Genomic DNA, 57,431 nt, shown 5'->3' with positions numbered 1-57,431 from the left:
TTGCCGTGCGCGTGCGGGCGCAGGGCTTCGAGCACTTTCTCCAGGGCGTCCGGGGTGTGTGCGTAGTCGACCACCACCAGCGGCTTGTCGCCCCCGCCCAGGCGCTGCATGCGGCCGATCGGCCCCTGCAGCTGTGGGGTGACCTCGAGGATTTCGTCCAGCGCATAGTCCAGCGCCAACAGGGTCGCCACGGCGGCTAGCATGTTGCTCAGGTTGAAGCGGCCCAGCAACTGGCTGCGCAGGGTACGTTCGCCCTGGGCGGTGACCAGGGTGGCGCGCACGCCATCGTCATTGAACACGGCTTCGCGGCAGAACAGCGAGGCCTCCGGCTTCTCCAGGCTGTAGCTGAGCAACCGGGTCTCGATATGGTCGACACTCGGGCGGCGCGCAAAATCGGCGGCCAGGCGACGGCCGAAATCGTCATCCAGGTTGACCACCTGGCAGCGCAAGCTCGGCCAGGCGAACAGCTTGGCCTTGGCGGCCTCGTAGGCCTCCATGCTGCCGTGGTAGTCCAGGTGGTCGCGGGACAGGTTGGTCATGACCGCGATGTCGAATTCCAGCGCGGCGACCCGGCCCTGCTCCAGGGCGTGGGAGGAAACCTCCATGGCCACGGCCTTGGCGCCACCTTTCTTGAGATCGTTGAGGGTCGACTGCACGGCGATCGGGTCGGGCGTGGTCAGGCGGCCACTCTGCAGCTCACCATAGAAGCCGGTACCCAGGGTGCCGATCAGGCCGCAACGCTGGCCAAGCAAGTCCAGCGCCTGGGCCACCAGCTGGGTGACGCTGGTCTTGCCGTTGGTACCGGTCACACCCACCAGGTTCAGCTGGCGGCTCGGTTCGCCATAGAAGCGCCCTGCGATATCCGAAAGCTGGGCGATCAGGCCCTTGACCGGGATGAGCGGCGCGTCGGTGATTGGCAGGACGTTCGCGCCCTGCTCTTCATAGGCCACGGCGGCAGCGCCACGCGCCAGGGCATCGGCGATATGCTCGCGGCCATCGACCTTGGCGCCCGGCACGGCCAGGAACAGATCGCCCGGGCGCACATTGCGGCTGTCCAGGGTCAGTTCACGGATCAGCGGGTCACGGCTGGCGTGAGCGAAAAGCTTGCTCAATGGCATTGTCATCATCCACGCCCTCCCTTGGCGGTTGCTGCTGCATTGACTTGCGATTGTTCGACGGGTGCTGGCGGCGGCAGGTTGTCTGGCGGCACGTTCATCAGGCGCAGGGTGCCGGACATGACCTTGCTGAACACCGGCGCCGAAACCAGGCCGCCGAAGTAGCCGCCCTTGCCTGGTTCGTCGATGACCACGACGATGGCGTAGCGCGGGTCGCTCATCGGACCGAAGCCGGCGAACAGCGAGCGGTAGGCGTTTTCGGTGTAGCCCTTGGAGCCCACGGTGGCTTTACGCGCGGTACCGGACTTGCCGGCCACGTGGTAGAACGGCACCTGGGCGCGGAACACGCCGCGCGGTGCTTCAATCACCTGCTGCAGCATGCCCTGGACGGTTTCGGCGGTTTCCTTCGGAATGGCCTGCACGGCTTCCGGGGCCTTGTCGACCTTGAGGATCGACAGCGGCACCATCTTGCCGTCGTTGGCCAGCGCCGCGTAGGCATGCACCAGTTGCAGGGCGGTGACCGACACGCCATAGCCATAGGACAGGGTCGCGGTCTCTGCCTTGCGCCACTCGCGGTGGTTGGGCAGGTTGCCGACGCGCTCGCCGGGGAAGCCAAGGCCGGTGTACTGGCCCAGGCCGACCTGGGACATGACCCGGTAGATGGCCTCGCCGCCGATGTCGAAGGCGATCTTGCTCATGCCGACGTTACTGGAGTTGATCAGGATGCCGGTCAGGTCGAGGATCGGGCCCTCGCTCCTGGACACGTCCTTGATGGTGTAGCGGCCGATCTGCAGGCTGCCCGGGTACACCTCGACCTTGTCGGTCGGCTTCCAGCGGCCACTTTCCAGTGCCGCGCTCATGGAGATCGGCTTGACCGTGGAGCCCGGCTCGAACACGTCGATGATCGCGCGGTTACGCATGGCGGCCGGGAACATGCTGCGACGGTTGTTGGGGTTGTAGGTCGGCTGGTTGACCATCGCCAGGACCTCACCGGTCTTGACGTCCATGATCACCAGGCTGCCGGCCTTGGCGTCCTGTTCGGCAATGGCGTTGCGCAGCTCGCGGGTGGCCAGGTACTGCAGGCGCAGGTCTATCGACAACGCCAAGGTCTTCCCGGCCTTGGCGTTCTTGGTTACCTGGATGTCCTTGATCAGCCGGCCGCGCCGGTCCTTGATCACCTGCCGCTTGCCGGGTACGCCGGCCAGCCACTCGTCATAGGCCAGTTCCACCCCTTCGCGACCGTGGTCGTCGAGGTCGGTGAAGCCGACCATGTGCGCGGTGACATCACCGGCCGGGTAGAAGCGGCGGAATTCTTCCAGGCCGTACACACCCGGCACTTTCAGGTCGAGTACATGCTGGCCCTGCTCCGGGGTAAGGCCGCGGACCAGATAGATGAACTCTTTGCTGGCCTGCTGGGTCAGGCGCTCGGTCAGCTGCTGCGGGTTCTGCCCCAGCGCTGCCGCCAGCTGTGGCCAGCGGTCCTTGGAGGCCTGCATTTCCTTGGGGTTGGCCCACAGGGTGGTGACCGGGGTACTGACCGCCAGCGGTTCACCGTTGCGGTCGGTGATCAGGCCGCGGTGAGCCGGGATAGGGATGTGACGCAGGCTGCGCGCATCGCCCTGGCCCTTGAGGAAGTCACGGTCGACCACCTGCAGGTCGATGATGCGCCAGCAGATGGCACCGACCATCAGCGCCAGCAAGCCGATCACCACGCGGAAGCGCCATGGGTAGAGTGCGCCTTCGAGCTTCATCATGGCGCCACCATCCGCACTTCGTCAGCCGAAGGTACGCGCATCTTCAGTTGCTCGGAAGCCAGGTTTTCGATGCGGCTGGCGGCGGTCCAGGTGCTTTGCTCGAGGATCAGCCGGCCCCACTCGGCCTGGGCCTTGTCGCGTTCGTTCAACTCGCCGTACAGGGTGTTGAGCAACTGGCGGTTCCAGTGCGCGCTATAGGACACGGCGATGGCCGAAATCAGCACGGCAACGAACAGCAGAAGCATCAGGAAGCTTCCGCCTGGCAAGGGTTTGGCAAACAGCCTGCTCACCGCAGCTTCTCCGCCACCCGCATCACGGCGCTGCGCGCCCGCGGGTTGGCCTTGAGCTCGGCTTCGGAGGCGAACTGGGCCTTGCCGATGAGCTTGATTTTCGGCTCGAAGGCCTTGTGCTGAACCGGCAGGTTGCGTGGCAGGTTGTCGGCCTCGCCCTTGACCAGCTTGCGCATGAACAGCTTGACGATGCGGTCTTCCAGCGAGTGGAAACTGATGACTGCCAGGCGCCCGCCAACTTCCAGCGCTTCGAGCGCTGCCTCAAGACCGGTCTCTAGGTCGCCCAGCTCGTTGTTGACGTGAATGCGCAGGCCCTGGAAGGCACGGGTAGCCGGGTTCTTGCCCTTTTCCCAAGCCGGGTTGGCCACCTTGAGCACTTCCGCCAGGTCGGCGGTACGGGTGAACGGCTGCTTTTCGCGGCGCTCCACCACAGCACGCGCCATGCGCCCGGCAAAGCGCTCCTCGCCGTATTCCTTGAATACGCGGGCGATCTCTTCCACCGGCGCAGTGGCGATGAACTCGGCGGCGCTGATGCCCTGGTCCGGGTTCATGCGCATGTCCAGCGGGCCATCATTGAGGAAGCTGAAGCCACGCTCGGGGTCATCCAGCTGCGGCGAGGAAACGCCCAGGTCCAGCAATACGCCGCTGACCTTGCCATCCAGGCCGCGCTCGGCCACTTCCGCGCCCAGCTCGGCAAAGCTGCGCTGCACAATGACAAAGCGGCCGTCTTCGGCCGCCAGCGCTTGCCCCGTGGCAATCGCCTGTGGATCTTTGTCGAAACCCAGCAGCCGCCCTTGCGGCCCGAGCTTGCTGAGAATCAGCCGGCTGTGCCCGCCACGGCCGAAAGTGCCGTCCAGATAGCAACCGTCGGCGCGCAGGGCCAATGCCTCGACAGCTTCGTCGAGCAGGACGGTAATGTGGTTAAAGCCGCTATCTATGGTCACAGGATCAGGTCACGCAATTCGTCGGGCATGGCGCCCGGTTGTTGAATAGCTGCAAGGTCGGCTGCCGAAACCGCGTTCCAGGCATCTTCATCCCACAGCTGGAATTTGTTCAGTTGCCCCACCAGCATCGCCTTCTTGTCGAGCTTGGCGTACTCACGCAGACGGGGCGGTACCAGGAAACGCCCGCTGCCATCGAGCTCCAGGTCAACCGCATTACCGATCAGCAAACGCTGCAGGCGGCGGTTTTCCTCACGCAACGATGGCAAGGCACGCAACTTGGCTTCTATCTGTTCCCACTCATCGAGGGGATAAACACACAAGCAGGGGTCAACGGCGTCGATGGTCACGATCAGTTGACCATTGCAACGCGAATCGAGCTCGTCACGGTACCGGCTCGGCATGGCGAGACGGCCCTTGGCATCGAGGCTGACGGCGTTGGCTCCGCGGAACACGGCTGCGATTCCCCACAATGTTAGCTTTTTTGTGCCAGAAAACCCACTTCATCCCACTTTCTGCCACTTGCGCACACTATAGGAATCCGCCCGCAGCACCGTCAAGGCACGTTCGGAAGGAAAAGCCTTACAGGACCGAGATTTAGCGCAATAAAGGAATGCGGAAGGACTACCGAGGAGAAAAAAACACGAGAAAAATCAAACCCACGCAGGCGAATGGAGTTCGAAGTTAAAGTGATTTATTAAGAGTAAGATTTTTTCGGTATTACCAGAGGGCATCTGCTATCGAATAAAGCAGGGAGGGAAAGGTGGAGAGTCGATCTGTAAGCCGGGTTTTGTCGAGGACAGTCATTCCTCTACGACGGCCATCGCTGGACGCCTCTAGCAACCTACCCGGTTCCGACGCGGGCCACGCCTGATGGAACCCTATTTGGTCTTGCTCCGAGTGGGGTTTACCTAGCCACGAACTGTTGCCAGCCGTGCGGTGCGCTCTTACCGCACCTTTTCACCCTTACCGGCACCGAAGTGCTTAGGCGGTTATTTTCTGTGGCACTTTCCGTAGGCTCGCGCCTCCCAGGCGTTACCTGGCACTCTGCCCTATGGAGCCCGGACTTTCCTCCCCCTGCTGTTGCGGAACAAAAGCAGGCAGCGACTGTCCGATCGACTCTCCGCCGCCAAGATTAACGGCACGCGCGCCCGAGAACAAGCAATACCGACATCCATATCAATTTGCCACTACTCGGCTTTCTGCTTTTCCAGGGCCAGTTGATACAGCAGGTTCTTGCGCACCCCGGTAATTTCCGCGGCCAGCGCCGCCGCCCGCTTGAGTGGCAACTCGGCCAGCAGCAGGTCGAGCACCCGCTGCGCCTCGGCACTGATCGCCTGCTCGCCCTCCGGCGCACTCCAGCCACCGACCAGCACCACGCACTCACCGCGCTGCTGGTTGCTGTCGCCGGCAACGAACGCGCGCAGCTCGGCCAGGGGCAGGCCCTTGAGGGTCTCGAAGGTCTTGGTCAGCTCGCGCGCCAAAAGCGCCGGGCGCTCGCCACCGAACACCGCCTCCATGTCCTCGAGGCATTCCAGGATACGGTGCGGGGCCTCATAGAAGATCAGCGTGCGCGGCTCTTCCTTTACCTGCTCCAGGCGCGCCCGGCGCCCCGCTGCCTTGGCCGGCAGGAAGCCTTCGAAGATGAAGCGGTCCGAAGGCAGGCCGGCCGCCGACAGCGCGGCGATCAGAGCGCAGGCGCCCGGCACCGGCACCACGTTCACACCCGCAGCCCGCGCCTGGCGCACCAGGTGGTACCCCGGATCGGAAATCAGCGGCGTGCCGGCATCGGAGACCAACGCCACATTCTCACCCGCCAGCAGCTTGGTGAGAAAACGCCCGCCCTCGTCACGCTCGTTGTGCTCATGGCAGGCCGCCAGCGGCGTGTCGATGCCGAAGTGCTGCAGCAGGCGGATCGAATGACGGGTATCTTCCGCCGCGATCAGAGCCACGTCCGCCAGCACCTTCAGCGCCCGGGCGCTCATGTCGTCGAGGTTGCCGATGGGGGTTGCGACCACATACAGCGTCCCCACGGTGGATTTCGAAGCCCCTGCCACATCAGTCACTGCGCACACCTGTCGTTCGGATCAAAGGCGCCATTGTAGCCCGAGCGCCTGCAACAGGGCGCAAAGAACTTCGCCGACGACCGATGGCAGGCCTCCTATAGTGAAGGATCGACACGGCAACATCGCGCCCCGGCCAGCGCTTGGGTACAATTGCCGGCCAACTTGATCGAGTAACAGGACCTTTACATGATCGCTTGCCTGCGGCTGTTCACAGCCCTCTGCCTTGCTGCCTTGCTGGCAGCCTGCGCCAGCTCGCCCTCATCCAGCCTGGGCGAACTGCCACGCACCCCGGACGCCAGCATCGAGCAACTGCTCGAAAAGGCTGCTTCCAGCAAGTCCGCGGAAGACGCCGCCCTGCTGCGCCTGAGCGCAGCCGACCTGGCCTACAAGCAGAAGGATTTCCCACGCGCCGCACGCATCCTCGAGCAGGTGCCGCTGGACACGCTCAAGCCGGCCCAGCAAGTGTTCGCCAGCACCCTCGGTGCCGAGCTGGCCATGAGCCGCAACCAGCCCAAGGCTGCCCTGACCGCCCTGGCCCACCCGAGCCTGCAGCGCGTCGCCGAACTGCCGGAAGAACAGCAAGCGCGCACCTACAGCGTGCACGCGGCCGCCCTCGAAGCCGATGGCCTGGCCCTCGCCGCCGCGCAACAGCGCGTGCTGCTAACCCCGCTGCTCAGCGGCCAGGCCGCCAGCGCCAACAATGACGCCATCTGGGCCCTGGTCGCCTCGCTACCGGCAGAGCAACTGCAGCAGCCTGGCAACGACCAGACCCTGGCCGGCTGGACCAGCCTGGCCTTTGCGGTAAAAAGCGCCGGCACCCTGGAACAGCAGCAAGCGGCTATCGACGCCTGGGTCAAGCAGCACCCGGACCACCCGGCCGCCCAGCAACTGCCGCTGGCACTGACCAAGCTCAAGGAACTGGCCAGCCAGCCGCTGACCAAGATTGCCCTGCTGCTGCCTCAGGAAGGCCCGCTGGCCGGTGTTGCCCGCGCCCTGCGTGACGGCTTCATGGCTGCGCACTTCCAGGCCCAGCAAGCCGGCCAGCAGGCGCCAGCCGTGCAGGTATTCGACAGCTCGCGCATCGGTTCGCTCGACGACTTCTATCGCCAGGCCCAGGCCGCAGGCGTACAGCTGGTCATCGGCCCGTTGGAAAAACCGCTGGTCAAGCAACTGGCTGCCAAGCCACAACTGCCGATCACCACCCTGGCCCTGAACTACGCCGACGCCGGCCAGAAGGCGCCGCCGCAGCTGTTCCAGTTCGGCCTGGCTGCCGAAGACGAAGCCCGTGAAGTGGCCCGCCGCGCCCGCGCCGATGGCATGGTCCGCGCCGTGGCCCTGGTGCCGAGCGGCGAATGGGGCGACCGCGTGCTTGCCGCCTTCCGCCAGGACTGGGAAGGCAACGGTGGCACCCTGCTCGCCGCCGAGCGCATCGCCCAGCCGGTCGCACTGGCCCAGCAGATTGCCGACCTGTTCCAGCTACGCCAGAGCGAAGGCCGCGCCAAGAGCCTGCAGAGCACGGTAGGTGGCAGCATCGCCGCGCAGCCGTCGCGCCGCCAGGACATCGACTTCATCTTCCTCGCCTCGACCCCGCAACAGGCCCAGCAGATCAAGCCGACCCTGAACTTCCAGTACGCCGGTGACGTACCGGTCTACGCCACCTCGAACCTGTACAGTGCCAGTGGTGACGTCAACCAGTACAACGACATGAACGGCATCCGCTTCTGCGAAACCCCGTGGCTGCTCGATACCAGCAACAGCCTGCGCCAGCAGGTCGTGCAGCAGTGGCCGCAAGCCGCCGGCAGCCTGGGCCGCCTGTATGCCATGGGCGTCGACGCCTACAGCCTGGCGCCGCGCCTGGGCCAGCTGAAAGCGCTGCCGGACAACCGCGTACTGGGCCTTTCGGGCAGCCTGAGCATGAACGCCAACCAGCGTGTCGAGCGCCAGCTGCCTTGGGCCGAGTTCGTCGGCGGCCAGGTCCAGCGCCTGCCTGACACCGCTCGCTGATGGCAGCAGCGTCGCCCACCAGCGCCGGGCAGGCAGCGGAAACCCAGGCCCTTGAATACCTTCAAGGGCAGGGCCTGCAACTGCTGGCGCGCAACTGGCGATGCAAAGGCGGTGAGCTTGATCTGGTCATGCTCGACGCCGATACAGTAGTATTCGTCGAAGTCCGCTACCGGTTGCACGCGGGCTTCGGTGGCGCCCTCGGCAGTATCGACGGGCGCAAGCAGAAACGGTTGGTGCTCGCCGCCAGCCTGTTCCTGCAGAAGGAGCCCCACTGGGGCAACCACCCCTGCCGCTTCGACGTAGTCGCCCTGCAGGGCAGCCACCATGCAGGCAGACCGCTTCAATGGCTGAAAAACGCCTTCGAATGCTGAACCCACTCCGATTTTTTTGCTCTATGTTTCGCGGGCTGGTCGTTGTTGCGCGTAGCAAAGGCCACCGCCCCACTTAAGGTCACCAGATGGACATGCAATCCCGAATTCGCCGGCTGTTCCAGGCCAGCATCGATACCAAGCAACAGGCAATGGACATCCTGGCACCGCACATCGAGCAGGCCAGCCTGGTCATGGTCAATGCACTGCTCAACGAGGGCAAGATGCTCGCCTGCGGCAACGGCGGCTCGGCCGGCGATGCCCAGCACTTTTCCTCGGAGCTGCTCAACCGCTTCGAGCGCGAACGCCCGAGCCTGCCGGCCATCGCGCTGACCACCGACAGCTCGACCCTGACCTCGATCGCCAACGACTACAGCTACAACGAAGTCTTTTCCAAGCAGATCCGCGCGCTGGGCCAGCCCGGTGACGTTCTGCTGGCGATCTCCACCAGCGGCAACTCGGCCAACGTGATCCAGGCGATCCAGGCCGCACATGACCGCGAAATGATTGTCGTAGCATTGACGGGTCGCGATGGCGGCGGCATGGCTTCGTTGCTGCTGCCCGAAGACGTGGAAATCCGCGTACCTTCGACGGTTACCGCGCGCATCCAGGAAGTCCACCTGCTGGCGATCCACTGCCTGTGTGATCTGATCGACAGCCAACTGTTCGGGAGTGAAGAATGACCCCTATGCGCCTCCGCCTTATGGCCCTGACCCTGTGCCTGAGCGTCACTGGTTGCAGCTCGGTACTGACCTCTACCCGCAATTCGCCGATCGAGGACGATCGCGGCACGCGCACCATCGGCAGCAAGATCGACGATTCGCTGATCGAAACCAAGGCCTCGGTCAACATCGCCAAGGCCAGCCCTGACCTGGACAAAGGTTCGCACATCGTTGTCAGCAGCTACAACGGCATCGTCCTGCTGGCCGGCCAGACCCCGCGCGCCGACCTCAAGAGCCTTGCCGAGCAGACTGCCAGCCAGGTACAGCGGGTCAAGAAAGTGCACAACGAGCTGCAGGTGATGCAGCCCTCCTCCATCCTGGCGCGCAACAACGACGCCTGGCTGACCACCAAGATCAAGACCCAGATGCTGACCGACAATGCCGTGCCCAGCTCGCGCATCAAGGTGATTACCGAGAACGGCATCGTCTACCTGCTCGGCCTGGTGACCCAGCAGGAGGCCAACTCGGCCACTGCCGTGGTACAGGGCGTTTCGGGTGTGCAGAAGATCGTCAAACTGTTCGAGTACATCGACTGATTCACTGATTGTCTGCGCCGGCCTCTTCGCGGGTAAACCCGCTCCCACAGGGATCTCACAGCCTTCGAGGCTTGTTGTGTTCCTGTGGGAGCGGGTTTACCCGCGAAAAGGCCAGCACAGGCGACAACACTGCCCCACCTTTCAGAAATCCAGGAAACACCGCATGAAAAAGCTTCTGCTGCCTGCCCTGCTGTTCGGCACTTTCGCCACCCTGGCCGGCTGCTCCACACCAAGCCTGATCACCCTAAACGATGGTCGTGAAATCCAGGCCGTCGACGTACCGGAATTCGACCGCGACGCCGGCTTCTACGAGTTCCAGCAACTCGACGGCAAGCGTACCCGCATCAACAAGGACCAGGTACGCACCATCAGCGACCTGTAATTCAGGGCTGGTAAAGAAAAAGGCGATCCGGTTGGATCGCCTTTTTTATTACTTGACCACTTTCAGGCTTGGCCGGCCAGTCGGGCGTGGCGGCTGGCCACCACCTTCTGGTGGGCCATTGTCATCCGGCTGTACATCATCATCTTCCGGCTCATCGTCATCCATCACGGGCGGCTCCAGCTCGAAGACCATACCCTGGCCATTTTCGCGGGCATAGATACCCAGGATGGCGCCAACCGGCACGTACAGCGAGTGAGCCACGCCACCAAAGCGGCCCTCGAAGCTGACCGCGTCGTTGTCCATGTGCAGGCTGCGCACGGCACTTGGCGAGATGTTCAACACGATCTGGCCATCACTGGCGAAACCATCCGGCACCTGGACCTTCGGAAATTCGGCATTGACCAGCATATGGGGCGTGCAATCGTTGTCGACGATCCACTCGTACAGTGCTCGAACCAGATAGGGGCGACTGGAGTTCATCAACGGCTCCTTAAAGCTTGCGCATTTCACGTTCTACAGAGGACAGGCTCGCCTGGAAAGGCTCGCGGGCGAACTGCCGCTCCATGTAATCCAGCAGCGGCTTGGCTTGCCGCGGCAACTCGATACCCAACACCGGCAGACGCCAGAGTATGGGCAGTAGACAACAATCGACCAGGCTTTGCTCCTCACTCATGAAGCAGGCGAACTCGCCGAACAACGGCGAGACTCCGGTCAGGCTTTCACGCAACGCCTTGCGCGCTTCGGCTCGGGCAGCCTCGCTGCTGCGCGGGTCGAGCACGGTATCGGCCAGGGAGCACCAGTCGCGCTGGATGCGATGCATCAGCAAGCGGCTGTTGCCCCGCGCAACCGGGTACACCGGCATCAGCGGCGGATGCGGATAACGCTCCTCGAGGTATTCCATCACCACGGTCGATTCATACAGCGCCAGGTCACGGTCGACCAGGGTCGGCACGCTGCCGTAAGGGTTCACCTCGGCCAGCTTGGGCGGCAGGCGGCCGGGGTCGACATCGATGACCTGCACGCTGATACCCTTCTCGGCCAGCACGAGGCGTACCCGATGAGAATAGTGATCAGCGGGGTCGGAATAGCAGGCTAACCTGTTGGTTGCGCCCATGTAGCGCCTCCTCGCACGGGATGCTTGTGAAACTGTAAATGAAAACGCGCCCGTGGTGACCTGGCAGATCTGCCAGGCCACCACGGGCGCGTTCAACAACCAGAAACTACTGCGTGATCAGTGCACGTCCTTCCAGTATTCACGCTTGAGCAAGTAGGCGAATACGAAGAAGAAAGCCAGGTACAGCAACACGTAGGTACCGATGCGCTGGCTTTCCAGTTTGACCGGGTTGGCCGAATAGGCCAGGAAGGTCACCAGGTTCTTGACCTTCTCGTCGAACTGCTCGGTCGTCAGGGTACCGGAATTCGGCGTAATGGTCAGCTGGTCGCAGGCTTCATGGGTGATCGGGGCGCCGGTCAACGGGTCGAATTGCTTCTTGCCATCGGTCACGGTCTGCACCTGTTTGCAGCCGACGTACTGGTTGCCCTGCAGGCCAACCAGTACGTTGGGCATGCCGACGTTCGGGAACACCTTGTTGTTCACCCCATAAGGCCGCGACGGGTCCTCATAGAAGCTGCGCAGGTAGGTGTACAGCCAGTCGGTGCCACGCACCCGCGCCACCAGGGTCAGGTCTGGCGGTGCGGCGCCGAACCAGGTCTTGGCGTCACTGGGCTTCATGCCGATCTGCATGTGGTCACCGATCTTGGCACCGGTGAACACCAGCTTCTCGAGCATCAGCTCGTGGGGGATGCCAAGGTCATCGGCCACCCGCTCGTAACGCTGGAACTTGGCACTGTGGCAACCCATGCAATAGTTGGCAAAGGTACGCGCACCGTCCTGCATGGCGGCCTTGTCGCCCAGATCAATGTCGACCTTGTCCAGCTCCAGGCCCGTTTCGGCCGCGAAGGAAAAGGCAGGCATCACTGCCAGCAAAAATACTGCAATCAACTTTTTCATCAGCCAGTCACCCTTTCCGGAACCGGTTTGGTCTTCTCGAGCCTTGTGTAGAACGGCATCAGCAGGAAGTAGGCGAAGTACAACACCGTGCACACCTGCGACAGCAAGGTACGCCCAGGTGTCGGCGCCAGTACGCCCAGCACGCCGAGGATGACGAAGGCCACGCAGAACACCAGCAGGAAGAGCTTGCTGATCCAGCCCTTGTAGCGCATGGAGCGCACCGGGCTGCGGTCGAGCCAGGGCAGCACGAACAGCACGGCAATGGCCGCACCCATGGCGATGACGCCCATCAGTTTGTCAGGCACCGCACGCAGGATCGCGTAGAACGGCGTGAAGTACCACACAGGCGCAATGTGCTCGGGGGTCTTGAAGGCGTTCGCCTGCTCGAAGTTAGGTTTCTCCAGGAAGTAACCGCCCATTTCCGGGAAGAAGAACACCACGGCGCAGAACACGAACAGGAACACCACCACGCCGACAATGTCCTTGACGGTGTAGTACGGGTGGAACGGGATACCATCCAGCGGGATACCGTTCTCGTCCTTTTTCTTCTTGATGTCGACGCCATCGGGGTTGTTCGAACCCACTTCGTGAAGGGCGAGGATGTGCAGCACCACCAGGCCGAGAATCACGATCGGCAGGGCAACCACGTGCAGGGCGAAGAAGCGGTTCAGGGTGATACCCGAGATCAGGTAGTCACCGCGGATCCACTGGGTGAGGTCGCCACCGATTACCGGAATGGCACCGAACAGCGAGATGATCACCTGGGCACCCCAGTACGACATCTGGCCCCACGGCAGCAGGTAGCCCATGAAGGCTTCGGCCATCAGCGCCAGGTAGATCAGCATGCCGAACAGCCACACCAGTTCACGCGGCTTCTGGTAGGAGCCGTAGAGCAGGCCGCGGAACATGTGCAGGTAGACCACGATGAAGAACGCCGATGCACCGGTCGAGTGCAGGTAGCGCAGGATCCAGCCGTATTCCACGTCACGCATGATGTACTCGACCGAGGCGAACGCCTCTTCCGCCGAGGGCGTGAAGCTCATGGTCAGCCACACACCGGTGACGATCTGGTTGACCAGCACCAGCAGCGCCAGGGAGCCGAAGAAGTACAGGAAGTTGAAGTTCTTGGGCGCGTAATACTTGCTCAGGTGGTCTTCCCACATCTTGGTGGCGGGGAAGCGAGCATCAATCCAGTCCATGAACTTGCTCATCATGCGTTCTCCTGGTCAACGCCGATGACGACGATCTCGTCCGACTCGTAAGAGTGCGGTGGCACGGGCAGGTTGAGAGGTGCCGGCTGCGACTTGTAGACACGGCCGGCCAGGTCGTAGTGGGAGCCGTGGCACGGGCAGAAATAGCCACCGACCCATTTCGGGCCAAGGTCGGCGGGTGCGACTTCCGGACGGAAGGTGGGCGAGCAGCCCAGGTGTGTGCACAGGCCGACAAGGATGAGGATTTCCGGCTTGATCGAACGAACCTGCGGGTCGACGTAGGTGGGCTGTACCGAGGCCTTGGACTCGGGGTCAGCCAGGTCACCGACGACCTTTTTCAGGTTACCGAGGATCTCGTCCGTTCGCCGCACGATGAACACCGGCTGGCCACGCCACTCGGCCACCATCTGCTGCCCGGCCTCGACCTTGGCGATATTGACCTTCACCGGTGCACCCGCGGCTTTCGCCTTGGCACTGGGAAACCATGACCCCACGAACGGTACCGCAGCCCCCACTGCCCCCGCTGCCCCGACTACAGATGTCGCGGCTACGAGGAAGCGGCGCCGGCCTGCGTTGACGCCGTCATTGCTCATTCAGTCCTCTCCCATCAGCTTGCTTGGCCAGTTGGACCTGGCCTGTACTTAGGTAATGTCTGTGGCACTAAAAATTGGCCGCCATGGTAAGAAACAAATCCACACACTGACAAGGTGATTACCCGGGGAACGGGCTACAACCCTCGCTTTGCTTGATCTGCGTCTATGCGGCAAGTCGTCACCGACATGCTGACAGGTTAGTTCAAGACATAAAAAAAGCCCGGTTCCAAGGAACCGGGCTTTTTTCGACTGCCGAAGCGGTATTAACGCTTGGAGTACTGAGGACGCTTACGCGCTTTACGCAGACCCACTTTCTTACGCTCAACTTCACGAGCGTCGCGGGTGACGTAGCCAGCACGACGCAGAGCGCCACGCAGGGTTTCGTCGTATTCCATCAGAGCGCGGGTGATACCGTGACGGATCGCACCGGCTTGACCGCTGACACCACCACCGGAAACGGTGACGTAGATGTCGAACTTCTCGACGGTTTCGGTCAGCTCGAGCGGCTGACGAACAACCATGCGAGCGGTTTCGCGACCGAAGAACACGTCCAGAGAACGGTTGTTGATGGAAATGTTACCAGTACCCGGACGCAGGAATACGCGAGCGGTTGCGGTCTTGCGACGGCCAGTGCCGTAGTTTTGAGTCGCCGACATAATGAACTATCCCGTTAGATCTTCAGTTCTTGAGGCTGCTGAGCAGTGTGTGGGTGAGCAGCACCCGCGTACACTTTCAGCTTGCGGTACATGTCGCGACCCAGCGGGTTCTTCGGCAGCATGCCTTTGACCGCAGTTTCGATAACACGCTCGGGGGCCTTGGCGATCAACTTCTCGAAGTTGATTTCCTTGATACCGCCCGGGAAACCGGAGTGGGAGTAGTACATCTTGTCGGAAGACTTGGCACCAGTCACACGAACCTGCTCGGCGTTGATGACGACGATGTAGTCGCCGGTGTCAACGTGAGGGGTGTATTCTGGTTTGTGTTTGCCACGCAGACGGCTAGCGATTTCGGTAGCCAGACGACCCAGGGTCTGGCCAGCGGCGTCGACTACGAACCACTCGCGCTTTACTGTTTCCGGTTTAGCAGTAAAAGTTTTCATTCTCTAAAGCCTCAGAGGCCGCCCAGCGAAAAATAGACGGCGAATCTTACTGGATAGTGCACAGCTTGCCAAGGGCAAGCGCGCAGCCGAACGCTGACGCTTTTGGGGGCTCGGGTCAGGCACGCCAATGTTCGACGGGGTTCTTCCTGCGTGGTGGTGCATCACTTCCGCCACACGGAGAGGGGCCGAATTATCCAGATTGCGCGAAAAATTTCAACCTGCTTTGATGGGCTTCTTTGTCAAGGAGTGTCTACCCGATGGAATACCGCCAGCTCGGCCGTACCGACCTCAATGTCAGCGCCCTGTGCCTGGGCACCATGACCTGGGGCGAGCAGAACGTCCAGGCCGAGGCCTTCGAGCAGATTGCCCGGGCCAAGGCCGCCGGTGTCAACTTCATCGACACCGCCGAGATGTACCCGGTGCCGCCCCGCCCCGAAACCTACGCCGCCACCGAGCGCATCATCGGCAACTGGTTCCGCGCCAATGGCGATCGCGATGACTGGGTGCTGGCCAGCAAGGTCGCCGGCCCCGGCAACGGCATCAGCCACATCCGCGACGGCCAGCTCAAGCACAACCGCCAGCACATCGTCGCCGCGCTGGAAGAGAGCCTCAAGCGCCTGCAGACCGACCGCATCGACCTGTACCAGCTGCACTGGCCCGAGCGCAGCACCAACTTCTTCGGCAAGCTGGGCTACCAGCACCTGCCACAGGACCACTTCACCCCGCTGGAAGAAACCCTCGAAGTGCTCGACGAGCAGGTGCGCGCGGGCAAGATCCGCCACGTCGGCCTGTCCAACGAAACGCCGTGGGGCACCATGAAGTTCCTGCAACTGGCCGAAAGCCGCGGCTGGCCGCGAGCGGTGTCGATCCAGAACCCGTACAACCTGCTCAACCGCAGCTTCGAGGTGGGCCTGGCGGAAGTGGCCATCCGCGAGCAGTGCGGCCTGCTGGCCTATTCGCCGCTGGCGTTCGGCATGCTTTCCGGCAAATACGAGAACGGCGCACGCCCGCAAAACGCACGCCTGACCCTGTTCAGCCGCTTTGCCCGCTACTCCAACCCACAGACCGTGGCGGCCTGCAGCCGCTATGTGCAGCTGGCCCGCGAGCACGGCCTGGACCCGGCGCAGATGGCCCTGGCATTCGTCACCCGGCAGCCGTTCGTGACCAGCAACATCATTGGCGCGACCAGCCTCGAGCAGCTGGACAGCAACCTTGCCAGCCTCGAGCTGAGCCTGAGTGATGAACTGCTGGCGGCGATCGAGGCGATTCACCAGGAGCAACCGAACCCGGCGCCTTGAGCCGAGAGGGGCCGCTTCGCGACCCAATCGCCGGCAAGCCAGCTCCCACAAGGTCCGGCGCGAGCCTGAGGCCTGTGGAGTACCTGTGGGAGCTGGCTTGCCGGCGATTGGGCTGCAAAGCAGCCCCTGCTTCACGGGCTAGACACAATCGCCAAAAAATAAGACGATCCAGCCGGTGATTGACCACTCTACCCTATAAGAACAATGACAATGATGTTTACCCAACCCTCCGCGTCGCTGCGGCGCGTCAGCATCCTGGCCATTGACAAGGTGTTCGCTTCGACCTTGATGCAGGCCAAGGATTTCTTCCACCTCGCCAGCTTGCGCTACAGCAAGCAGCTGGGCCTGGGCCTTCAGCCCATGTTCGAGATCCGCCTGGTGAGCCCGGACGGCCAGCCCGTGGACAGCTTCAGCAATGTGCAGCTGCCGGTCGAAGGCGGCCTGGACGACGCCGATGTGATCATCCTCCCGGCCTTCTGGGACGACTTCGACAACCTGCTGCAACGTTATCCACAGGTGCTGCCGTGGCTACGTGAACAGCATGCCCGTGGCGCTGTGCTGTGCGCCGAGGCCAGTGGCGTGTTCTGGCTGGCCGAGTCCGGCCTGCTCGACGGCAAGGAAGCGACCACCTACTGGCGCTTCTTCAACAGCTTTGCCGAACGCTTCCCGAAGATCCGGCTGAACCAGGACAAGCACCTGACCGACGCCGACAACCTGTACTGCGCCGGCGGCACCACCTCGGCCTGCGACCTGTACATCTACCTGATCGAACGCTTCTGTGGCGCCAACGTGGCCCGCGCCGTGTCCCGCGACATCCTCTACGAAGTGCAGCGCAACTACACCCCCGGGCGCATGGGCTTTGGCGGGCAGAAGCTGCACCAGGACCTGATCATCCTGCAGATCCAGCACTGGCTGGAAGAACACTTCGCCGACAAGTTCCGCTTCGAGGACGTGGCTCGCAACCACGGCATGAGCATTCGCAATTTCATGCGCCGCTTCCAGGGCGCGACGGGTGACAAGCCGCTGCACTACCTGCAACGGCTACGGATCGAGACGGCCAAGGGGTTGTTGTCGAGTACGCGCAAGAGCATCAAGACCATCAGCTATGAGGTCGGATATGACGATGCCAGTTTCTTTGCGCGGCTGTTCCGTCAGCACACCGAGTTGTCGCCGAACCAGTATCGGCAACAGTTCATGCAGGAGGCTTGAGGCCAATGGGGCTGCCTTGCAGCCCATCGCGACACAAGGCCGCTCCTACAGGGCATCGCATAATCCTGTAGGAGCGGCCTTGTGTCGCGAAAGGGCCGCAAAGCGGCCCCGGATTCTCAGGGCTTGTGCGCCCGCGCCAGAAACTCGTGCGACTGCATCTCCAGCAAGCGGCTCAGGGTACGCTGGAACTCGAAGGCCAAGCGCCCACCGGTATACAGGTCCTTCAGCTCCACCTCGGCCGAGATGATCAGCTTGACGTTGCGGTCGTAGAACTCGTCCACCATGTTGATGAAGCGGCGGGCGATGTCGTCGGTGGTGACACCCATCTGCTCCACGTTGCTCAACAGCACGGCATGGAAGATCTTGCCCAGTTCGATGTAGTCGTTCTGGCTGCGGGGGCCGTCGCACAGGGCGCGGAAGTCGAACCAGGCCACGTCGTCACAGGTAAGCAGGGCATTGATCGGGCGATTCTCGATCATCAGCACGTCGTTCTCGACCGCCTGGGTGCATTCAGGGGTCAGCGCCTTGAAGCTGGCGCGCAGGCTCTGGTGCGCCGCCTCATCGAGCGGGTAGTGGTACAGCTCGGCCTGCTCCAGGTGACGCAGGCGGTAGTCGACCCCGCTGTCGACGTTCACCACCTCGGTGTACTGCTTGATCATGGCGATGGCGGGCAGGAAGCGCGCGCGCTGCAGGCCGTCCTTGTACAGGCCGTCCGGCACGATGTTGGAAGTAGCCACCAGCGATACGCCGTTCTTGAACAACTCTTCCATCAGGGTGCCGAGGATCATCGCGTCGGTAATGTCCGATACGAAGAACTCGTCGAAACAGATGACCTTGGCTTCTTCGCTGAAGCGCTTGGCAATGATGGTCAGCGGGTTCTTCTCGCCCTTGAGGGTTTTCATTTCCTCGTGCACACGCTTCATGAAGCGGTGGAAGTGCGTGCGCATCTTCTGCTTGAACGGCAGCGCCTCGAAGAAGGTATCGACCAGGTAGGTCTTGCCGCGCCCTACCCCACCCCAGAAGTACAGGCCCTTGACCGGGGTCTGCTCCTTCTTGCCGAACAGCTTGCCGAACACGCCCGGCTTGTTGTTCTGCGCGTGCACCAGGTCGTCGTACAGGCGCTGCAGGTGACGCACCGCAGTTTCCTGCGCCGCGTCATGGAAGAAGTCGGGACGTTTCAGATCTGCTTGATATCGTTCTAGGGGCGTCATGATTCGTTAGCGAGGCAACAAAAAACGGGCCGTCACTGTAGCGACAGGCCCGCTTAATGGCAATGCGACTTGCGTCAATATGCCTCATCCAGACCAACTAAGTGCTGGATGGCACCGGCTTTGCCGGTGTTCGCGGGTAAACCCGCTCCTACAGGCGAAATGCCTCAGTCCGGTTGAGGCGCAAGCGCTGCACGCAGGCTTTCAATGGCCGAATCACGGGCTTCGGCGCTGTCGAACTGCGGCCCGTCGGCAACCTGTTCGCCGTTCAGCCACAGGCCGAAGCCCAGGCCTTCGACGCGCACATCCGCCTCGCCACCTTGCTGCAGCTGCTTGCTCACGGCGCCGGCGCTCTTGCCGTCGGCGAAGCTGCGCGACAGCAGCAGTTGTTCGCCGTCAGCGGCCAGCAGGCGGAAGCGGAAGCTGCCGTCTTCATCGCGGAAGCTGACGAAACGCGCGCTCTTGGCGGCCTTCTTCTTCACTTCGGTGCTGGCCTGCACGCTGCTGCGGAACGAACGCAGGCCAACGGCCTCGCGCAGTTGCTCGAGGAATGGCGTGGCGATCTTGCGAGCCTTGGCGGCACCGGCCAGCAGGATGTCTTCCAGGTCCGCCGGGCGGGCGATCAGCTGGTGGTAGTACTCGCGCTTCTCGGCCAACTGGCCGTCCAGCAGCTGGAACAGGCGCTGCTTGGCCTCGCCCCAGCCCAGGCCCTGCAGCAGTTCTTCGCGGAACTCGGCGCACTGCGCCGGCGTCGAGAAGGCCTGGAACAGGGTGAACAGGTGAGCATTGTCCGGGTCTTTCGCTTCGCCAGGCGCACGCGAGTCGGTGACGATGCGCGAGATGGCGTCTTTCATCTCCTTGGCACTGGTGAACAGCGGGATGGTGTTGTCGTAGCTCTTGGACATCTTGCGCCCGTCCAGGCCCGGCAAGGTCGCCACGCTCTCCTCGATCACCGCTTCCGGCAGGGCGAAGAAGTCCTTGCCCTGGCCGAACAGGTGGTTGAAGCGTTGGCCGATGTCGCGGGCCATTTCCACGTGCTGGATCTGGTCACGGCCGACCGGCACCTTGTTGGCGTTGAACATCAGGATGTCCGCGGCCATCAGCACCGGGTAGCTGTACAGGCCCATGGTCACGCCGGCATCCGGGTCTTCGCCGTTTTCCAGGTTCTTGTCCACCGAGGCCTTGTAGGCGTGCGCGCGGTTGAGCAGGCCCTTGGCGCTGACGCAGGTCAGCAGCCAGGTCAGCTCGGGGATTTCCGGGATATCGGACTGGCGGTAGAAAGTCACCTTGTCCGGGTCGAGGCCACCGGCCAGCCAGGTGGCGGCGATTTCCAGGCGCGAACGCTGGATGCGCAGCGGGTCGTCGCACTTGATCAGGGCGTGGTAGTCGGCCAGGAAGTAGAACGAGTCGACACCGGGCTGCTGGCTGGCACGGATCGCCGGGCGGATGGCGCCGGCGTAGTTGCCCAGGTGCGGAGTGCCGGTGGTGGTGATACCGGTAAGAATGCGCGTGGTCATGGGTGTTCGCTTATTCAGGCTTGGCTCAGTTCGAAAGGCGCGGCAGCAGCAGATCCTTCAGATCGGTCAGCTTGCCATGGAAGAAGTGTCCGCATTCTGCCACTTTCAGCAGCTCATGGGGGCGCGACAGGCTGTCGGACCATTCGTAAACCAGCTGCGGCGCGACGACTTCGTCGGCGTCCGGCTGCACCACGGTGATCGGGCAGCGCTGCGGCAGCGGGAAATCCGCCGTCAGGCGCATGACCGCCGGGGCGATCATGAACAGCTGCTGCAGCTCTACTCCAGTGGCCTCCAGGCGGCCGGCCAGGCTGGTGGCGACGAAGCCACCGAACGAGAAGCCCATCAGCACCAGCGGCAGGCCCAGATGCTTCTCGCGCAGCCAGGCCGCAGCGGCCTCGGCATCGGCTACCTCGCCAGCGCCCATGTCATGGGTGCCGGCGCTCTGACCGACGCCACGGTAGTTGAACCGCAAGGTCACGTAGCCGGCATCACGGGCGGTGCGTTGCAGGGTCGAGACCACCTTGTTGAGCATGGTGCCACCCTGGACCGGGTTGGGGTGGCAGATCAGCACCGCGCCACGTGCATTGGCCACGTCCAGGTACAAGGCTTCCAGCTGGCCGCTGGGGCCATCGATGAACAAGGGGGTTTCGCGGACAAGCAAGGCACTACTCCGTGACCTCGGGAGGGGTCGATTCGTCTAGGTGAGGAATTCTGTTCTGATTTGCGATCGCTCGCGGTATACAGCGCAGGTCTGAGCCGTTAACGTAAAGCAAAGCCGTTTATAGAGGAAGGACTCGTGGAACTCTCGCTCCTTGTTTGGTTGTTGCCGACCCTGGCCCTGGTCATCGGCGTGGTGGTTGGTTTCGTCGTCGCTCGCCTGCTGCCCAATGCCGCGCCGAGCAGCACCCAGCGTCAGCTGGATGACATCCAGAAGCGTTTCGACAGCTACCAGAACGAAGTGGTCACCCACTTCAACAGCACCGCCGTGCTGGTCAAGAAACTGACCCAGAGCTATCAGGACGTCCAGGATCACCTGGCCGACGGCGCCAATACCCTGGCCCTCGACGACGTGACCCGTCAGCGCCTGCTGGCCGCCCTGCATTCCGAAGGCAGCCAGGGCCCACGTGACCGCCTGACCCCGCCGAAGGACACTGCCGAAGTACCGCGCGACTACGCGCCGAAAGCGCCGAACTCGCCGGGCATGCTCGACGAGAGCTACGGGCTCAAGCGCTGATCTGCCGAACATGAAAAAGGCCTCGCAAGAGGCCTTTTTTGTGGGCTGGATTCACTGGCCTCTTCGCGGGCTCGCCCGCTCCCACAGGTACACCACAGCATTTGAAATTTGTGGAATACCTGTGGGAGCGGGCATGCCCGCGAAGAGGCCGGCCCAGGCAACCTAGCTGCAAGCCTGCAATGCCTGCTCGACATCCGCCAGCAGGTCCTCCACATCCTCCAGCCCCACCGACAAGCGCACCAGCCCCTCCGATATCCCGTGATGCGCCCGTTCCTTCGCGGTATAGCTTGAGTGCGTCATGCTCGCCGGATGCTGCGCCAGCGACTCGGCATCGCCCAAGCTCACCGCACGGGCAAACAGTTGCAGGGCATTCATGAACCTGCGCCCGGCCTCGATACCCCCCTTGAGCTCGAAGGCGATCATCCCGCCCGGCAAACGCATCTGCCGCTGCGCCAGCTCGTACTGGGCAAACGACGGCAACCCCGGGTAGTGAATCAGCTCCACCTGCGGCTGCCGGGCCAGAAACTCCGCTACCTGCAGGGCATTGGCGCAATGGCGGTCCATGCGCAGCGCGAGGGTCTTGATCCCGCGCATCAGCAGCGCCGCATCGTGGGGCGACAGCACCGCCCCGGTCATGTCCTTCAGACCTTCCAGGCGAATGCGGTCGACGAGCGCCTTGCGCCCCACCACCAGCCCGGCAGTGATATCACCGTGACCACTGAGGTACTTGGTCGCCGAATGCACCACCAGGTCCGCCCCCAGCTCCAGCGGCCGCTGCAGGTAGGGCGTGCAGTAGGTGTTGTCGACCACCACATGCACATCATGCCCGCGCACCGCCTCGGCCACCGCGGCGATATCCACCAGCTGCATGTTGGGGTTGGCCGGCGTTTCGAAGTAGATCATCCGCGTTTTGCTGTTGATCGCCGCTTTCAGAGCCTTGGCGTCGTTCAGGTCGACATGGCGGATCTTCACCCCGAATTCGCCAATGCCATGGTGCAGGAAAGCAAAGGTGCAGCCGTACAAAGTACGCCCGACGATCAGCTCATCGCCGGGGCGCAGCAGGGTCCAGATCGTCGATGTGATGGCCCCCATGCCCGACGCCAATGCCAACCCCGCCTCACCGCCCTCCAGCGAGGCCATGCGTTGTTCCAGCAGGGCCAGGGTAGGGTTGGAGATGCGGCTGTAGAAATGCCCCGGCTCCTCCCCGGCGAAGCAGGCAGCGCCGTATTCCACGGTGGGGAAGGCATAGGTAGCGGTCTGGTACACCGGCGGCACCAGGGCGCCACCGTGGGAAAGCGGGTCGTAGCCATGGTGAATGGCCCGCGTGGAAAAACCGGTGTTGTTATGGGAGTCGCGCATGGCAACAGCCTCTTGTGGTTTGCTATAAGCTTATGCCACTGAGCTGCCCGATTTTTTCCAAAATGGCCCACGCATCCGTGTGCTTGTTGGAACAAAAACAATAATTACCGGACCAGGAGGGCAAAACATGCCTTCAAGCCTCGACCGCACCGACCGCGCCCTGCTCGCTGCCCTGCAGGACAACGCCCGCCTCACCGTTGCCGAACTTGCCGACCAGGTAGCGCTGACCACCTCGCCGTGCTGGCGGCGGGTCAAGTTGCTGGAGGACAACGGCTACATCACCGGCTACCAGGCCATCCTCTCGCCCAAGTCGCTGGGGTTTGGCGTGACCGCGTTCGTCAGCATCATGATGGACTCGCACACCAAGGACATGGCGCTGGCGTTCGAGCAGCGGCTGATGGAGATTCCCGAGATTGTCGCCTGTCACAACATCTCCGGGCGCTACGACTTCTTGCTGGAGATTCTGGCGCGGGATCTGGAGTCGTTTGGCGAGTTCACCCGGGAAGTGCTGCAGCGGTTGCCGGGGGTGAAGGAGATCTACTCGAGTTTTTCCTATAAGGCGGTGAAGGAACGGCGGGTGATACCGGTGTCGGAAAAACACATCTGAACAACTTGCGCGCTCCGTTTGGGAGCAACTGTCTTGCTCAAAATCTAGAAGCTTGCGCAGTCCCTGTGGGAGCGGCTTTAGCCGCGAACACCGGCACAGCCGGTGCCATCCACCGCGCCGCCTGCTTCGCGGGTGAACCCGCTCCCACAGGTACAGCGTGAGCCCGAAGCATGCGCTGTATCTGCGGGAACGAGAAACAAAAAACCCCGCCGAAGCGGGGTTTTTCTTGCAGGCTAGCGCTTAGATCGCACCACGCTGACGCAGCACGTCCAGCACCTGTTTCACACCCTCGTCCACGCTGGTGGCCTGGGTGTCGATCACAAGGTCGGCGTCCAGCGGCACATCGTACGGGAAGCTTTCGCCCGGGATGTTATCGGCGCCAGCAGCGTACAAGCCTTGCGGGTCACGCTCACGGCAGGCCAGCGGCGAGGCCTGGACGTAAACGGTTACCAGGCGCTCCTTGCCGATCAACGCCTTGGCCTGTTCGCGGCCTTCGGCATCCGGGGCCACGAACGCGGCCAGGGTCAGCAGGCCGGCTTCGTTGAACTGGCGCGCCACGTGGGCGGCGCGGCGCCAGTTTTCGGTACGGCCAGCGCGGTCCTGTGGCAGGCCCTTGTTCAGGTCGTGGCGCAGGTTCTGGCCGTCGAGCACGTACACCGCACGGCCCATGTCGAACAGCTTGCGCTCCACGGCGTAGGCCAGGGTGCTCTTGCCAGCGCCGGACAGGCCGCTGAACAGCACGGTCGCAGGCTGCTGGCCGAAGCGCAGGGCGCGCTCTTCGGTGGCCACATGGCACAGCTTGCCATGATGGCCGGTGCTGCCGTGCGGCAGGACTGGCGGGGCGATGATCATGCCGGCGCCGACGGTGCCGTTGGTCAGGCGGTCGATGACGATGAACGCACCGGTGGTGCGGTTGCTGTCGTAACCGTCCAGGGCGATCGAGGCGTCCAGGGACACCTTGACGCGGCCGATCTCGTTCAGCTGCAGCGCGCTGGCAGCGCCCTGCTCCAGGGTGTTCACATCGACCTTGTGGGTGATGCTGGCAATCGAGCCCGGCACGTAGCTGGTGGCGCGCTTGATGTCGTATTTCTTGCCCGGGAGCATCGGCTCCTCGGCCATCCACACCAGCATGGCGTCGAACTGGTCGGTGACCGGCGGGACGTTGTCGGCATGCACCAGCAGGTCGCCACGGGAGATGTCGATCTCGTCTTCCATGGTCAGGGTCACGGCCTGGCCAGGGCCTGCGTTTTCCAGCTCGCCTTCGTAGGTGACGATGGACTTGACGCGGCTGCTCTTGCCCGACGGCAGCACGACGATTTCGTCGCCCTTGTGCACCACGCCGCTGGCGATGGTGCCGGCGAAGCCACGGAAGTTCAGGTTCGGACGGTTGACGTACTGCACCGGGAAGCGCAGGTCGGTGAAGTTGCGGTCGGCCGACACTTCGACGGTTTCGAGGATTTCCATCAGCGTCGGGCCGGCATACCACGGCGAACGCTCGCTGTGGTTGACCACGTTGTCGCCCTTGAGCGCCGACATCGGCACGAAGTGCAGGCTGCTCGGGGTCAGGTTGATGGCTTCGGCGAACTTCAGGTAGTCGGCCTTGATCGACTCGAAGACGCCCTGATCGAAGCCCTTGAGGTCCATCTTGTTGACCGCGACGACGATGTGCTTGATGCCCAGCAACGAGGCAATGTAGCTGTGGCGGCGGGTCTGGGTCTGCACGCCGTAGCGGGCGTCGACCAGGATGATCGCCAGGTCGCAGGTGGACGCACCGGTAGCCATGTTGCGGGTGTACTGCTCGTGGCCCGGGGTGTCGGCAATGATGAACTTGCGCTTGGCGGTGGAGAAGTAGCGGTAGGCGACATCGATGGTGATGCCCTGCTCGCGCTCGGCCTGCAGGCCGTCGACCAGCAGTGCCAGGTCGACTTCCTCGCCGGTGGTGCCGACTTTCTTCGAATCACGGGTGATGGCCTCGAGGTGGTCCTCGTAGATCATCTTCGAGTCGTGCAGCAGGCGCCCGATCAGGGTGCTCTTGCCGTCGTCGACGTTGCCGCAGGTCAGGAAGCGCAGCAGTTCCTTGCGCTCGTGCTGGGCCAGGTAGGCGAGGATGTCCTCGCTGATCAGATCAGATTGGTGCGACATGGAGTAACCCTGAAATTAGAAGTAGCCTTGGCGTTTCTTGTCTTCCATGGAACCGGCGCCATCGTGGTCGATGACACGGCCCTGGCGTTCGGACGTACGGGTCAGGAGCATTTCCTGGATGATGTCCGTCAGGGTCTCGGCTTCCGACTCGACAGCACCCGTCAACGGGTAGCAGCCGAGGGTACGGAAACGCACCTTCTTCTTGACGATGCGCGCTTTCTCTTCATCGGTGAGATGTTCGAGGATGCGTTCGTCGTCGATCATGATCAGGGTGCCGTTCTTCTCGATGACTTCGCGCTCGGCAGCGAAGTACAGCGGCACGATCGGGATGCCTTCGAGGTAGATGTACTGCCAGATGTCCAGCTCGGTCCAGTTCGACAGCGGGAAGACGCGGATCGACTCGCCCTTGTTGACCTTGCCGTTGTACACGTTCCACAGTTCCGGGCGCTGGTTCTTCGGGTCCCAGCGGTGCTTGCTGTCACGGAACGAGTACACGCGCTCCTTGGCCCGCGATTTCTCTTCGTCGCGGCGCGCACCACCGAAGGCGGCGTCGAAACCATGCTTGTCCAGCGCCTGTTTCAGGCCCTGGGTCTTCATGATGTCGGTGTGCTTGGAGCTGCCATGGGTGAACGGGTTGATGCCCTGCGCCACACCCTCGGGGTTGACGTGGGTGATCAGCTCCAGGCCCATTTCCTCGACCATCTTGTCGCGGAAGCTGTACATCTCCTGGAATTTCCACTGGGTGTCGACGTGCATCACCGGGAACGGCAGCTTGCCCGGGAAGAAGGCCTTGCGCGCCAGGTGCAGCATCACGGCGGAATCCTTGCCGATCGAGTACAGCATCACCGGGTTGTCGAACTCGGCGGCCACCTCGCGGATGATGTGGATGCTCTCCGCCTCCAGCTGTTTCAAGTGCGTCAGTTTGTCGACCATGGCTACTCACGAAAAACGATCTTATGGACGGCCTGCGGGCCGTGTTCGAGCGAGCCACTTTATCACAGCGGCTGCTTCTATTTAGGAGGCTGGCTAGATCGAAAAAGTCTAACGATATGACTGGGGGTTTGGGCTGGAATTGGGGCCGCTCTGCGGCCCTTCGCGGGCACGCCCGCTCCCACAGGTGCAGCGGAGTCCTTGTGGGAGCGGGCGCGCCCGCGAAGATCAGATAGGGTTCGGGCAATCGATGAACAGGTGCTCCACGGCAAAGCGCCGCGCCAGGTAATCACCCAGCGCCTGTACCCCATACCGCTCGGTGGCATGGTGCCCGGCGGCAATGAAGCTGACGCCATTCTCGCGGGCACTATGGTAGGTCTGCTCCGACGCCTCGCCGGTCAGGTACAGGTCCACCCCGGCCGCGATCGCCGTGTCGATGTAGCCCTGCCCGCCCCCGGTGCACCAGCCGACCCGGCGGATCATCTGCTCACCTTCGACCAGCAAAGGCTCACGCCCCAGCACCTCCCGCACCCGGCGGGCGAAGTCGCGCGCGGTCATCGGCTCGGCCAGCGAGCCGACCATGCCGACCACCTTGGGGTTCTCCGGGTCCAGCGGCCCTTCGACAGTAATGTCCAGCTGCCGCGCCAGTTGCACGTTGTTGCCCACGTCCGGGTGCACATCCAGCGGCAGGTGGAACGCCAGCAGGCTGATGTCGTTGTTCAACAGGGTCTTCAGCCGGCGCTGCCGGATACCGGTGACGCACGGGTTCTCACCCTTCCAGAAGTAGCCATGGTGCACCAGCACCAGGTCGGCCTCGGCCTCGACCGCCGCATCCAGCAGCGCCTGGCTGGCGGTAACGCCGCTGACGATGCGGCTGACCTGCGGCCGGCCTTCGACCTGCAGGCCGTTGGGGCAATAATCCTGGATCTTCGCGCTGCCCAGGTAACGCTCGGCTTCCTCGACCAGGGTGTTCAGAGCGACGGCCATGAAAATCTCCTCGAAATCTGCGTTTTTCTCGGGCACAACGCCCATGCAACGCCCGTATAATGCCGGCCATTATGGGCCGTCGCCGGCACTGGGGGAACCGGTGTATGATCGCGCGCGCTCATGCCCCACCGCACGGTCACCGTCCCCCGGCTCTTTCCAGGATTCATTCATGTTCAAGGCTTTGCGTTATTTTGGCTGGCCCCTGCTTACCGGCGTACTGATCGCCATGCTGATCATCCAGCGCTTCCCGGAATGGGTCGGCCTGCCCAGTCAGGACGTCAACCTGCAACAGGCGCCGCAGACCTCGCGGATCATGCAGGGCCCGGTATCCTACGCCGACGCCGTGACCCTGGCCGCCCCGACGGTGGTCAACCTGTACACCACCAAGGTGGTGAACAAGAGCGCCCACCCGCTGTTCGAAGACCCGCAGTTCCGCCGTTTCTTCGGCGACAACCTGCCCAAGCAGCGCCGCTGGGAGTCGAGCCTGGGCTCGGCGGTGATCATGAGCCCCGAGGGCTACCTGCTGACCAACAACCACGTCACCAGCGGTGCCGACCAGATCGTCGTGGCCCTGAAGGATGGCCGCGAGACCCTGGCCCGGGTCATCGGCAGCGACCCGGAAACCGACCTGGCGGTGCTGAAGATCGACCTGAAGAGCCTGCCAGCCATCACCATCGGCCGCTCCGACAACATTCACATCGGCGACGTGTCGCTGGCCATCGGTAACCCGTTCGGGGTCGGCCAGACCGTGACCATGGGCATCATCAGCGCCACCGGCCGCAACCAGCTGGGCCTGAACAACTACGAAGACTTCATCCAGACCGACGCCGCGATCAACCCGGGCAACTCCGGCGGTGCGCTGGTGGATGCCAACGGCAACCTGATCGGCATCAACACGGCGATCTTCTCCAAATCCGGCGGTTCACAGGGCATCGGCTTCGCCATCCCGGTGAAACTGGCACTGGAGGTGATGAAGTCGATCATCGAGCACGGCCAGGTGATCCGTGGCTGGCTGGGTATCGAAGTACAGCCGCTGAGCCAGGAGCTGGCCGAATCGTACGGCATGAAGGACCGCCCGGGCATCGTGGTGGCGGGTATCTTCCGCGAAGGGCCGGCGGCAAAGGCCGGTTTGCAGCTGGGTGACGTGATCCTGAGCATCAACGGCGAGCCAGCCGGTGACGGGCGCAAGTCGATGAACCAGGTGGCGCGGATCAAGCCCAACGAGAAGATCACCATCGAGGTGATGCGCAATGGGCAGCAGTTGAAACTGATCGCCGAGGTGGGGCTGCGGCCGCCACCGGCGCCGGCAGTCGCCAAGGAAGAGAAGTAAGGCTTCGATCTGGGGCTGCTTTGCAGCCCATCGCCGGCAAGCCAGCTCCCACAGGTATTGCACAGGGCTTGAGGCTGATGTGATACCTGTGGGAGCTGGCTTGCCGGCGATGGGCCGCAAAGCGGCCCCTTTTGCATCAATGCAGGATCTGGCTCAGGAACAACTTGGTCCGGTCACTGCGTGGCCGGTCGAAGAAGTCATCCGGCGCCGCCTGCTCGACGATCTCGCCCTTGTCCATGAAGATCACCCGGTTCGCCACGGTCCGGGCAAAGCCCATCTCGTGGGTCACGCAGAGCATGGTCATGCCATCCTCGGCCAGGCCCACCATGGTATCGAGCACTTCCTTGACCATTTCCGGGTCCAGCGCCGAGGTCGGTTCGTCGAACAGCATGATCTTCGGCTTCATGCACAACGCGCGGGCAATCGCCACACGCTGCTGCTGGCCACCGGACAACTGCCCCGGGTACTTGTGCGCCTGCTCCGGAATACGCACCCGCTCCAGGTAGTGCATGGCGATTTCCTCGGCCTTGCGCCGCGGCATCTTGCGCACCCACATCGGCGCCAGGGTGCAGTTCTCCAGAATGCTCAGGTGCGGGAACAGGTTGAAGTGCTGGAACACCATGCCCACTTCGCGGCGGATGGCCTCAATCTGCTTGAGGTCGTTGGTCAGCTCCACACCATCGACCACGATGCGCCCCTGCTGGTGCTCTTCCAGGCGGTTGAGGCAACGGATGGTAGTGGACTTGCCCGAGCCGGACGGCCCGCACAGCACGATGCGCTCGCCCTGGCGCACGTTCAGGTTGATGTCCTTGAGCACATGGAACTGGCCGTACCACTTGTTCACGCCCTGCATCTGGATGATGCCTTCGGGGCCGGCAGGCTGCTTGATCGCTTCACTCATTTCGAAACTCCTAACGCTTGTGGCCAGTGTCCAGCTTGCGCTCCAGGTGCATGGAGTAGCGGGACATACCGAAACAGAAAATCCAGAACACCAGGGCGGCGAACACGTAGCCCTCGGTAGCCATGCCCAGCCAGGCCGGGTCGGCGGCGGCTTGCTTGACGCTGTTCAGCAGGTCGAACAGGCCGATGATGATCACCAGGCTGGTGTCCTTGAACAGGGCAATGAAGGTGTTGACGATGCCAGGGATCACCAGCTTGAGCGCCTGCGGCAGAATCACCAGGCCCATCGCCCGCCAGTAGCCCAGGCCCATGGCAGCGGCAGCTTCGTACTGGCCCTTGGGGATGGCCTGCAGGCCACCACGCACCACCTCGGCGATGTACGCCGACTGGAACAGGATCACGCCGATCATCGCCCGCAGCAGCTTGTCGAAGCTCATGCCCTCAGGCAGGAACAACGGCAGCATCACCGATGACATGAACAGCACGGTGATCAGCGGCACGCCGCGCCAGAACTCGATGAAGGTCACGCACACCACCTTCACCGCCGGCATCCTCGAGCGCCGCCCCAGGGCCAGCAGGATGCCCAGCGGCAATGCGCCGACAATGCCCACGGTGGCGATCACCAGGGTCAGCATCAGCCCGCCCCACTGGCTGGTCGGTACGTTTTCCAGGCCCAGCACGCCCCCGTGCAGCAGGGCGTAGGCCAGCAGCGGGTACAGCACCAGGAAGCCCAGGCCGTAGAAGGCCTTGCGCGGGAAACGCTTGATGAACAGCGGCGCGGCGCCGAGCACGGCAAGCCACACGGTCAGGTCCACGCGCCAGCGCAACTCGGCCGGGTAGTAGCCATACATGAACTGGCCGAAGCGCTGCTGCACGAACACCCAGCAGGCGCCCTCCTTGGTGCAGTCGGCGCGGGTGGTGCCGACCCAGTTGGCGTCAAGCAACGCCCACTGCAGCAACGGTGGCACGATCAGCCACACCAGGTAGATGGCGAACAGGGTCAGCAGCGTGTTGAGCCAGCTGGAGAACAGATTGGCACGCATCCATGCGAGCACGCCGACGGTTTTCACCGGTGGCGGCATGTCGGGTTTGAAAACATGGGCATTCACGGGCGTATCCTCACCGCTCGATCAGCGCAATGCGCTTGTTGTACCAGTTCATCAGCAGCGAAATGCTGATGCTGATGGCGAGATAGACACTCATGGTGATGGCGATCACCTCGATGGCCTGGCCGGTCTGGTTGAGCACGGTACCGGCGAACAGCGAGACCATCTCCGGGTAGCCGATACCGGCCGCCAGCGACGAGTTCTTCGCCAGGTTCAGGTACTGGCTGGTCAGCGGCGGAATGATCACCCGCAGTGCCTGGGGGATGATCACCTTGCGCAGGGTCGGCCCCTCGCGCAGGCCCAGCGAGCGCGCGGCCTCGGTCTGGCCATGGCTGACCGAACGGATACCGGAGCGCACGATCTCGGCGATGAACGCAGCGGTGTAGATGGTCAACGCCAGGGTCAGCGCCAGCAGCTCGGGGATCAGTACCCAGCCACCGACGAAGTTGAATCCTTTCAATTGCGGCACTTCCCAGTGCACCGGGCTGCCGAACAGCAGTGCACAAACACCCGGAATGGCGATGAACAGCGCCAGCCCCACCCAGAACTTGTGGAACGGCACGCCGGTCTCGTCGAAGCGCTTGTTGGCAAAGCGCACCATCGCCACGATGGCCAGCAGCGCCAGGGCCAGGGCCACGACAAACGGCCAGAAGCCTTCGGCCATGGACGCGCCGGGCATGTTCAGGCCACGGTTGCTGATGAAGAAGGTGTCATCGATATTGATGCTGCCCCGCGGTCCCGGCAGGGTCAGGAACACGGCAAAGTACCAGAACAGGATCTGCAACAACGGCGGGATGTTGCGGAAGGTTTCCACATACACGGTCGCCAGCTTGTTGATCATCCAGTTCGGCGACAGCCGCGCCACACCGATGATGAAGCCGAGAATGGTCGCCAGCACCACGCCGATGAAGGTCACCAGCAGGGTGTTGAGCAGGCCGATGACGAACACCCGCGCATAGCTGTCGGATTCCACGTAGGGGATCAGATGCTGGGCGATGCCGAAGCCGGCACTGCGGTCGAGGAAGTCGAAGCCCGAGGTGATGCCCCGGTGTTGCAGGTTGGTTTGCGTGTTGTGGAACAGGTACCAGCCCAGACCGACCACGAAGACTATCGTGAGAATCTGGAACAGCCACGCGCGCACACGCGGATCGTTAAGGGACAAGCCCTTGGGTGCGCCGATTTGATTTTGCATGAAGTGCCCCGGACAGTAGGGATTCGAACAGCCTGCGGCGGCGGGATGCCGCCGCAGGGTGCAGCCATCAGCGCACAGGTGGCGCGTACTGGATGCCGCCGTTGTTCCACAGGGCGTTCATGCCACGGTCGATCTTCAGGTCGGTGCCTTGGCCCAGGTTCTTCTCGAACACTTCGCCATAGTTGCCGACTTGCTTGACGATCTGCACTACCCAGTCCTTGGGCAGCTTGAGGTCCTTGCCGTACTCGCCGTCCGCACCCAGCAGGCGGGCGACGTCCGGGTTCTTGGTGCCTTTGGCCTCGGCCTCGACGTTCTTCGAGGTGATGCCCGCCTCTTCGGCGTTGAGCATGGCGAACAGGGTCCACTTGACGATGCTGAACCACTCCTCGTCGCCTTTGCGCACCACCGGGCCCAGCGGTTCCTTGGAGATGGTTTCCGGCAGTACCACGTAGTCGGTCGGCGCGGCCAGCTTGGAGCGCTGGGCGAACAGCTGCGACTTGTCCGAGGTCAGCACGTCGCAACGGCCGGACTCCAGCGACTTGGCGCTTTCGTCGGAGGTGTCGAAGGTGATCGGGGTATATTTCAGGCCATTGGCGCGGAAGAAGTCCGACACGTTCAGCTCGGTGGTGGTACCCGCCTGGATGCAGATGGTCGCGCCATCGAGCTCCTTGGCGCTGGAAACACCCAGCTTCTTGTTGACCAGGAAACCGACGCCGTCATAGTAGGTAACACCGGCGAATACCAAGCCCATGCCAGCATCACGCGAGCTGGTCCAGGTGGTGTTGCGCGACAGCACATCGACTTCGCCCGACTGCAGGGCGGTGAAGCGTTCCTTGGCGTTGAGCTGGCTGAACTTGACCTTGGTGGCGTCGCCGAACACGGCGGCGGCCACCGCGCGGCACACGTCGGCGTCGATACCAACGATCTTGCCCTGCGCATCAGGTACCGAGAAACCTGGAAGACCGTCGCTCACGCCACACTGGACGAAGCCCTTCTTCTTTACCGCATCGAGGGTGGCGCCGGCCTGGGCGTTGCTCACGGCGCCCAGCGCGGCGGCAGCGGTCAGGACTGCCAGGGTGGTTTTCAACATCTTCATTCACAACCTCCAAATCGCTCTTGTTGTATCGAGCCGGAATTGCACCGCACCCTTTTGAGGCGTATCCGACCCGTATTGGCTTGTTATTGGGTCAATGGCGCAATGGACTGTTCTGTGACAGCCTTCGCGTGCAAAGGGTGTTACCGTCACGGCCTGCCCTTTGCATCATTGGTTGAATTGCAAAGCGCGTACCAGAATTTACGGCTGTAGCGTTTAAGCGCTCGTCAAGTAGGGAAAGTTGTATCGTTGCGACATTCTTTTTCCGACAATCATTTCCAGCGCCTTCTTTTCACGCACGCCATAACAAGACCCGCACACTTTCGGAGCAGTCATGACCAACCCGCTGATTCTCGAACCGCAGAAAACCGCCGATGCCTGTGTGATCTGGTTGCACGGCCTGGGTGCCGACCGTTACGACTTCCTACCAGTGGCCGAATTCATGCAGGAGCGCCTGCTCAGCACCCGTTTCGTCATGCCCCAGGCTCCAACCCGCCCGGTAACCATCAACGGCGGCTACGCCATGCCCAGCTGGTACGACATCAAGGCCATGACCCCGGCCCGTGCCATCGACGAGGCGCAGCTGGAAGAATCGGCCGAGCAGCTCATTGCCCTGATCAAGGCCGAGCAGGCCAAAGGCATCAGCCTGTCGCGGATCTTCCTGGCCGGTTTCTCCCAGGGCGGCGCGGTGGTGCTGCACACTGCCTATATAAAGTGGCAAGAAGCACTGGGTGGCGTGATCGCCCTGTCCACCTACGCCCCCACCTTCAACGACCAGCATCAGTTGAGCGCCTGCCAGCAACGCACCCCGGCCCTGTGCCTGCACGGCGTGCACGACCCGGTGGTGATCCCTTCCATGGGCCGCACCGCCTTCGAGTACCTGAATACCTGGGGCGTCGCCGCCCGCTGGCACGAATACCCGATGGAACATGAAGTGGTGGTGGAAGAGTTGAGCGACATCCACGACTGGCTGAGCAAGCAATTGCAATAAGCCAAGGCCGCCTGTAGTTGTAAGGCTATTCCACTACGCCGCGCCTGAATCTTGCTTTACACTGCCCGGCGTACATTCCTTAACCAGTTGACGAGACGATCGTGCTCAAGGCACTCAAGAAAATTTTCGGCAAGGGAGACGCCGCGCCACAGGCCGTCGCTCCTGCTGCCAGCGTGACGCTGCCTGCGCCCGCACCCGCCAGCGAGGCCCAGCGTGCGGCAAAACCGGCCGCCCCACGCGCCACCCCCGCGCCCCTGGCCGAACAGCCTGCCGCCGTTACGCCAGCCGCCGACAAGCCGGCCAAGGACAAACCGCGTCGCGAGCGCAAGCCCAAGCCGCAGGCCAGCCTGTGGAAACCGGAAGACTTCGTGGTCGAGCCGCAGGAAGGCAAGACCCGCTTCCACGACTTCAAGCTGTCCAACGAGGTGATGCACGCCATCCACGACCTGGGCTTCCCGTACTGCACGCCGATCCAGGCACAGGTGCTGGGTTACACCCTGCGTGGCCAGGACGCCATCGGCCGGGCCCAGACCGGTACCGGCAAGACTGCGGCGTTCCTGATCTCGATCATTTCCCAGCTGCAGCAGACGCCGCCGCCGAAGGAACGCTACATGGGCGAGCCACGCGCGCTGATCATCGCGCCCACCCGCGAGCTGGTGGTGCAGATCGCCAAGGATGCCATCGCCCTGACCAAGTACACCGGCCTGAACGTGATGAGCTTCGTCGGCGGCATGGACTTCGACAAGCAGCTCAAGGCCCTGGAAGCGCGCCATTGCGACATCCTGGTGGCCACTCCGGGCCGCCTGCTGGACTTCAACCAGCGCGGAGAGGTGCACCTGGACATGGTCGAGGTGATGGTGCTGGACGAAGCCGACCGCATGCTCGACATGGGTTTCATCCCCCAGGTGCGCCAGATCATTCGCCAGACGCCGCCGAAAAGCGAGCGCCAGACCCTGCTGTTCTCCGCCACCTTCACCGACGACGTGATGAACCTGGCCAAGCAATGGACCACCAACCCGGCCATCGTCGAGATCGAGCCGGAGAACGTTGCCAGCGAAACGGTGGAGCAGCACGTCTATGCGGTGGCCGGCAGCGACAAGTACAAGCTGCTGTACAACCTGGTGACCCAGAACAAGTGGGAACGGGTGATGGTGTTTGCCAACCGCAAGGACGAAGTGCGGCGCATCGAGGAAAAACTCGTGCGCGACGGCATCAATGCCGCGCAGTTGTCGGGCGACGTGCCGCAGCACAAGCGTATCCGTACCCTGGAGAACTTCCGCGAAGGGCGCATCACCGTGCTGGTGGCCACCGACGTGGCGGGGCGTGGCATTCACATCGATGGCATCAGCCACGTGATCAACTTCACCCTGCCGGAAGACCCGGACGACTACGTGCACCGCATTGGCCGGACAGGCCGTGCGGGCACCAGTGGTGTGTCGATCAGCTTTGCCGGCGAGGATGATTCGTACCAGCTGCCCGCGATCGAAGAGCTGCTGGGGCGCAAGATCAAATGTGAAATGCCGCCGGATGAGCTGCTGAAGCCGGTGCCGCGCAAGCACCATTGACCTATGCCGGCCTCTTCGCGGGTAAACCCGCTCCCACAGGTACTGCACAGCTTCCGAAACCTGTGCAGTACCTGTGGGAGCGGGTTCACCCGCGAACCGGGGCTCCGCCCCGGCCATCAAACAAGGATCTACCAGCGCCCAGCGGCATCCTGGTCACTCTGCTTCCCTTCCACCCACCGTGCCCCTTCCTGGGTATTTTCCTTCTTCCAGAACGGCGCCCGGGTCTTCAGGTAGTCCATGATGAAGTTGCAGGCATCGAACGCCGCCTGCCGATGGGCACTGGCCACACCGACGAACACGATCGGTTCGCCCGGTTCCAGCGCACCGATGCGGTGCAGCACCTCCACCTTGAGCAACGGCCAGCGCTGCTCGGCCTCGACCACGATCTTGGCCAGGGCCTTTTCGGTCATGCCCGGATAGTGCTCGAGGAACATCCCCGCCACTTCACGGCCATCGTTGAAATCCCGCACGTAGCCGACAAAACCGACCACCGCGCCCACGCCGACATTCGCCGCGTGCATGGTATTGGTCTCGGCCCCCGGGTCGAACGCGCCCTCCTGTACTCGCACAGCCATGTTCAGCCTCCGGTCACCGGCGGGAAGAACGCCACTTCATCGCCCTCTTCCAGCGGCTCATCAAGCTTGCACAGTTCTTCGTTGCGCGCACACATCAGGTTCTGCTCGGCCAGCACTTCGTACTGCCCGCCCTTGGCCACCAAGGCCTGGCGCACATCGTCGAGCACCTTGAACGCGCCCTCCACCCGCTCGGCATCCACGCCCAGCAGTTCGCGGTAACGGGCGAAGTACATCACCTTGACCTTCATCACGCCTCCACCTTGTAGTGGCCGCTCTTGCCGCCGAGTTTTTCCAGCAGGCGCACCTGCTCGATGACCATACCTTTATCCACAGCCTTGCACATGTCATAGATCGTCAGAGCGGCAACGCTGGCGGCGGTCAGCGCCTCCATCTCCACGCCGGTCTGCCCGGCCAGCTTGCAGCGGGCAACGATACGCACGGCGTCCTGCCCCTCGGCGCTGAGCTCGACCTTGACACTGGTCAGCATCAACGGGTGGCACAGCGGGATCAGGTCGCTGGTCTTCTTCGCCGCCTGGATCCCGGCAATGCGCGCCACGGCGAACACGTCGCCCTTGGGGTGTTCACCGTCGACGATCATCTGCAAGGTCTGCGGCAACATGCGCACCCGCGCCTCGGCGGTGGCCTCGCGCTCGGTCACGGCCTTTTCAGTGACGTCGACCATGTTGGCCCGCCCCTGGGAATCAAGATGTGTCAGCACTGCTCTGCTCCTGTGAAGGGAACTTGCAGTGTAAACCTGTGAGTCAGGTTTGAGCAGAGGGGTGCGTCAACCGTGCCCGCGAAAAGGCCGGGCGGCGAACCGCCCGGCAAAGAGGGTTACAGATGCGACTCGGCGTACTCGGCCAGCACCGAGCGTGGCACGCCCTGCAGGGTGATGTGCACGCCATGGGGGAAGTCCTTGAAGCGCTCGGTCAGGTAGGTCAGGCCCGAGCTGGTCGCGGACAGGTAGGGGGTGTCGATCTGCGCCAGGTTGCCCAGGCAGACCACCTTGGACCCGGAGCCGGCACGGGTGATGATGGTTTTCATCTGGTGCGGCGTCAGGTTCTGGCACTCGTCGATCAGGATCAGGCTCTGCTGGAAGCTACGGCCACGGATGTAGTTCAGCGACTTGAACTGCAACGGCACGCGCTCGAGGATGTACTCGACGCTGCCATGGGTGCTCTCGTCATCCATGTGCAAGGCTTCGAGGTTGTCGGTGATGGCGCCCAGCCAGGGTTCCATCTTCTCGGCCTCGGTGCCCGGCAGGAAGCCGATCTCCTGGTCCAGCCCCTGCACGCTGCGGGTGGCGATGATGCGCCGGTAGCGCTTGCTGACCATGGTCTGTTCGATGGCCGCGGCCAGGGCCAGGATGGTCTTGCCGGAACCGGCGGCGCCGGTCAGGTTGACCAGGTGGATATCCGGGTCGAGCAGGGCGAACAGCGCCAGGCTCTGGTGGATGTCACGCGGCTTCAGGCCCCAGGCTTCCTGGTGCAGCAACGGTTCCTGGTGCAGGTCGAGCAACAGCAGCTCATCGTTGCGGATACCCTTGATCCAGCCGACGAAGCCCTGTTCATCGATGATGAACTCGTTGACGTGAACCGCCGGCAGGTTGTCGATCAATTGCACGCGGTGCCAGGTGCGGCCACGCTCCTGGCGGGTATCGACCTTGCTCACCCGGTCCCAGAACGAGCCGGTGACCGAATGGTAGCCCTTGGACAGCAAGGACACGTCATCGACCAGCTGGTCGGTGCTGTAGTCCTCGGCCGCGATGCCACAGGCACGCGCCTTCAGGCGCATGTTGATGTCTTTGGTGACCAGCACAACGTCCAGGTCGGTGCGCCGGGCCCGTACTTCGAGCAACTGGTTGATGATGATGTTGTCGTTGAGGTTTTCCGGCAGCAGCTTGTTCGGCTCGTTGCGCGGAGTCATCAGGATGGACAGGAAGCCCTTGGGCCCGCTCTTGCCACGCTGGATCGGCACGCCCTGCTCGACATCGCTGGGCGAGGCGTCACCAAGGGTCTGGTCGATCAGCCGAATGGCCTGGCGGCATTCGGCGGCGATGGTCTGTTTGCCGGTCTTGAGCTTGTCGAGTTCCTCCAGCACCGTCATCGGGATGGCGACATGGTGCTCCTCGAAGTTCAGTAACGCGTTGGGGTCGTGAATCAGGACGTTGGTATCGAGCACATACAGGATAGGCTTGCTGGAGGAAGGGTTGCGTCCTTGGTCATCCATACTCGGTCACCTTATGTCGAAGCCACACGGCGTGGTCTGTTACGCCGCAGAGTGACTGCCGCTGTCCCCGTATCCGCGTTGTTACGGGCGGGAAGCGAACCTGGCTAGGTGGGCCTGGATGACGCCACCTGTGCTGCAGGAATCGGCTGTCTGGTTTCTTCATACCGCAAAAATGATGACTAAAAAAAGTCTTTTTACGTGCAGGTGAAGTTTATTTTTCCAAATGACGAACAGGGGTTGGCGAGGGGGCGCGTGAGGACTACAGTCAAAAATCAGGCTGCCATTGCATGGGCCAACGCCAGCAAGCCATGCACCTAACCTGCAAGAGCAACTGTGTTGTGTTGCCTGCACTGGCCTCATCGCCGGCAAGCCAGCTCCCACAGGGACAGCGCATGGCTTGAGGCCGATGCGGTCGAGGTGGGAGCTGGCTTGCCGGCGATGGGCTGCGTAGCAGCCCCCTCTCACCCCTGGTTGGCATATCCCTGGCAATCTTCCCAACCAATCCCGCTCTGCGCCGTATTGCGCAACAACCACTCCACCGCCGGCTGCGCCTTGGGCAGGCTGTCATGGAACTGGATCACCCCTTTGCGCCACAGCAGCATCAAGGTCAGCACCCGCTGGGCAGAGGCTTCGGCGCTCAGTGCGCCATCATCCTGGGCATCGATGTCCCACAACGATACCTGCAACTGCTGGCTGGCCATGAACGCCTCGCCATCGGCCCGACGCTGCCCGTAAGGCGGGCGAAACAACGGCACATACTGCTCCGGCAGGTCGGCCTGCACCCGCGCCTGGCTACGCCGCAGCGAGTCCTGCCAGCCTGTCCACTGCGCATGGGAGCGGTACTCCCAACCCTGGATCCCCACGCACTGCCCGCCATAGAGCTGGCGCAAGGCATCTGCCGCCCCGGCGTCGCGCCGTTGCTGCAGGCGGTTGCCGAGCACGAAGAACGTGCCTTCAAGCTTTTGCCGGCGCAGGTAATCAGCCAGCAGGTCGGTACTGCCGCCATCCGGCCCTGGCCCGCCGACGAAGGTCAGCAGGAACATGCGGTCGTTCAGTTCATCCCCATTGCGCTCGCGTGAGGACAGCCGCTCCACCTCGCTGCTGGTCTGCGGCAGCAACGCCGCCTTGCGCAGTTGTTCGTCCAGGTAGCGCACATGGAACTGATGGCTCGGCTCGATCCAATCGGTGTAGAAAGTGCCGACATCGGCAGCGAACGTCGCCGCTTGCGTACGCAACTCCGCCATCGACGTCACCGGATAGCAGAACGACGCATCCTGCTCGCAACTGCGCTGCGCCTGTTGATAACCTTCCCACAACCGCTGCCACATGCGCGCCCGCACCAGGCGCACCTTCTGCAAGTTGACCTGCCGTAGCCCCAAGCGTGCCGCCAGCGCCGCGTCGTCCAGCAGTTCGCTTTCGTGCAGCACCTGGGCGAACGAGAGGATCTCGGCCCGCGAGGCCACATCGAACAACGCCGGACTGTCCAGCTTTTCGGGCCACAGACTGCGGTCCAGGCTCACCTGGGGTGAAGGGGCGGCTTGCACGGCCAGGCTCAGCAGAGCGGCCAGCAAGGCAGAGGCAATACGCACGGTTGAAGGCTCCGCAACGGCGAAACGCGCACTATAGCCTCTGCACCGGCCATGGTCTGTGACTATCGTCGCCATAGTTTGGACTTGCACCGTCCAGCCCGTAGAATTCCCGGCCAACGATGCCAGGAGCCGACCCGATGCTGACGGTGATTTCCCCCGCCAAGACCCTCGACTACGACACCCCGCCGGTGACCGAGCGTTTCACCCTGCCCCAGTACCTGGACGACTCCCAGGAGCTGATCCAGCAGCTGCGCGACCTGTCGCCGGCGCAGATCAGCGAACTGATGCACCTGTCCGACAAGCTCGCCGGCCTGAATGCCGCGCGCTTCGGCAGCTGGACCCCGGACTTCACCCCGGCCAATGCCAAGCAGGCGCTGCTGGCGTTCAAGGGTGACGTGTACACCGGCCTCGACGCCGAAAGCCTGGGCGAGGACGATTTCAGCTACGCCCAGCAGCACTTGCGCATGCTTTCGGGCCTGTATGGCCTGCTGCGCCCGCTCGACCTGATGCAACCTTACCGCCTGGAAATGGGCACCAAGCTGGCCAACGCCCGCGGCAAGGACCTGTACGCCTTCTGGGGCACGCGCATCAGCGAATGGCTGAACCAGGCCCTGGCCGAACAGGGCGATGACGTGCTGCTGAACCTGGCCAGCAACGAGTATTTCAGCGCGGTGAAACGCAGCGCGCTGAAGGCCCGGGTGATCAACGTCGACTTCAAGGACCTGAAGAACGGCCAGTACAAGATCATCAGCTTCTACGCCAAGAAAGCCCGCGGCATGATGAGCCGCTTCGTCATCCAGCAGCGCATCAGCGACCCGGAGCAGCTCAAGCAGTTCGATGTGCAGGGGTACTACTACAGTGCCGAACAGTCGAAGCCGGACCACCTGGTGTTCCTACGCGATCATCCGACCGAGTAAGCCTGTAGCACCGCTTTCGCGGCACGCCCGCTCCCACAGGTATGCCACTGAATTCAAGGTCAGTGACCAACCTGTGGGAGCGGGCGTGCCCGCGAATGGGCAAAAACATTTCTCCCCGCCTTTGCCCCGCAACAGGGCACACTTCATATCGCCATCACGCCACAAATTCGACGCCAAAAAATCGACACACCGCAACTTATAGCCAAACGCCATAAGACCGTTCGTAGCTTTTTTGACGAATTTTTCAAAATATTTTTCGATGCTGGCATAAAAATATCTCGCAACAGTTTCGCCCTTTATATATAGGGGCAAAACACCCGTGTGCTATCAGATTGAAATTGTCTACCACTGAAAAAATATTTAGAAATCTTTCATCCACGCCGAACCCACCCCGGAACTTCTGCTACGACGAATCGCTCATAGTGCCGTAACGATTTTCCTGCCCCCGGGCTGTGAGAGATGACTTACAGATGACAACGGCAGGTATCCACTACCAGCCCCAACAACTTCGACAGGTATGACGGGCAACCCCCGAAGACCCTGTCCATGCAGGAGAGACGCGTCCCGTTCAATTCGTCCTAGTGGTTGATTTCAAAGGATTTTTCCACTTGAAAAAACAAGCACAGCAAAGCGCCACGTAGCGCCTTGCAATAAAGACGGCTGCATTCCAGGGCACGTTTTTTAATTAATGGCTTTTTACTGCCACATTTGAGTGCATAACTTTTTGCGCTCCGGATTTATTTTGCCTGCGCTCGGCGAAGTGTGCATTTCGCCATGGATCCGTGCGCCCGAAAACTGTTGTTAATCAACCCAGTCCGGCTCTCCCCGGAGGTGCCGACGTGATAAACACATGAGGTGATAGCGATGCGTATCAGCATCTTTGGTTTGGGTTATGTGGGTGCGGTCTGTGCAGGCTGCCTGACGGCGCGAGGCCATGAAGTGATCGGTGTGGACGTGTCCAGCACCAAGATCGACCTGATCAATCAGGGCAAGTCGCCCATCGTCGAACCTGGCCTGGAAGCACTGCTGCAACAGGGCATCGCCAACGGCCGCCTGCGCGGTACTACCGATTTCGCCGAAGCCATCCGTGCCAGCGACGTATCGATGATCTGCGTGGGTACCCCAAGCAAGAAGAACGGCGACCTGGGCCTCGAGTACATCGAGTCGGTGTGCCGCGAAATCGGCTACGTGCTGCGTGACAGCGAGCGCCGCCACACCATCGTGGTACGCAGCACCGTGCTGCCGGGTACCGTGAAGAACGTGGTGATCCCGATCCTCGAAGACTGCTCGGGCAAGAAAGCCGGCGTCGACTTCGGCGTTGCGGTCAACCCGGAATTCCTGCGTGAAAGCACCGCGATCAAGGACTACGACCAGCCACCGATGACCGTCATCGGCGAACTGGACACCGCCAGCGGCGACATCCTGCAGGCCCTGTACGAAGAGCTCGACGCACCGATCATCCGCAAGCCGATCGAAGTGGCCGAGATGATCAAGTACACCTGCAACGTGTGGCACGCCACCAAGGTCACCTTCGCCAACGAGATCGGCAACATTGCCAAGGCCGTAGGCGTGGATGGCCGTGACGTGATGGACGTGGTCTGCCAGGACAAAGTGCTGAACCTGTCCCAGTACTACATGCGCCCTGGCTTCGCCTTCGGCGGCTCGTGCCTGCCCAAGGACGTACGCGCCCTCACCTATCGCGCCTCCAGCCTCGATGTACGCGCACCGCTGCTCGACTCGCTGATGCGCAGCAACGAATCGCAGGTGCAGAACGCCTTCGAGCTGATCGAAGCCCACGACAAGCGCAAGGTCGCCCTGCTCGGGCTGAGCTTCAAGGCCGGCACCGACGACCTGCGTGAAAGCCCGCTGGTGGAACTGGCCGAACGCCTGATCGGCAAGGGCTACCAGCTGGACATCTACGACGAGAACGTCCAGTACGCCCGCGTCCACGGCGCCAACAAGGACTACATCGAGTCGAAGATCCCGCACGTGTCGTCGCTGCTCAACGCCGACTTCCAGAAGGTGATCGACAACGCCGACATCATCGTCCTGGGCAACCGTGACGAGCAGTTCCGTGCACTGGCCCAGCAAGCGCCGGCCGGCAAGCACGTGATCGACCTGGTCGGCTTCATGAGCAAACCGACCTGCGCCACCAGCCGTACCGAAGGCATCTGCTGGTAAGTGCTGGCCGGGCAGCGGGGGCCTCCCCACCCCCGCTGCCCACCTTTTCCCGAATTCTCGACGGATGCTGAACATGCAAAGGATCCAGACAGTGCTGTTGCAGTGCGCCGGTTGGCTGCTCTACATGAGTCTGCTCATGCTGATCGCCCTGGCCCTGCCGGCCGATATCTTCGACTCGCAGTCGAAGCACTTCATCTTCCTGGTCGGCGCAGTCGGCATCTGGCGCTATTCCATGGGCGCCACCCATTTCATCCGCGGCATGATCTTCCTCTACGGCGTGTACCCGTACCTGCGCCGCAAGGTGCAGAAGATGGGCAAGGACGCCGACCCGTCCCACGTGTACCTGATGGTGACCAGCTTCCGCATCGAAGCACTCACCACCGCCCAGGTGTACAGCTCGGTGATCCGCGAGGCGATCAACTGTGGCTTCCCCACCACCGTGGTCTGCTCGCTGGTGGAGATGTCGGACGAACTGCTGGTGAAAAGCCTGTGGGCCAAATACAACCCGCCAGCCCACGTGAAGCTGGACATCGTGCGCATCGCCGGTACCGGCAAGCGTGACGGCCTGGCCTACGGTTTCCGTGCGATCTCGCGCATGCTGCCGGACGAGAACGCCGTGGTGGCGGTGATCGACGGCGACACCGTGCTGGGCGATGGCGTGGTACGCAAGACCGTGCCGTGGTTCAAGCTGTTCCCCAACGTCGGCGGCCTGACCACCAACGAGTTCTGCGAAGTGCGTGGCGGCTACATCATGAGCGAGTGGCACAAGCTGCGCTTTGCCCAGCGCCACATCAACATGTGCTCGATGGCCCTGTCCAAACGCGTGCTGACCATGACCGGGCGCATGTCGATGTTCCGCGCCAGCGTGGTGACCAACCCCGAGTTCATCGCCGACGTCGAAAGCGACTCGCTGATGCACTGGCGCCTGGGCCGCTTCAAGTTCCTCACCGGTGACGACAAGTCCAGCTGGTTCAGCCTGATGCGCCTGGGCTACGACACCTTCTACGTGCCGGACGCCGCCATCAACACGGTCGAGCACCCGCCGGAGAAGAGCTTCCTCAAGGCCAGCCGCAAGCTGATGTACCGCTGGTACGGCAACAATCTGCGGCAGAACTCCCGCGCGCTTGGCCTGGGCCTGCGCCGCCTGGGGCTGTTCACCAGCATCGTGCTGTTCGACCAGCGCGTGTCGATGTGGACCAGCCTGCTGGGCCTGACCGTGGCGGTGATCGCCAGCCTCAAGTTCGGCCTGGGCTTCCTGCTGGTGTACCTGCTGTGGATCGGCATCACCCGCCTGATCCTCACCATCATGCTGCTGTGCTCCGGCCACAACGTAGGCCCGGCCTACCCGCTGATTCTCTATTACAACCAGATCATCGGCGCGCTGATGAAGATCTACGTGTTCTTCCGCCTCGACAAGCAGTCCTGGACGCGTCAGCCCACTGCCCTCAAGCGTGACCTCGCCAGCTTTCAACAATGGTTCAACACCTGGTCCTCGCGGACCATGACCTTCTCGGCTGCCAGCATCTTCGTTGCTGTGCTGTTCATGGTCGTGTGAGCCCAACCCGGATCGGAACTAACAGGAACAAACCACATGAATACCGCCGTGAACGTCAACGTCGTGCATGAGTCCGAAGCCCAGCGCCAGCATGCCCGGGTACGCATCCCCGCCAAGCTGCGGTTCCTCGACCCTCAGCGCCAGGCCCACGATGTGAAGGTCGACGACCTCTCCGCCGGTGGCCTGAGCTTCCACACCAAGCAACCACTGTCGGTTGGCGACGTGCTCCGCGGGCGGCTGCAGTTCACGGTCGACAACCTCGGCCTGTCGATGGACATCGAGTTCCAGGTGCGCTCCTACAACCCGGGCAGTGGCCGAACCGGCGCCCAGTTCCAGAACCTCGAGCCCCGCGATATCGCCACGCTGCGCCACATCATCACCTCGCACCTGTCGGGTGAGCTGATCACTGCCGGCGATGTGCTCAGCACCTTGCAGCGCGACAACTTCACCAAGGCGCGCAAGCAGAAGGACGGCGGTGCCGGCCTGAGCGCCTTCGGCCGCCTCAAGGCGGTTACCGTCACCCTCGGCGTGTTCGTGGTCGGTGTCGCCGCCTTCGGCTTCATCGCCAAGTCGCTGTACGGCATGTACTTCGTCAGCCATGCCGAAGCCGGCGTGGTCGCGGTACCCACCACCAACGTCACCATGCCGCGCGACGGCACCGTGAACAGCCTGGTCGAAAGCGGTGGGCAGATCGCCAAGGGCGCGCCACTGGCCAGCTTCACCACCAGCATGCTGGACATGCTCAAGGGCAACCTGGAAGACGCACAGCTGGAGCCGGCGAAGATCGAGGAACTGTTCGGCAAGCAACTGTCCGGCACCCTTACCAGCCCGTGTGATTGCGTGGTTGCCCGCCAGCTCGTGGACAACGGCCAGTACGCCGCCAAGGGCCAGCCGATCTTCCAGCTGATCCCGCGCACCACCAACCCGATGATCGAGGCGCGCTTCACCTACCGCCAGTTCGACGAGGTCAAGCCAGGTACCCGGGTCAACTTCCAGGTAGCCGGCGAAGACGAAGTACGCACCGGCCAGATCGTCAGCAGCGCCAGCCTCAACAGCGAAGACCTAGCCGCCGACATCCGCGTGCAGATCAAGCCCGACAGCGCCCTGCCCGCCGAACTCGCCGGTCGCCCGGCTTCGGTCAACAGCGACCGTGGCCCATCGCTGAACTGGCTGATCGACAAAGCCATGGCCCGTGGGCTGTAAGAGGACAAGCCTATGACTAGCAGACAACCCGATACCTGTGGGAGCTGGCTTGCCGGCGATCGAGTGCGCAGCACTCGCCCAGCAGATGTATCGCCTGCACTGGCCAATCGCCGGCAAGCCAGCTCCCACAGGGTGCGTGTGAACCTTGGCTTGTGTGGCCTGGCCATGGCCATCGCCTTGGCCGGCTGTGCGGGCCTGCCCGACCAGCGCCTGGCCAACGAAGCCATGAAGCGCGGTGACACGGCACTGGCCGAGCGCAACTACAAGGCGCTGGCCGACCTGGGCTACAGCGAAGCGCAAGTGGGCCTGGCCGACATCAAGGTCGCCACCCGCGACCCGGCGAAAATCAAGGAAGCCGAGGCCACCTACCGTGCCGCGGCGGCCATCTCGCCGCGTGCCCAGGCACGCCTTGGCCGCCTGCTGGTGGCCAAGCCCGACAGCACCCAGGCCGAGCGCGAAGAAGCCGAAACCCTGCTCAAGCAAGCCGCCAAGCAGGGCGAAAGCAACACCCTGATCCCGCTGGCGATGCTCTACCTGAGCTACCCGCAGAGCTTCCCCAAGGTCAACGCGCAGCAGCAGATCGACCAGTGGCGCGCCGCCGGCAACCCGGAAGCGGGCCTGGCCCAGGTGCTGCTGTACCGCACCCAGGGCACCTACGACCAGCACCTGGGCGAAGTGGAGAAAATCTGCAAGGCCGCGCTGAACACCACCGACATCTGCTACGTCGAACTGGCCACCGTGTACCAGAAGCGCGGCCAGGCCGACCAGCAGGCTGCCCTGCTCGGCCAGCTCAAGGCTGCCTACGCCCGTGGCGCAGTACCGGCCACCCGGGTCGACAGCGTTGCCCGGGTACTGGCTGACCGCAGCCTCGGCCAGACCGACGAGAAAACCGCCAAGGACCTGCTCGAGCAGGTGGCCCCGGCCAACCCGGCGTCCTGGGTCAGCCTGGCGCAACTGGTGTACGACTTCCCCGAGCTGGGCGATACCGACCAGCTGATGGCCTACATCGAAAAGGGCCGCGAAGCCGAACAGCCACGCGCCGAACTGTTGCTGGGCCGCCTGTACTACGAAGGCAAGACTGTGCCTGCGGACGCGGCCAAAGCCGAACAACACCTGCAGGCTGCCGCCGACGCCGGCGAAGTCAGCGCCCATTACTACCTGGGCCAGCTTTACCGCCGCGGCTACCTGGGCAACGTCGAGCCACAAAAGGCCGTCGACCACCTGCTGGCCGCCGCCCGTGGTGGGCAGAACAGCGCCGACTATGCCCTGGCCCAGCTGTTCAGCGAAGGCCACGGCATTCGCCCGCAACCGGGCAACGCCTGGGTATTCGCCCAACTGGCCCAGGCCAACCCGTCGCCACAGTCCGCTGAATTGCTGCAGCAGCTCGACCAGCAACTTACGCCTGACCAGCGCAGCCAGGCCCAGCAACTGCTGGCACAAGAAAAGCAGGCGCGCGGCAGCATGAGCCAGGGCGCCAACAGCACCCTGGCCATCGAAGCCCTGCAAGACGACGAAAAAGAAGTAACCGGTGAGGACTCGCTATGACGCTCAATCCCTTCGTGAAAGCTGGCATCGGCCTGAGCTTCGCCCTGCTGTGGTCCTGCCCGACCCTGGCGGAAATGACCGCTGAAAAGAACTTCGGCCTGGATGTGAAAATCACCGGCCAGTCGGAAGACGACCGTGACCTGGGCACCCGCTCCGGCGGCGACGTCAGCGGCCTCGGTCTCGATCTGCGCCCTTGGGTATATGGCGAGCGTGGCAACTGGAGCGCCTATGCCATGGGCCAGGCCGTCACCGCGACCGACACCATCGAAACCGACACCCTGCGCCAGAACGACGACGGCACCAGCACCGACACCGCCGCCGATGGCCGTGAGCAGGACAAGAGCTACCTGGCCATGCGCGAATTCTGGGTCGGCTACAGCGGCCTCACCGCCTACCCCGGCGAACAGCTGCGTTTCGGTCGCCAGCGCCTGCGCAGCGACGATGGCATGTGGCGTGACACCAACATCGAGGCGCTGAACTGGACCTTCGACACCACCCTGCTCAAGGCCGACCTGGGCGTGGCCCAGCGCTTCAGCGAATACCGCACCGACCTCACCGAGCTGGCCCCGGAAGACAAGGACCGCACGCACCTCTACGGCAACGTCGCCACGCAGTGGACCCCTGGCCACTGGGTCGGCGTACGCGCCCACCACACCCACGACGGCGGCAGCCTGAAGAACCCGGGCGAAACCGTCGATGCGCTGGACAAGACCCGCACCGGCGACCTCACCTGGCTGGGCCTGGAAGCCAACAGCGACGCCTACAACTGGCGCAACGACCACACCGTCAACTACTGGGGCAGCGTCACCTGGCTGACCGGTGATCGCGACACCCTCAGCAGCCAGGTCGTCGGTGACGAAACCGTGGCCACCGGCAAGCAGAGCGGTGATGTCAACGCCTGGGCCACCGACCTCGGCATCCGCCTGCGCCTCGACCCGCAATGGCAGGTCGGTGCGGCCTACGCCCGTGGCAGTGGCGGTGGTGGCGACGACGGTTCGAGCAACTACGAGCAGACCGGCCTCGAGAGCAACCGCTCCAACTACACCGGTACCCGTTCGCGCGTGCACCGCTTCGGTGAAGCCTTCCGTGGCGAGCTGGGCAACCTGCAGGCGGCCACCCTGTTCGCCTCCTGGCAGCTGCGCGACGACTACGACGCCAGCTTCATCTACCACAAGTTCTGGCGTGTCGATGGCAACCAGAACATCGGTTCCAGCGGCATCAACGCGGTGGTCAACGACAACGGTGTGAACCGCCCGCTGGTCGATGGCGAAAAAGACCTTGGCCAGGAAATGGACGTGGTCGTGACCAAGTACTTCAAGCAAGGCCTGCTGCCGGCTTCGATGAGCCAGGCAATCGACGAGCCATCTGCCCTGGTGCGCCTGCGTGCTGGCGTGTTCAAGCCGGGCGATGCCTACGGCAAGGAAGCGGACTCGTACATGCACCGCGCCTTCGTCGATGTGATCTGGCGCTTCTGAGGCCGGTAGAGGACTTACCGTTATGAACCTTCACCCGCACTTACGTCACAGCCTCCTGGCCAGCGCCCTGCTGCTGGCCAGTGGCCTGGTCGCTGCCGCAGAGCCCAAGGTGATCGCCAAGGAACTGCAGCAGGCCAAGACCTACACGGTCTCCAGTGCACCGGTCGAGCCGCTGCACATGGACCCGCCGAAGCTGCCCGACCTGACCGGCTACACCGCCGAGGCGGTGCAGAAGAAAATCGACCGCCGCCACAAAGGCAAGGTCAGCCTGCGCCGCATGTTCCAGGAGGATAACCTCAAGGAATTCGTCGGCGGCGACAACAAGGCGGCCGAGTGGGTCCAGCGCCAGCATGGCATTCCGCAGGCGATCTTCGTCGATGACGGCCATGTCGACCTGGTCGAGCTGAGCAAGAAGGTACCCAAGCAGTACCTCAGCGAAGTCGAGCCGGGTGTGTACCTGGCGCGCCTGCCGATCGTGGTCGGGCAGAAGGGCATCCTCGAGATCGACGGCAAGGTCAAGCAGCTGCGCCTGTCCCAGGAAGGCGGTTCGTTCCTGGTCAACGACGGCAAGCTGTTCGTCACCGACACCCAGGTGACCGGCTGGCGGGAAAAGGAAAACGGCCCGGCGACCTTCCGCTCGCCCAAGGAATTCCGCCCGTTCCTGCTGTCGTGGGGCGGCACCGAGACCTACATCGTCAATACCAAGATGGCCAGCTTCGGCTACGCCAAGTCCAAGTCGTACGGCGTGAGCATCTCGCAGTACACGCCGAACATGGCCAAGCGCATGGGCCGCCCGGAACCCACCGGCTGGATCATCGGCTCCGAGTTCAGCGACATGTGGTACGGCTTCTACTGCTATGAGACCCAGGACTTCGTGGTCAAGGACAGCACCTACCGCGACAACATCGTCTACGGCATCGACCCGCACGACCGCTCGCACCGGCTGATCATCGCCGGCAACACGGTGTACGGCACCAAGAAGAAGCACGGCATCATCGTTTCGCGTGAGGTAAACGACAGCTGGATCATCAACAACAAGAGCTTCGACAACAAGCTCTCGGGCGTGGTGATCGACCGTAACAGCGTCAACAACCTGATCGCCTACAACGAGATCTACCGCAACCACACCGACGGTATCACCCTGTACGAAAGTGGCGACAACCTGATCTGGGGCAACAAGCTGATCAACAACCGCCGCCACGGCATCCGCGTGCGTAACAGCGTGAACATCCGCCTGTACGAAAACGTCGCCATGGCCAACGGCCTGGTTGGCGTATACGGCCACATCAAGGACCTGTCCAACACCGACCGCGACATCGCCCTCGACCCGTTCGACACCAAGGTGTCGCTGATCCTGGTCGGTGGCGAACTGGCGGCCAACGGCTCCGGGCCACTGTCGATCGACTCGCCGCTGTCGGTCGAGCTTTACAAGGTGTCCATGCTCGCCCCGCGCAAGGCCAACGGCATCAGCCTCAACGGCATCCTTGGCGAACGCCAGGACGAAATCCTCGACCTGCTGGTACGCCAGCAAAAGGCTGTGCTGATCGACCCGGTCGAACGCCAGACCGAAATGATCGATTAAGGAAGCCCAGACCATGACTCCACATCTGATGAAACTGCTGGGCCTGTCCGCTGCCCTCCTGGCGATCAGCCAGGGCGTGCGCGCCGAAGACGTCAAGGCCCCCACCTTCAGCGCCGAGCCTTGCTGCCAGCTGTGCCCTGAAGCGCATGACGCCAGCCGCTACACCACCCGTTACCAGCAGAACTTCACCACGCTGGTGCAGGCCCAGGGCGACTGGCTGTTCCGTACCCGCGAAGACCTGCGCACCGAGTTCAATACCACCCCGGCCGGCTACAAGCGCCTGCAGCAAGTGCACGACGCGTTCAAGAAGCGCGGCGTGGAACTGGTGGTGGTGTACCAGCCGACCCGTGGCCTGGTGAACCGCAACATGCTCAACCCGGCGGAAAAGGCTGCCTTCGACTACCAGAAGGCCCTGGGCAACTACCAGGCCATGCTCAAGCGCTTTGCCAGCATGGGCTACAACGTGCCCGACCTGTCGCCGCTGACCAACGAACAGCTGGCCGCTGCCGACCAGGGCAAGGACTTCTACTTCCGCGGCGACCAGCACTGGACGCCTTACGGCGCCGAGCGCGCGGCCAAGATCGTGGCCGATACCGTGCACAAGATGCCGGCTTTCGAAGGCATCCCGCGCAAGGAATTCGAAACGAAAAAGTCCGGGCGCATGGGCAAGACCGGCACCCTGCATAACGTGGCCGGCCAGCTGTGCGGCACCAGCTACGCCGTCCAGTACATGGACCAGTTCGCCACCGAGCCGAAAGGCTCCACCGGCGGCGGCGACGACCTGTTCGGTGACGGCGGCAACGCGCAGATCACCCTGGTCGGCACCAGCCACAGTGGCAAGAACTACAACTTCTCCGGCTTCCTCGAGCAGTACATCGGTGCCGACGTGCTCAACGTGGCCTTCCCTGGCGGTGGCCTGGAAGGTTCGATGATCCAGTACCTGGGTAGCGAGGAATTCCAGAAGAACCCGCCGAAGATCCTGATCTGGGAATTCTCCCCGCTGTATCGCCTGGACCAGGAAACCATCTGGCGGCAAATCCTTGGCCTGCTCGACGACGGCTGCGATGACCGCCCGGCCCTGATGAGCGCCAGCGCCACCCTCAAACCCGGCAAGAACGAGCTGATGGTCAACGGCAAGGGCGGCGTGATCAAAGACCTGATCAACCGCAACATGCAGATGGACGTCAAGTTCGAAGACCCGTCGGTGAAGGTGCTGCAGGCCACCCTCTGGTACCTCAACGGCCGCCACGAGGACATCAAGCTGGAAAAACCGGAAACCTCCGACACCGACGGCCGCTTCGTCTTCCAGATGCGCGAAGACGAGGACTGGGCCAGCCAGAGCCTGCTGGCGTTCGAGGTGCAGGGGCCGGAAAGCGGTACCCAGAAGGTCGAAGCCAAGCTCTGCAAACGCAACAACTTCGCCGTGCCCGCGCAGACCGCGCAGGCCGGCCAGTGAGGCGACCATGATCCCGTTCAAGCGAATTTCCCGCCCCGCCCTGCTTGCCCTGGCGTTGTGCGGCGGTGCCGCGCACGCCGCGCTGGTACCGCCCCAGGGTTACTACGAGGGGATCGAAAAGCTCAAGACCGGCGACGGCAACTTCCGCTGCGAGGCTGCCCCCAAGCCATACACCGGTGCCCTGCAGTTCCGCAGCAAGTACGAAGGCTCGGACAAGGCACGGGCAACGCTCAATGCCGACTCGGAAAAGGCCTTTCGCAAGTCCACCGAAGACATCACCACCCTTGAGAAAGGCGTGAGCAAGATGATCGGCCAGTACATGCGTGACGGCCGCCCGGCGCAGCTCGACTGCACCCTGGCCTGGCTGGGCGACTGGGCTCGCGCCGATGCGCTGATGTCCACCGACTACAACCACACCGGCAAGTCGATGCGCAAATGGGCGCTGGGCAGCATGAGCGGTTCGTGGCTGCGCCTGAAGTTCTCCAATTCGCAGCCGCTGGCCGCGCACCAGGCCGAGGCCGAGCTGATCGAAAAATGGTTCGCCCGCCTGGCCGAGCAGACCGTGCGCGACTGGAGCGACCTGCCACTGGAGAAGATCAACAACCACAGCTACTGGGCAGCCTGGGCGGTAATGGCCAGCGCCGTGGCCACCGACCGTCGCGACCTGTTCGACTGGGCCGTGAAGGAATACCGGGTTGGCGCCAACCAAATCGACGAGCAGGGCTTCCTGCCCAACGAACTGAAGCGCAAGCAACGCGCCCTGGCCTACCACAACTACGCCCTGCCGCCGCTGGCGATGATCGCCAGCTTCGCCCAGGTCAATGGCGTGGATGTGCGCGGCGAGAACAACAACGCCCTGCAGCGCCTGGCGCAGCGGGTGCTGAACGGGTCGAAGGACCCCAGCGAGTTCAAGGCCCGCAATGGCGAGAAACAGGACATGAAAGACCTGAAGATCGACAGCAAGTACTCGTGGATGGAGCCCTACTGCAGCCTGTATGCGTGCAGTGGCGACACCCTGCAACGCAAGCGCGGTATGCAGCCGTTCAACAGCTTCCGGCTGGGCGGCGACCTGACCCGGGTCTACGACCCGAGCGCAGAGAGCAAGAAGTAACACACCCCAATGTGGGGGTGAAACCTGTGGGAGCCGGCTTGCCGGCGATGGGCTGCGTAGCAGCCCCTGTGTACCGCTGGGCAAGGCTTCGCCTTGCATCGCCGGCAAGCCAGCTCCCACAGAGGTACTAGGTTGCCTTCCAGTCTTGCACTGGGGGGTTTGGGGGGCGCTTTGCCCCGGATGCTGTGAACAAAAAGGAGAACCGGGATGGTCTTCTCGTCCAACGTGTTCCTGTTCCTGTTCTTGCCGATCTTCCTCGGCCTGTACTACTTGAGCGGGCAACGTTATCGCAACCTGCTGCTGCTGGTCGCCAGCTACATCTTCTACGCCTGGTGGCGGGTGGACTTCCTGGCCCTGTTTGCCGGGGTCACCCTGTGGAACTACTGGATCGGCCTGAAAGTCGGCGCCGCCGGTGTGCGCACCAAGCCCGCGCAGCGCTGGCTGCTGCTCGGCGTCGGTGTCGACCTGGCGATCCTCGGCTACTTCAAGTACGCCAACTTCGGCGTCGACAGCCTCAACGCGATCATCTCCTCGTTCGGCCTGGAGCCGTTCATCCTCACCCACGTGCTGCTGCCGATCGGTATCTCGTTCTACATCTTCGAGTCGATCAGCTACATCATCGACGTGTACCGCGGCGACACCCCGGCCACCCGCAACCTGATCGACTTTGCGGCGTTCGTGGCGATCTTCCCGCACCTGATCGCCGGCCCCGTGCTGCGCTTCAAGGACCTGGTCGACCAGTTCAACAACCGCACCCACACCCTGGACAAGTTCTCCGAAGGCTGCACCCGCTTCATGCAGGGCTTCATCAAGAAAGTGTTCATCGCCGATACCCTGGCGGTAGTGGCCGACCACTGCTTCGCCCTGCAGAACCCGACCACCGGCGATGCCTGGCTCGGCGCCCTGGCCTACACCGCGCAGCTGTACTTCGACTTCAGCGGCTACAGCGACATGGCCATCGGCCTGGGCCTGATGATGGGCTTCCGCTTCATGGAGAACTTCAAGCAGCCGTACATCAGCCAGTCGATCACCGAGTTCTGGCGGCGCTGGCACATCAGCCTGTCGACCTGGCTGCGCGACTACCTGTACATCACCCTGGGCGGTAACCGTAAAGGCACCTTCAACACCTACCGCAACCTGTTCCTGACCATGCTGCTGGGCGGCCTGTGGCATGGCGCCAACTTCACCTACATCATCTGGGGCGCCTGGCACGGCATGTGGCTGGCCATCGAGCGCGCGCTGGGCATCGACACCAACCCGCAGCGTTTCAACCCGGTGAAGTGGGCATTCACCTTCCTGCTGGTGGTGGTCGGCTGGGTGATCTTCCGTGCCGAGAACCTGGAGGTGGCCGGTCGCATGTACGGCGCCATGTTCAGCTTCGGCGACTGGCAGCTTTCGGAACTCAACCGTGCCCAGCTCACCGGCCTGCAGGTAGCCACCCTGGTGGTCGCCTACATCACCCTGGCGTTCTTCGGCCTGCGCGACTTCTACCGCAACGCCAGGCCAACGCCCAAGGCCACCCCGGTGGAGGTCAACAGCGACGGTTCGATCGGCCTGGACTGGACCCGGGTGATGACCCGCGCCCTGGTGCTGCTGCTGTTCGTGGCCTCGATCCTCAAGCTTTCGGCGCAGAGCTACTCGCCGTTCCTTTACTTCCAGTTCTGAGGTTGATGACATGACCCGGACATTACGCATTACCTATTCGCTGTCGTTCCTCGGCCTGCTGGTGGGCATGGGCGTCTGGTCCACCGGTGGCCTGCAAAGCTTCCAGCGTACCGAGCAGATGACCCTGCTCAACGGCAAGCTGGCCAAGGCCGCCGAGACCCACTACGACGAGCAGTTCCCGATCAAGCGCCTGGGTACCAACCTTTGGGCGGCGATGGACTTCAAGCTGTTCAACGAAGGCCGCCCCGGCGTGGTGCTGGGCCGCGACCAGTGGCTGTTCAGTGACGAAGAGTTCAAGCCCACCGCCGGTGCCGAGCAGCTGATGCAGGAAAACCTGGCGCTGATCCGTGGCGTGCGCGACACCCTGCAGCAGCACGGCAGCCAGCTGGTGCTGGCGATCGTGCCGGCCAAGGCGCGGGTGTACGCCGAGTACCTGGGCAAGGAACTGCCGACCAGCCTGCATGACGACCTGTACAACCAGTTCCATGCCCAGGCACGCCAGGCCAACGTGTTCGCCCCGGACCTGATGGCACCCATGGAGCAGGCCAAGGCCCGCGGCCAGGTGTTCCTGCGCACCGACACCCACTGGACGCCGATGGGCGCCGAAGTGGCGGCGCAGGCACTGGCCGAAGCGGTCAACCGCCAGAGCCTGCTCAACGGCGACCCGCAGGCGTTCATCACCGAAGCCGGCAGCACCGCGCCATACAAGGGCGACCTGACCAACTTCCTGCCACTGGACCCGCTGTTCAGCAACCTGCTGCCAGCCCCGGACAACCTGCAGCAACGCACCACTCGCCCGGTCGAGGCCGAAGGTGAAGCCGGTGACGCACTGTTCGCCGACACGCAGATCCCGGTTGCGCTGGTGGGTACCAGCTACAGCGCCAATCCGCACTGGAACTTCCTCGGTGCGCTGCAGCAGGCCCTGCGCAGCGACGTGGCCAACTACGCCGAAGACGGCCATGGCCCGCTACTGCCGATGCTCAAGTACCTGCAAAGCGATGCCTTCAAGAACGCCGCACCCCAGGTGGTGGTGTGGGAATTCCCAGAACGTTATCTGCCAATGAAGAACGACCTCAGCAGCTTCGATCCACAGTGGATCGCCCAGCTGAAGAACACCCGTAAATCCGAAGAAAACCTGGCTTTGTCGTCCACCCGGACTAACCACTAATCAGAGGAACATACATATGACTACCAAGACTTCCATTGCCAAAGCCCTCACCCTCGCAGCCGGCCTGTCCCTGGCCTCCATGCAGGCCTTCGCCGGTGCCGACGCCGCGCTGTATGGCCCGAGCGCACCGAAAGGCTCGACCTTCGTGCGCCTGTACAACGCCTCCGGCGCACCGGCTGCAGCCTCGGTCGGCAACACCCAGATCAAGCAGGTTGGCGCCCAGGCCAGCAGCGACTTCAGCTTCCTGCCAGGGGGTGACTACACCGCCCAGGTCGGCGGCAAGAGCGTGCCGGTCAAGCTGGCTGCGGACAAGTACTACACCCTGGTCAACAGCGCCAGCGGCAACCCGCAGCTGATCGAAGAGCCGCCGTTCAAGAACAAGCAGAAAGCCCTGGTTCGCGTGCAGAACCTGAGTGACCAGCAACTGACCCTGAAGACCGCCGACGGCAAGACCGAAGTGGTCAAGCCGGTGGCCGCCAACGGCCGTGGCGAACGCGAAATCAACCCGGTCAAGGTCAACCTGGCGCTGTACCAAGGAGACAAGAAAGTGGGTGACGTCAAACCCGTCGCCCTGGAGCGCGGCGAAGCCGCAGTGCTGTACGTAACGGGTTCCGGCAACGCCTTGTCGCCGGTGTGGGTAACTCGCCCCGTGGCTAGCAACTGATTCCCCTGCCTCTCAACGACTATTGGAGAAACATGATGATCCCGGTAATTCTTTCTGGTGGTAGCGGTTCCCGTCTGTGGCCTCTGTCGCGCAAGCAGTTCCCCAAGCAGTTCCTGGCCCTGACCAGTGAACACACCCTGTTCCAGCAAACCCTCGAGCGCCTGGTGTTCGAAGGCATGGACACACCGATCGTGGTCTGCAACAAGGACCACAAGTTCATCGTCCAGGAGCAACTGGCCGCGCTGAAGCTGGAAACCCAAGGCATCCTGATGGAACCGTTCGGCCGCAACACCGCGCCGGCCGTGGCCATGGCTGCCATGAAACTGGTCAACGAAGGCCGCGACGAGCTGATGCTGGTGCTGCCCGCCGACCACGTGATCGATGACCAGAAGGCCCTGCAACGCGCCCTGGCCCTGGCCACCGTGGCTGCCGAGCGTGGCGAGATGGTGCTGTTCGGCGTGCCGGCGACCAAGCCGGAAACCGGCTACGGCTACATCCGTTCCAGCCAGGACGCCCTGCTGCCTGAAGGCGTGGCGCGCGTGGCGCAGTTCGTCGAGAAGCCCGACGAAAAACGCGCCGCCGAGTTCGTCCAGGCCGGCGGCTACTTCTGGAACAGCGGCATGTTCCTGTTCCGTGCCAGCCGCTTCCTCGAAGAGCTGAAGAAGCACGACGGCGACATCTACGACACCTGCGTGCTGGCCCTGGAGCGCAGCCAGGAAGACGGTGATGTGCTGAGCATCGACGAAGCCACCTTCG

The 57,431-nt window shown here is 63.0% G+C and carries 54 protein-coding genes and 1 other RNA gene (2 of these 55 running past the window's edge); 25 read left to right on the top strand and 30 right to left on the bottom strand.

The annotated features are described in order from the left end of the window. The 7 genes from CAG22_RS13470 to rsmI form a co-directional block, all read right to left on the bottom strand. Positions 1-1,124, bottom strand: partial view of a UDP-N-acetylmuramoyl-L-alanyl-D-glutamate--2,6-diaminopimelate ligase gene (locus CAG22_RS13470; protein ID WP_085705613.1) — the 5' portion only. 364 nt of this gene lie to the left of the window's left edge; 1,124 of the gene's 1,488 nt are visible here — the first part of the coding sequence; its start codon is at positions 1,122-1,124; the stop codon falls past the left edge of the window. Next, positions 1,124-2,866 (bottom strand): penicillin-binding protein 2, encoded by a 1,743-nt coding sequence (locus tag CAG22_RS13465; RefSeq protein ID WP_162276789.1) that lies wholly within the window; start codon positions 2,864-2,866, stop codon positions 1,124-1,126. The genes CAG22_RS13470 and CAG22_RS13465 overlap by 1 nt, the downstream gene beginning before the upstream one ends. Next, positions 2,866-3,159 carry a cell division protein FtsL gene (gene ftsL, locus CAG22_RS13460; RefSeq protein ID WP_025340552.1) on the bottom strand — a complete coding sequence of 98 codons (294 nt, stop codon included), beginning with the start codon at positions 3,157-3,159 and terminating at the stop codon, positions 2,866-2,868. The genes CAG22_RS13465 and ftsL overlap by 1 nt, the downstream gene beginning before the upstream one ends. After that, complete coding sequence (rsmH, locus tag CAG22_RS13455; RefSeq protein ID WP_025340553.1) at positions 3,156-4,103, bottom strand: 16S rRNA (cytosine(1402)-N(4))-methyltransferase RsmH; 948 nt, start codon at positions 4,101-4,103, stop codon at positions 3,156-3,158. Before rsmH ends, ftsL begins: the two co-directional genes overlap by 4 nt. After that, positions 4,100-4,555, bottom strand: coding sequence for a division/cell wall cluster transcriptional repressor MraZ (mraZ, locus tag CAG22_RS13450; protein ID WP_004575120.1), 456 nt, complete (start codon positions 4,553-4,555; stop codon positions 4,100-4,102). The genes rsmH and mraZ overlap by 4 nt, the downstream gene beginning before the upstream one ends. A 308-nt stretch (positions 4,556-4,863) precedes the next feature. Next, an RNA gene (rnpB, locus tag CAG22_RS13445) (RNase P RNA component class A) lies at positions 4,864-5,223 on the bottom strand. Positions 5,224-5,290: 67 nt separating this feature from the next. After that, entirely contained in the window at positions 5,291-6,166 is an 876-nt protein-coding gene (gene rsmI / locus CAG22_RS13440) for a 16S rRNA (cytidine(1402)-2'-O)-methyltransferase (RefSeq protein ID WP_043935900.1), read from the bottom strand. Between the two features lie 186 nt (positions 6,167-6,352). Here rsmI and CAG22_RS13435 point away from each other — a divergent pair, with 186 nt between their 5' ends. The 5 genes from CAG22_RS13435 (at position 6,353) to CAG22_RS13415 (ending at position 10,178) form a co-directional block, all read left to right on the top strand. Beyond that, the gene (locus CAG22_RS13435; protein WP_085705599.1) at positions 6,353-8,170 is read left to right on the top strand and encodes a penicillin-binding protein activator; all 1,818 of its coding nucleotides are present in this window, start codon (positions 6,353-6,355) and stop codon (positions 8,168-8,170) included. Continuing rightward, a complete protein-coding gene (locus CAG22_RS13430) occupies positions 8,170-8,541 on the top strand; it encodes a YraN family protein (protein ID WP_013974121.1) in 372 nt (123 codons plus the stop codon). Before CAG22_RS13435 ends, CAG22_RS13430 begins: the two co-directional genes overlap by 1 nt. Before the next feature lie 86 nt (positions 8,542-8,627). Next, complete coding sequence (locus CAG22_RS13425) at positions 8,628-9,221, top strand: phosphoheptose isomerase (RefSeq protein ID WP_012274070.1); 594 nt, start codon at positions 8,628-8,630, stop codon at positions 9,219-9,221. Then, positions 9,218-9,796 (top strand): BON domain-containing protein, encoded by a 579-nt coding sequence (locus CAG22_RS13420; protein WP_085705598.1) that lies wholly within the window; start codon positions 9,218-9,220, stop codon positions 9,794-9,796. Before CAG22_RS13425 ends, CAG22_RS13420 begins: the two co-directional genes overlap by 4 nt. A gap of 163 nt (positions 9,797-9,959) precedes the next feature. Next, on the top strand, positions 9,960-10,178 hold the full coding sequence (locus tag CAG22_RS13415; protein WP_025340556.1) for a YgdI/YgdR family lipoprotein: 219 nt from the start codon (positions 9,960-9,962) through the stop codon (positions 10,176-10,178). A gap of 48 nt (positions 10,179-10,226) precedes the next feature. On the opposite strand, the gene CAG22_RS13410 is transcribed toward CAG22_RS13415, so the two are convergent. From CAG22_RS13410 to rplM, 7 genes are all read right to left on the bottom strand, one after another. Beyond that, entirely contained in the window at positions 10,227-10,658 is a 432-nt protein-coding gene (locus tag CAG22_RS13410; protein WP_025340557.1) for a ClpXP protease specificity-enhancing factor, read from the bottom strand. Between the two features lie 10 nt (positions 10,659-10,668). Further along, positions 10,669-11,292, bottom strand: coding sequence for a glutathione S-transferase N-terminal domain-containing protein (locus tag CAG22_RS13405; RefSeq protein ID WP_085692180.1), 624 nt, complete (start codon positions 11,290-11,292; stop codon positions 10,669-10,671). A 117-nt stretch (positions 11,293-11,409) separates the two neighbouring features. Continuing rightward, positions 11,410-12,189: a cytochrome c1 gene (locus tag CAG22_RS13400; protein ID WP_085614300.1), complete on the bottom strand. Its 780-nt coding sequence runs from the start codon at positions 12,187-12,189 to the stop codon at positions 11,410-11,412. Then, positions 12,189-13,400 (bottom strand): cytochrome bc complex cytochrome b subunit, encoded by a 1,212-nt coding sequence (locus CAG22_RS13395; RefSeq protein WP_025340560.1) that lies wholly within the window; start codon positions 13,398-13,400, stop codon positions 12,189-12,191. The genes CAG22_RS13400 and CAG22_RS13395 overlap by 1 nt, the downstream gene beginning before the upstream one ends. Beyond that, entirely contained in the window at positions 13,400-13,993 is a 594-nt protein-coding gene (gene petA / locus CAG22_RS13390) for a ubiquinol-cytochrome c reductase iron-sulfur subunit (protein ID WP_015271723.1), read from the bottom strand. The genes CAG22_RS13395 and petA overlap by 1 nt, the downstream gene beginning before the upstream one ends. A 263-nt stretch (positions 13,994-14,256) precedes the next feature. Further along, positions 14,257-14,649, bottom strand: coding sequence for a 30S ribosomal protein S9 (gene rpsI, locus CAG22_RS13385; RefSeq protein WP_003260797.1), 393 nt, complete (start codon positions 14,647-14,649; stop codon positions 14,257-14,259). 14 nt (positions 14,650-14,663) lie between these two features. Then, complete coding sequence (gene rplM, locus CAG22_RS13380) at positions 14,664-15,092, bottom strand: 50S ribosomal protein L13 (protein WP_003260798.1); 429 nt, start codon at positions 15,090-15,092, stop codon at positions 14,664-14,666. Between the two features lie 257 nt (positions 15,093-15,349). On the opposite strand from rplM, the gene CAG22_RS13375 reads away from it, so the two are divergent. Both CAG22_RS13375 and CAG22_RS13370 read left to right on the top strand, forming a co-directional pair. Next, positions 15,350-16,390 (top strand): NADP(H)-dependent aldo-keto reductase, encoded by a 1,041-nt coding sequence (locus CAG22_RS13375; protein ID WP_085705597.1) that lies wholly within the window; start codon positions 15,350-15,352, stop codon positions 16,388-16,390. Between the two features lie 288 nt (positions 16,391-16,678). After that, positions 16,679-17,599 carry a GlxA family transcriptional regulator gene (locus CAG22_RS13370; protein WP_075047039.1) on the top strand — a complete coding sequence of 307 codons (921 nt, stop codon included), beginning with the start codon at positions 16,679-16,681 and terminating at the stop codon, positions 17,597-17,599. A 116-nt stretch (positions 17,600-17,715) separates the two neighbouring features. Here the strand turns inward: CAG22_RS13370 and zapE are convergent, their stop codons facing one another. The 3 genes from zapE to CAG22_RS13355 all read right to left on the bottom strand — a co-directional run bounded on the left by zapE (position 17,716) and on the right by CAG22_RS13355 (position 20,985). After that, the gene (zapE, locus tag CAG22_RS13365) at positions 17,716-18,810 is read right to left on the bottom strand and encodes a cell division protein ZapE (RefSeq protein WP_025340562.1); all 1,095 of its coding nucleotides are present in this window, start codon (positions 18,808-18,810) and stop codon (positions 17,716-17,718) included. A gap of 164 nt (positions 18,811-18,974) precedes the next feature. Beyond that, positions 18,975-20,324 (bottom strand): tryptophan--tRNA ligase, encoded by a 1,350-nt coding sequence (locus tag CAG22_RS13360; RefSeq protein WP_025340563.1) that lies wholly within the window; start codon positions 20,322-20,324, stop codon positions 18,975-18,977. A 25-nt stretch (positions 20,325-20,349) separates the two neighbouring features. Next, positions 20,350-20,985, bottom strand: a complete 636-nt coding sequence (locus CAG22_RS13355) for an alpha/beta hydrolase (RefSeq protein ID WP_023662821.1) — start codon at positions 20,983-20,985, stop codon at positions 20,350-20,352. Positions 20,986-21,120: 135 nt separating this feature from the next. On the opposite strand from CAG22_RS13355, the gene CAG22_RS13350 reads away from it, so the two are divergent. Continuing rightward, a complete protein-coding gene (locus tag CAG22_RS13350) occupies positions 21,121-21,558 on the top strand; it encodes a YhcB family protein (protein ID WP_025340565.1) in 438 nt (145 codons plus the stop codon). 162 nt (positions 21,559-21,720) lie between these two features. Here the strand turns inward: CAG22_RS13350 and CAG22_RS13345 are convergent, their stop codons facing one another. Beyond that, the gene (locus tag CAG22_RS13345) at positions 21,721-22,917 is read right to left on the bottom strand and encodes a methionine gamma-lyase (RefSeq protein WP_085705596.1); all 1,197 of its coding nucleotides are present in this window, start codon (positions 22,915-22,917) and stop codon (positions 21,721-21,723) included. Positions 22,918-23,044: 127 nt separating this feature from the next. Between CAG22_RS13345 and CAG22_RS13340 the strand changes: the two genes are divergently transcribed. Next, positions 23,045-23,524: an Lrp/AsnC family transcriptional regulator gene (locus CAG22_RS13340; RefSeq protein WP_016498026.1), complete on the top strand. Its 480-nt coding sequence runs from the start codon at positions 23,045-23,047 to the stop codon at positions 23,522-23,524. 240 nt (positions 23,525-23,764) lie between these two features. Here the strand turns inward: CAG22_RS13340 and cysN are convergent, their stop codons facing one another. From cysN to CAG22_RS13325, 3 genes are all read right to left on the bottom strand, one after another. Further along, positions 23,765-25,666, bottom strand: coding sequence for a sulfate adenylyltransferase subunit CysN (gene cysN / locus CAG22_RS13335; protein ID WP_085705595.1), 1,902 nt, complete (start codon positions 25,664-25,666; stop codon positions 23,765-23,767). A gap of 15 nt (positions 25,667-25,681) precedes the next feature. Beyond that, positions 25,682-26,599, bottom strand: coding sequence for a sulfate adenylyltransferase subunit CysD (gene cysD / locus CAG22_RS13330; RefSeq protein ID WP_013974136.1), 918 nt, complete (start codon positions 26,597-26,599; stop codon positions 25,682-25,684). Positions 26,600-26,824: 225 nt separating this feature from the next. Then, complete coding sequence (locus CAG22_RS13325; RefSeq protein ID WP_075046277.1) at positions 26,825-27,583, bottom strand: Nif3-like dinuclear metal center hexameric protein; 759 nt, start codon at positions 27,581-27,583, stop codon at positions 26,825-26,827. Positions 27,584-27,752: 169 nt separating this feature from the next. Here CAG22_RS13325 and algW point away from each other — a divergent pair, with 169 nt between their 5' ends. Next, positions 27,753-28,913, top strand: a complete 1,161-nt coding sequence (gene algW / locus CAG22_RS13320) for a Do family serine endopeptidase AlgW (protein ID WP_025340570.1) — start codon at positions 27,753-27,755, stop codon at positions 28,911-28,913. A gap of 136 nt (positions 28,914-29,049) precedes the next feature. On the opposite strand, the gene CAG22_RS13315 is transcribed toward algW, so the two are convergent. From CAG22_RS13315 to CAG22_RS13300, 4 genes are all read right to left on the bottom strand, one after another. Beyond that, positions 29,050-29,814, bottom strand: a complete 765-nt coding sequence (locus CAG22_RS13315) for an amino acid ABC transporter ATP-binding protein (RefSeq protein ID WP_003251792.1) — start codon at positions 29,812-29,814, stop codon at positions 29,050-29,052. A 10-nt stretch (positions 29,815-29,824) separates the two neighbouring features. After that, on the bottom strand, positions 29,825-30,922 hold the full coding sequence (locus CAG22_RS13310) for an amino acid ABC transporter permease (protein WP_085705594.1): 1,098 nt from the start codon (positions 30,920-30,922) through the stop codon (positions 29,825-29,827). Between the two features lie 10 nt (positions 30,923-30,932). After that, complete coding sequence (locus CAG22_RS13305) at positions 30,933-32,111, bottom strand: amino acid ABC transporter permease (RefSeq protein WP_085692186.1); 1,179 nt, start codon at positions 32,109-32,111, stop codon at positions 30,933-30,935. Positions 32,112-32,178: 67 nt separating this feature from the next. Next, positions 32,179-33,207 (bottom strand): amino acid ABC transporter substrate-binding protein, encoded by a 1,029-nt coding sequence (locus CAG22_RS13300; RefSeq protein WP_075046278.1) that lies wholly within the window; start codon positions 33,205-33,207, stop codon positions 32,179-32,181. A gap of 331 nt (positions 33,208-33,538) precedes the next feature. Here CAG22_RS13300 and CAG22_RS13295 point away from each other — a divergent pair, with 331 nt between their 5' ends. Both CAG22_RS13295 and rhlB read left to right on the top strand, forming a co-directional pair. Then, positions 33,539-34,195: an alpha/beta hydrolase gene (locus CAG22_RS13295; RefSeq protein WP_025340573.1), complete on the top strand. Its 657-nt coding sequence runs from the start codon at positions 33,539-33,541 to the stop codon at positions 34,193-34,195. Between the two features lie 101 nt (positions 34,196-34,296). Then, complete coding sequence (rhlB, locus tag CAG22_RS13290; RefSeq protein ID WP_085705593.1) at positions 34,297-35,760, top strand: ATP-dependent RNA helicase RhlB; 1,464 nt, start codon at positions 34,297-34,299, stop codon at positions 35,758-35,760. Positions 35,761-35,888: 128 nt separating this feature from the next. Here rhlB and moaE read toward each other — a convergent pair whose 3' ends face one another. From moaE to CAG22_RS13265, 5 genes are all read right to left on the bottom strand, one after another. Beyond that, positions 35,889-36,335, bottom strand: coding sequence for a molybdopterin synthase catalytic subunit MoaE (gene moaE / locus CAG22_RS13285; RefSeq protein ID WP_085592159.1), 447 nt, complete (start codon positions 36,333-36,335; stop codon positions 35,889-35,891). Positions 36,336-36,337: 2 nt separating this feature from the next. Beyond that, positions 36,338-36,583, bottom strand: coding sequence for a molybdopterin converting factor subunit 1 (gene moaD, locus CAG22_RS13280; protein ID WP_003251777.1), 246 nt, complete (start codon positions 36,581-36,583; stop codon positions 36,338-36,340). Then, complete coding sequence (gene moaC, locus CAG22_RS13275; protein ID WP_003251775.1) at positions 36,583-37,053, bottom strand: cyclic pyranopterin monophosphate synthase MoaC; 471 nt, start codon at positions 37,051-37,053, stop codon at positions 36,583-36,585. Before moaC ends, moaD begins: the two co-directional genes overlap by 1 nt. Before the next feature lie 116 nt (positions 37,054-37,169). After that, positions 37,170-38,564 carry a PhoH family protein gene (locus CAG22_RS13270; protein ID WP_013974146.1) on the bottom strand — a complete coding sequence of 465 codons (1,395 nt, stop codon included), beginning with the start codon at positions 38,562-38,564 and terminating at the stop codon, positions 37,170-37,172. Between the two features lie 461 nt (positions 38,565-39,025). Beyond that, the gene (locus CAG22_RS13265) at positions 39,026-40,153 is read right to left on the bottom strand and encodes a polysaccharide deacetylase family protein (protein ID WP_085692188.1); all 1,128 of its coding nucleotides are present in this window, start codon (positions 40,151-40,153) and stop codon (positions 39,026-39,028) included. 137 nt (positions 40,154-40,290) lie between these two features. Here CAG22_RS13265 and yaaA point away from each other — a divergent pair, with 137 nt between their 5' ends. The 13 genes from yaaA to CAG22_RS13200 form a co-directional block, all read left to right on the top strand. Continuing rightward, positions 40,291-41,070, top strand: a complete 780-nt coding sequence (gene yaaA / locus CAG22_RS13260) for a peroxide stress protein YaaA (protein WP_085692189.1) — start codon at positions 40,291-40,293, stop codon at positions 41,068-41,070. 864 nt (positions 41,071-41,934) lie between these two features. Then, complete coding sequence (locus CAG22_RS13255) at positions 41,935-43,251, top strand: nucleotide sugar dehydrogenase (RefSeq protein WP_025340579.1); 1,317 nt, start codon at positions 41,935-41,937, stop codon at positions 43,249-43,251. Positions 43,252-43,324: 73 nt separating this feature from the next. Then, a complete protein-coding gene (locus CAG22_RS13250) occupies positions 43,325-44,806 on the top strand; it encodes a glycosyltransferase family 2 protein (protein WP_003257137.1) in 1,482 nt (493 codons plus the stop codon). Between the two features lie 36 nt (positions 44,807-44,842). Next, the gene (locus CAG22_RS13245) at positions 44,843-46,009 is read left to right on the top strand and encodes an alginate biosynthesis protein Alg44 (RefSeq protein WP_025340581.1); all 1,167 of its coding nucleotides are present in this window, start codon (positions 44,843-44,845) and stop codon (positions 46,007-46,009) included. 165 nt (positions 46,010-46,174) lie between these two features. Next, positions 46,175-47,554: an alginate biosynthesis TPR repeat lipoprotein AlgK gene (gene algK, locus CAG22_RS13240; protein WP_085705612.1), complete on the top strand. Its 1,380-nt coding sequence runs from the start codon at positions 46,175-46,177 to the stop codon at positions 47,552-47,554. Then, a complete protein-coding gene (locus CAG22_RS13235; protein WP_085705592.1) occupies positions 47,551-49,029 on the top strand; it encodes an alginate export family protein in 1,479 nt (492 codons plus the stop codon). The genes algK and CAG22_RS13235 overlap by 4 nt, the downstream gene beginning before the upstream one ends. 22 nt (positions 49,030-49,051) lie before the next feature. Continuing rightward, positions 49,052-50,611 (top strand): mannuronan 5-epimerase AlgG, encoded by a 1,560-nt coding sequence (gene algG / locus CAG22_RS13230; RefSeq protein ID WP_085705591.1) that lies wholly within the window; start codon positions 49,052-49,054, stop codon positions 50,609-50,611. Positions 50,612-50,624: 13 nt separating this feature from the next. Further along, positions 50,625-52,067, top strand: coding sequence for an alginate O-acetyltransferase (locus CAG22_RS13225; protein WP_025340584.1), 1,443 nt, complete (start codon positions 50,625-50,627; stop codon positions 52,065-52,067). 7 nt (positions 52,068-52,074) lie between these two features. Further along, the gene (locus CAG22_RS13220; RefSeq protein WP_085705590.1) at positions 52,075-53,178 is read left to right on the top strand and encodes a mannuronate-specific alginate lyase; all 1,104 of its coding nucleotides are present in this window, start codon (positions 52,075-52,077) and stop codon (positions 53,176-53,178) included. A 207-nt stretch (positions 53,179-53,385) separates the two neighbouring features. Further along, positions 53,386-54,843 carry an MBOAT family protein gene (locus CAG22_RS13215; RefSeq protein WP_013974157.1) on the top strand — a complete coding sequence of 486 codons (1,458 nt, stop codon included), beginning with the start codon at positions 53,386-53,388 and terminating at the stop codon, positions 54,841-54,843. Between the two features lie 10 nt (positions 54,844-54,853). Beyond that, a complete protein-coding gene (locus CAG22_RS13210) occupies positions 54,854-56,011 on the top strand; it encodes an alginate O-acetyltransferase (protein ID WP_025340586.1) in 1,158 nt (385 codons plus the stop codon). 16 nt (positions 56,012-56,027) lie between these two features. Then, positions 56,028-56,675, top strand: coding sequence for an alginate O-acetyltransferase AlgF (locus CAG22_RS13205; RefSeq protein ID WP_075046290.1), 648 nt, complete (start codon positions 56,028-56,030; stop codon positions 56,673-56,675). 35 nt (positions 56,676-56,710) lie between these two features. Continuing rightward, on the top strand, positions 56,711-57,431 hold the 5' end (the start) of the coding sequence (locus CAG22_RS13200; RefSeq protein WP_075046291.1) for a mannose-1-phosphate guanylyltransferase/mannose-6-phosphate isomerase. 734 nt of this gene lie beyond the right edge of the window; the window shows 721 of its 1,455 coding nt (coding positions 1-721); it begins with the start codon at positions 56,711-56,713; the stop codon falls past the right edge of the window.

The organism is Pseudomonas sp. B8(2017) (assembly GCF_002113575.1).
Lineage (GTDB): Bacteria > Pseudomonadota > Gammaproteobacteria > Pseudomonadales > Pseudomonadaceae > Aquipseudomonas > Aquipseudomonas putida_Z.
The sequence above is the reverse complement of the archived record's forward strand: the minus strand, read 5'-3'. Positions and strand labels throughout refer to the sequence as shown.

Coding starts and splice junctions, on each gene's coding strand:
- CAG22_RS13465 (WP_162276789.1), bottom strand. CDS start 2,866: ATGAAGCTCGAAGGCGCACTCTACCCATGGCGCTTCCGCGTGGTGATC.
- CAG22_RS13435 (WP_085705599.1), top strand. CDS start 6,353: ATGATCGCTTGCCTGCGGCTGTTCACAGCCCTCTGCCTTGCTGCCTTG.
- CAG22_RS13430 (WP_013974121.1), top strand. CDS start 8,170: ATGGCAGCAGCGTCGCCCACCAGCGCCGGGCAGGCAGCGGAAACCCAG.
- CAG22_RS13425 (WP_012274070.1), top strand. CDS start 8,628: ATGGACATGCAATCCCGAATTCGCCGGCTGTTCCAGGCCAGCATCGAT.
- CAG22_RS13420 (WP_085705598.1), top strand. CDS start 9,218: ATGACCCCTATGCGCCTCCGCCTTATGGCCCTGACCCTGTGCCTGAGC.
- CAG22_RS13415 (WP_025340556.1), top strand. CDS start 9,960: ATGAAAAAGCTTCTGCTGCCTGCCCTGCTGTTCGGCACTTTCGCCACC.
- CAG22_RS13410 (WP_025340557.1), bottom strand. CDS start 10,658: ATGAACTCCAGTCGCCCCTATCTGGTTCGAGCACTGTACGAGTGGATC.
- CAG22_RS13405 (WP_085692180.1), bottom strand. CDS start 11,292: ATGGGCGCAACCAACAGGTTAGCCTGCTATTCCGACCCCGCTGATCAC.
- CAG22_RS13400 (WP_085614300.1), bottom strand. CDS start 12,189: ATGAAAAAGTTGATTGCAGTATTTTTGCTGGCAGTGATGCCTGCCTTT.
- CAG22_RS13395 (WP_025340560.1), bottom strand. CDS start 13,400: ATGAGCAAGTTCATGGACTGGATTGATGCTCGCTTCCCCGCCACCAAG.
- petA (WP_015271723.1), bottom strand. CDS start 13,993: ATGAGCAATGACGGCGTCAACGCAGGCCGGCGCCGCTTCCTCGTAGCC.
- rpsI (WP_003260797.1), bottom strand. CDS start 14,649: ATGTCGGCGACTCAAAACTACGGCACTGGCCGTCGCAAGACCGCAACC.
- rplM (WP_003260798.1), bottom strand. CDS start 15,092: ATGAAAACTTTTACTGCTAAACCGGAAACAGTAAAGCGCGAGTGGTTC.
- CAG22_RS13375 (WP_085705597.1), top strand. CDS start 15,350: ATGGAATACCGCCAGCTCGGCCGTACCGACCTCAATGTCAGCGCCCTG.
- CAG22_RS13370 (WP_075047039.1), top strand. CDS start 16,679: ATGCAGGCCAAGGATTTCTTCCACCTCGCCAGCTTGCGCTACAGCAAG.
- zapE (WP_025340562.1), bottom strand. CDS start 18,810: ATGACGCCCCTAGAACGATATCAAGCAGATCTGAAACGTCCCGACTTC.
- CAG22_RS13360 (WP_025340563.1), bottom strand. CDS start 20,324: ATGACCACGCGCATTCTTACCGGTATCACCACCACCGGCACTCCGCAC.
- CAG22_RS13345 (WP_085705596.1), bottom strand. CDS start 22,917: ATGCGCGACTCCCATAACAACACCGGTTTTTCCACGCGGGCCATTCAC.
- CAG22_RS13340 (WP_016498026.1), top strand. CDS start 23,045: ATGCCTTCAAGCCTCGACCGCACCGACCGCGCCCTGCTCGCTGCCCTG.
- cysN (WP_085705595.1), bottom strand. CDS start 25,666: ATGTCGCACCAATCTGATCTGATCAGCGAGGACATCCTCGCCTACCTG.
- cysD (WP_013974136.1), bottom strand. CDS start 26,599: ATGGTCGACAAACTGACGCACTTGAAACAGCTGGAGGCGGAGAGCATC.
- CAG22_RS13325 (WP_075046277.1), bottom strand. CDS start 27,583: ATGGCCGTCGCTCTGAACACCCTGGTCGAGGAAGCCGAGCGTTACCTG.
- algW (WP_025340570.1), top strand. CDS start 27,753: ATGTTCAAGGCTTTGCGTTATTTTGGCTGGCCCCTGCTTACCGGCGTA.
- CAG22_RS13315 (WP_003251792.1), bottom strand. CDS start 29,814: ATGAGTGAAGCGATCAAGCAGCCTGCCGGCCCCGAAGGCATCATCCAG.
- CAG22_RS13305 (WP_085692186.1), bottom strand. CDS start 32,111: ATGCAAAATCAAATCGGCGCACCCAAGGGCTTGTCCCTTAACGATCCG.
- CAG22_RS13300 (WP_075046278.1), bottom strand. CDS start 33,207: ATGAAGATGTTGAAAACCACCCTGGCAGTCCTGACCGCTGCCGCCGCG.
- CAG22_RS13295 (WP_025340573.1), top strand. CDS start 33,539: ATGACCAACCCGCTGATTCTCGAACCGCAGAAAACCGCCGATGCCTGT.
- moaE (WP_085592159.1), bottom strand. CDS start 36,335: ATGGCTGTGCGAGTACAGGAGGGCGCGTTCGACCCGGGGGCCGAGACC.
- moaD (WP_003251777.1), bottom strand. CDS start 36,583: ATGAAGGTCAAGGTGATGTACTTCGCCCGTTACCGCGAACTGCTGGGC.
- CAG22_RS13270 (WP_013974146.1), bottom strand. CDS start 38,564: ATGGATGACCAAGGACGCAACCCTTCCTCCAGCAAGCCTATCCTGTAT.
- yaaA (WP_085692189.1), top strand. CDS start 40,291: ATGCTGACGGTGATTTCCCCCGCCAAGACCCTCGACTACGACACCCCG.
- CAG22_RS13255 (WP_025340579.1), top strand. CDS start 41,935: ATGCGTATCAGCATCTTTGGTTTGGGTTATGTGGGTGCGGTCTGTGCA.
- CAG22_RS13250 (WP_003257137.1), top strand. CDS start 43,325: ATGCAAAGGATCCAGACAGTGCTGTTGCAGTGCGCCGGTTGGCTGCTC.
- CAG22_RS13245 (WP_025340581.1), top strand. CDS start 44,843: ATGAATACCGCCGTGAACGTCAACGTCGTGCATGAGTCCGAAGCCCAG.
- algK (WP_085705612.1), top strand. CDS start 46,175: ATGGCCATCGCCTTGGCCGGCTGTGCGGGCCTGCCCGACCAGCGCCTG.
- CAG22_RS13235 (WP_085705592.1), top strand. CDS start 47,551: ATGACGCTCAATCCCTTCGTGAAAGCTGGCATCGGCCTGAGCTTCGCC.
- algG (WP_085705591.1), top strand. CDS start 49,052: ATGAACCTTCACCCGCACTTACGTCACAGCCTCCTGGCCAGCGCCCTG.
- CAG22_RS13225 (WP_025340584.1), top strand. CDS start 50,625: ATGACTCCACATCTGATGAAACTGCTGGGCCTGTCCGCTGCCCTCCTG.
- CAG22_RS13220 (WP_085705590.1), top strand. CDS start 52,075: ATGATCCCGTTCAAGCGAATTTCCCGCCCCGCCCTGCTTGCCCTGGCG.
- CAG22_RS13215 (WP_013974157.1), top strand. CDS start 53,386: ATGGTCTTCTCGTCCAACGTGTTCCTGTTCCTGTTCTTGCCGATCTTC.
- CAG22_RS13210 (WP_025340586.1), top strand. CDS start 54,854: ATGACCCGGACATTACGCATTACCTATTCGCTGTCGTTCCTCGGCCTG.
- CAG22_RS13205 (WP_075046290.1), top strand. CDS start 56,028: ATGACTACCAAGACTTCCATTGCCAAAGCCCTCACCCTCGCAGCCGGC.